Origin of the sequence: Kribbella sp. NPDC051770 (assembly GCF_040681455.1) — a bacterium.
Lineage (GTDB): Bacteria > Actinomycetota > Actinomycetes > Propionibacteriales > Kribbellaceae > Kribbella.
On sequence record NZ_JBFAYT010000009.1, the window covers coordinates 2281 to 57457 of the forward strand.

Sequence of the window (55177 nt, forward strand, 5' to 3'; positions counted from 1 at the left end):
GTACGCCGACCTGCCCGTACGCCGACCTGCCCGTACGCCGACCTGCCCGTACGCCGACCTGCCCGTACGCCGACCTGCCCGTACGCCGACCTGCCTCGAGGAGGACGGATGGCTGCACCAACTGGTCGCTGGCGAATCATGGCGATGACGAGTCGACCGTCCGCGCAACCCATTGGCCGGGCCCTGCGGACTGACGGACGCCCACCACTCACCAACCCGACCCATTCGCGGACGCCCCGCCGACGATCGGCGCCCGGAGCGGACTTGGTGAGTGGTGCAGATCCGCCCTTGCCGCAACTGTGACTCACCATCACAGCCCGTGTTCCTCATCACCCAGGCCCCCGCCCGGAACCGATTTTTCTTCCAGGCCCTCCATCCGCTAAGCTTTCCGAGTCGCAAGAACGCGGGGCTTTGGCGCAGTTGGTAGCGCGCTTCCATGGCATGGAAGAGGTCAGGGGTTCGAATCCCCTAAGCTCCACCGCAGGTCAGAGGCCCTTTCCCGGTTGGGAAAGGGCCTCTGATTTTTGACCCGGGAGGCTAATCGGGAGGCTACGGCTCCTCGCTGGCCTCGCCGCGGCTCTGCCCCGGGAAGATCTCATCCATCTTCGTAGCCCCTTCGGTGAGCACTGGTCGGAGTTCGTGCCGGTAGACCTTCTCTGTCACCGTCGTGCTGGCGTGCCCGACCAACCGCGAGATGTCTTCGATCCGGACGCCGTTGCTCGACAGAAGCGAGACGAAGCTGTGCCGCAGTTCGCGCGGCGTCCACATTGCTGGATCGAGGCCGGCGGCCTTCACTACCTTCCGGAAGGCCCGACGTACGTTCGCGGCATCGAGCTGGGTGCCGAGTTCCGAGGTGAACACCAGGTCGAGGTTCTGCCAGCGGTCTCCTGCCGCCCGACGCCTGACCTCTTGGCGCTCTCCGTGCTCCTCCAGCACTCTCACGCACCGCACGGCTAGTTCCAGTGTTCGCCGGGACTTGCGTGTCTTCGTGTCGCCATGGGATCGAACTGAGCGCCAGACCTGGATCGATGGTGGTACCGGAGGGTCTGCGTTCGGCTTGCCAACCAGATCGAGGTTCGGCCAGGTCAAAGCCCGCATTTCTTCGGTTCTGGCGCCTGTCAGCAGTGACACGACGATGTAGGCGTGCAGCGGCGAGGATTCGGCGGCCTTCAAGATCGCATCGGCCTGCTGCACCGAGAGCGATTTCGACGGGCGCCCGCCGGTGCCGGTCGGGATCTCGCACAGCATCACCACATTGCGGTGTACCTTCTCCCGCGCCTGCGCTCGGACGATCGACCGACGCAGGATCGAGTGGAGCCGACGGAGGGTGTCTGTGCTGAGGTGCTTGGCCTTGACGGCGAGCCATTCGTCTACCTCGTCGGCACTCAGGGCCTGAAGCTTCTGAGCACCGAGAGCGGGAATGACGTGAGTGTTCGCCAGGCTGCGCAGGTTCTTGACGGTGGTTGCTTCCCGCTTGTGAAGGCCGAAATCGAACCACTCGTTTACGGCCTGCTCGACCGTGTAGTCCTTGGCAGCCAACGCGGCGCGATCCTGCGCCAGCTTGAGTTTCTGCTTGAGCTTGTTCTTGGCTTCGGTCTTGGTCTTGGCGCTGGCCGTGATCCGGGGACGTCTTGCTTTCCCCGCCGGAGCGGGTCCGAGGTACACAGCCGCGATGTAACGCTGCTTGCTGGCATCCCAGTGGATGCCGCCGTCGCCCTGGCTACGCCGCTGCGGCACCGGCAGCCTCCTTTGCTTCCAGCTTCAGCATGTTGACGTAGTCAGTGATGGCTTCGGCCGGAACCCGACGGCTCCGGCCCTCTGAGACGGTCTGGAGGCGGCCCAGACGGATCAGCTCGTAGACCTGACTGCGGCTGTAGTTCAGCAGGACGACAGCTTCGGCGATGGTGTAGAGCGCGCGGTTCGGCAGCAACGGCAACACGTTGGAGTCGGTCATTGCGAGGAAGGCTCCTTCGAGGTAACGAGATGGCCTGACAGAACTGACGAAACTGACAAAACCGATGCCTGTTCAGTGGGCGGTATGGGTGGCGGGGTGGACTTCGTACGTGGTGCTGGGGCGGCCTCCTTTGCTGGTGATCTGGGTGAGGCGGGGGCGGATGTGGCCGTGTTCGGTGAGCAGGGTGAGTGCGGGGTCGAGGTCTTTGGCGGTGGCGAATCGGTTGCCTTGGAGGCCGCGTAGTGCGTCGCGGCGGGTGAAGGTGTCGAAGCCGCGTTTGCGGATCCAGTCCAGGACGGTGCGGGCGTCGTCAAGGTCGGGGTCGGAGCGGCCCATGAGGTCGTAGACGGCCAGGGCGTGGTCGAGGTAGTAGCGGCCGACGGCTTCGGCGGCGCGCATGGTGTCGTCGGTGATGGGCTGGGCGTAGCCGTGGTGGAAGGTATGCGCGACGTGCAGGAGCGCGGCGAGGCGGACGGTCGCGCCGGCGAGCTTGGATGCCCAGTCGGTGATAGGCGCGAGCTGCCCGGTGCGCGGGTCGAGCCGGGGTTCGAGCCAGTCCTGGAACTCGAGCAGGACCTGTCGGGCATCGGCGGTCAGCTCTAGCTGGCGCTGGCCGTCGTCGGGGTTGCTGTACTGGTCGCCCGCGAGCACCAGGACCAACGTCCGGAGGGCATCGGCGTAGGTGGTCTCCACGGCTTCGGACACCGGTTCGGCCTGATTGTTGCGCGAGCCGACGGTGTTGGCCGGGAGGCTGTACAGGATGCGTGCGATGACGCCCCGGTCGCGGAATCCGGGCATCGCGGCGAGACCGGCCAGGGTGCCGGGCTGAGTGGTCACTCCGAGGGTTAGCGCGGGTCGCTCGATCGTCTCGGCCGGGCGGCCTTTGCGGTCCACCTGGAGCTTGTCGCCGGCGTGGCCCTTGAGGAACACCCCGAGGTTGGGCGCTGCGGAGTAGCGGGTGCCGGTGAGGGTGGCGAACACGTCGCCCTCGGCCGACAGGACCGCCATCCGTCCGCCGTGCGCGGCGAGCAGGGAGATGCACGACTCCGGCGTCACGTCGTCGGTCATCAGCCGGGGCAGCTCCGGTACGACGATCGCCGTTGCTTCCTTGGCCGCGCTGGTGGCATCGGCCAGTGCCTCGGTCGGGTTGGCCTGTGCGGTCTCGGCCTTCTTGGCGAGCTGTTCGGCCTTGGCCCACGCGACCCGCGACGCCAGCTCGGCCTCGACGCGCTGCTCTGCGACCAGCTCGCGCAGGGCGTCTTCGGCGGCCGACAGCGGAGAGGTCATCGCCCGGAACACCGGCGACTTGCGCGAGCCGGGCGGCAGCGCGGTCACCGTGTACAGGTTCACCTGCTCGGTCCACGACCGGTCGACCTTGACCAGGACCCGGCCGCCGGCGGCGGTGGACAGGCACGCCAGCGCCACCGACGCGGCCAGATCCAGCGGTGTCTGGGTCGCCTCGGCCACCGCGGTCACCTGGTCGGCCAGCCAGCTCGGGAACACCTCGACCGGGAACGGACGCAGCAACCGGTCGGTGCGCAGCGGCACCGGAGCACCGTCCCAGACCGGCCCGCCGGCCTCGACCGGAGACGCCGTCTGATCGTGATGCATGGGTGTGTGCTGAGTCTTTCCCTGTCGGTGGAGCTGTACCGGGGCGGCCAGTTCGGTGGTCCACGGGTCGTCTTCGGGCGGCTCGGTGATCGGTGGGAGCCAGTCGGGGAGTTCAGCGGCGCTCATGCTGCTTGGTCCTCCTGTGTGGCGTTCTGAGGGCCGTTGGCGGTCGGGCGGGGTTGGTAGTCGCCGGGCCGTGGCCTGCGGGCTTCTGCGACCCGTTGCGCCTCGGTCATCGACAGCCGTCGCCCGAGCTCGCGCATCGACGGGTCGAGCAGGCTGCGGACCATCCGCTTCGCCATCGCGGCGTGCTCGCCTGCGTGGTCGCCTCGCCACTGCTCCCACGCGGTCTGCTCGGCCGCGCGGTGGGCATCCAGCTCGGCCGCCAGCCGGGTCGGCAGGTCGTCGCGGGTGGTGGCCCAGCACTCGGCCGCGACGATCGCGGCGGCGAGCTTGCGAGGGTCGGTGTCGGCCAGCCGCGCCCACTCGGGAGAGCCGTAGCGGGGCCGGTCGGTGATGTGGGCAACCATCGTCTTCGCCCATGACGTGCGCTCGTGGGTGAGGGCCGGTTCGGTGGGGGTGAAGCGTGGGGGCAACATCGGTCGGACTCCTTCGCTCGCGTCGCGTGCTGGCTGGTCGATCAGGGTGGTGCTGGGCGCCGGGAGGGCCTGACACAACTGACAGAACTGCCACAACTGGGGGTTTTGTCGGTTTTGTCGGTTCTGTCAGGGGATGCGCGGCCCTCCCGGCCGGGGTTGTGTCAGTTCTGTCAGTTGTGTCAGGAGGTCGCCGTGCTAGGCGGCCTGGTCGCCGAACAGGTCGAGCTGGTCGGGGTCGGTGGTGGTCTGGGTGTTGATCGCGGCCCGGCGGGTGGCGGTCTCGCAGCCCGCGCACAGCGCCACCAGGGCGGCGGTCGTGACGGCGGCGGTCAGGGTGACCGTGGGGTCGGCGGGGACGGCGGCGAGCCGGTGAGCGGCGCTGTGGACGATCCCGCAGCGGCGCTGGGTCTTGGTGTGTGGCTTGCCGCACTGACCGGTGCACTCGCAGCGCCAGCCCGCGCCGGACAGCACGTTCTGCCACGTCTGCGCGCCGATCATCGGCGGCCGGAACGGGTCGAACGTCGTTGCCTCGACGGCGGTCATGCGGCGGCCTCGTGCAGGTAGTGGACGGGCTTGCCGGTGTGGTGGGCGTGGTCGATCTCGCGGCGGGTGGATTCGCCGATGTAGCCGCCGGGGTTGACGATCAGGACCCAGCAGGCCAGGTCGATCTTGGTCAGGTGCAGCGCGTCGAGGCGCTGCTTGTCGGCCTCGGTCATCGCGTCGCCGGCGTGGGCGAACACGCCGGGCGCAAGCACGATGTTCCCGGCCAACGTCAATTCACAGTTCGCGGCGGCGATCTGGTCGCGGAAGCGGGTGGACCCGCAGATGGTCACCACGTGCGGGGTCTGCTCAGCGGTGGGGATGGTCATGGGTGCGTTGGCTCCTTGGTGGTCGGTGGCGCGGTGGCGGGGGTGGTTGGTCAGCGCTTCCACCACGGGACCTTCTTCTGCAGTTCGGCGGCGCGCTTGTTGTGCTTGTGCCAGGTCGCGGACGGCTTGGCGTCGCCGCGCTTCTCCTGGCGAGCCTGTTCGGCGTGCAGTGCCTTCATGGTCTGGCGGTAGGCGGCGTAGTCCTTCTTGGCCTGGTTCTTGTCCTGCGGGTCGTGCTTGGCCATTGCGGAGGGTCCTGTTCTGCGAGAGGGGTTTCAGCGGTTGGTGCGGTGGTCGAGGAGGTGGCGGCCGAGGCGCTTGCGGCGTCCGGTGCCTTTGCAGCGGGGACAGTTGCGGAACTTCTTGCCCGACGGGGAGCGGGACTTGCCCGCGCCGTTGCAGCGTCCGCAGTTGGCGTAGGGCCAGACCGAGCACGCGGCCAGGTAGAGGCCGGTGAGGATCAGCGCGGCGACGACCAAGACGGCGACCTGTTCGGGTCGGCTCAGCGCCTGCGCGGCGTCGGCGGCGGTGGCTCCGGCGAGGATCAGCCCGGTGCCGGCGAGCATCAGGGTGTGAATGGGGTCAGTCATTTTCGTCACTCTCTGTGTCGGTGGTTGGGCGTGGGTGGTGGAGGCGAGCACCTAGCGGTGGTCGCCGGATCGGCTGGTCGGGGGCCGGTTAGCTGGTGGTGATCGGGTTAGGTCTCTAACCCGGGCCGGTTTCGGGGGCTAATCCGGCTCTGACCTGCGGTTAGTTAGCGAGTGAGGTGGGTTAACCGGGGGGCCGGAGACCGCTGGTCGGAGCCGGTTCGGAGCGGTTCGCGGCCCCCCGGTGGCCGGGCTAACTGGCGATCGGGTCGGCGTCGTCGCCCGCGTCGTCGGCCGGGCCGGCGTCGCGCTCCCGGAGCACGATCGCGTCACGGACGGTGACGGGGTTGAGGGGGAACTTGTTGCCGGTCGAGGGGACCTTGATCCCGTGCTCGGCCGCGAGGATCTCCCGCAGCGCCTTGCCAGTGAGGCTCTGGTACGGCGTCCAGGTCGGCGCGAGCCGCTTGAGCAGCGCGGGCACGTCGGCGATCGCGACCGGGTCGGTGTGCAGGACCTCGTCCAGGTCGGCGAGCAGGTCGCGGGTCTCGATCTCGGGGCGCCGGGCCTCGGTCGGGGCGGGCAGGTTCCGCTTGGCGATCGCGGCGAGAGCGCGGTCGATGATCGGCGTGATCTGGTCGTTGCCCTCGGCACCGTCGAGGAAGAACCATTGCAACGTCTCGTACTTCGCGGCGGAGAAGCCCTTCACGATCGCCGTACCGCGGTTCTCGCCGGGGATCAGGTCGGTGGCCCGAACACCCTGCTTGAACGCGCCCTGCCCCAGCAGGCCGTCGTTGGCGACGTAGTCCTGCACGTAGAACGCGACGTTGTTGGTGACGTTGCGGGTCACGTCCTTGGGCAGTGACGTGGCGGTCGGGGCCTGGGTCGAGACCCGGAAGTGCATGCCGCGCTTGCGGCCGAGCTTCACCAGGCCGATGGCGTACTTGGCGATGTCGGCGCCGTACTCCTCGTGCTGGAAGGCCACGTGCGCCTCTTCGAGCAGCCCGACCAGCGGGTGCAGGCCGACGTTGCGGTCCGCCAGCTCGCGGGTGACCTGCTCGACCTGGTAGGTCTTGAGCAGCTCACCGCGCCGCTCCATCTCCTCGAACATCTCCTTGAGGTCGTCGCGGATCTGGCGGATCGACTCGTCGTCGGCGCCCATGACGTAGCGCGAGCAGCGGCGCTTGAACCGCTCGAAGTCGAAGTTCTGGTCCGGCACCCAGATCCGCATCTCCACGGTCGGGTCGAGCGCGCAGCCGGCCATGAAGATCTTCGACGCCGACGACTTGCCCTGTCCCGGCGCGCCGCCCACGATCGAGTTGCGGCCCATCACCGGCTCGCGCAGCGCGTCACCGCGCAGCGTCTTGCCCGCCGGGACGCCCTTGAACACGTCCACCAGGCCCTCGCTCAGCAGCGGGTACGGCCCCGGGCCGCCCGTGAGCGCGCCCTTGTCGGCAACCCACAGTTCCAAGATCCCGGCCTCGTCACCGGTGGTCGGCCACACCTCGGACCCGGCGCGGTGCAGGCTGGTCGCCAGCGCGACGCGGCGCTTGGAGATCTCCTCGGCGGGGACGCCGCCAGGCAGCCGGATCAGCGCGTGCGTGCCACGGCCCTGCTGGCGAGCAGGGGTGATGAACTGGAGCTTGTAGCCCTGCTTCAGGTAGCGGGTGATGTTCGGGATGCGCAGCGAGTCCAGCGCCTGCGCGATGGTGGATTCATCGATCGCCATGTCCAGCTCGGTGTCGGCCGTGGTGACCATCCACGCGGGCGGTTCCGCGATGCGCTTGCCCTCGCGGAACAGGGCGATCACGACCAGCACGGGCAGCGCGAACGTGAGCACCGTCCACGCCACCCCACCGACCGCGATCACGAGACCGATGAGCGCGAAGAATCCGGCCCACACGCCGCTGAACGATCCCGACCCGGTGAGCTTGGCGAACACCGCGATCACGAACACGATCACCGGCGTCGCGAGCGTCGCACCGACCGCGACTTTCAGCACGCCCCAAGCGAGCTTGGGAGCGTCCATCAGCCGGTTGTGGCGGCGCTCGGTGGCCAGCTCCTTGGCGGCGGTCCACTCCTTCAGCGCCTCGCGGTCACCGGCGGCCTCAGCGGCCTTGATCTGACGCCGGTAGACGCCCATCGTCCCGGCGTCCCATGCTCGCTTGGCGTAGGACTCACCACCCTTGACCACCGTGTACGCGGCCCGCGCGGTGACCTTGCCGGTCGTCTTGGTGCGGTCGTGGGTCGCGACCCGCTTGGCGACCTGCCCGGTGCTCACCGCTCGCCGGACCAGCGCCCCGCGGTTGGCCAGCCGCTGGTCGAGCGCGGCCGACTCCTCCTCGCTCAGCACCTCGCCCTCGATGACCTCCGCGTCCACGACGTCGTGAACGTCGGTCGTGTCGATGCGCTCGGAGGTCTCGTGAACGATGCCGTGGTCGGTGTCGTGAACGTCTCCGTGAACGGCCTCGTGAACGTCGGCGTGAAGCCGGTGCACGTTGTCATGGCCGGTGTCGTCGGGCCCGTCATGATCGCGGTCGTGGTGGCTGTTCATGCGTTCCTCCGGTCGGTGTCCGGGGTGGTCTCTGGGGTGGCCGGTCGGGCGATCAGATAGACCCGGATCGCCGTCGTACGGCGGTTGCGGAAGGGACGTGACGGCATCGAAACGATCTCGACTCCCGACGCGGTCAGGTCGGCCAGGACGGCGGCCACGTCGGTGGCCTGCCCGATCAGCCGGACCCCAACCGTGCCGCTGGCCGGCGCGCCGTTGACGGTGCGGTGGCTGGTCATGCCGCGCTCCGCTCGGTCAACTCAGCGCCGTTCCAGCCACCGAGGTCGTGGCCAACACAGACGGCGGTGGATGCCACCAGGTCGCGGGCGTTCGGCGGGCACACGGCGTTGCCGATCATGCGGGCTTGCTCGCGTTTGGTGCCGAGCACGACGTAGCCGGGCGTGAACGCCATCCCGGCGGCCTGCTCGCGGGGCTCCAGCATCCGCAGTTCGCAGTCCTCGACGTTCGGCGTGCCGTACTCGAGAACCGACTGGTGCCCGGCGGTGGTCAGCGTGCGCAGCGGCTCGTTCACCGGCGTGCTCATCTCCGATCCGTCGCCCCTGCTGGAGTTGTTCCGCATGACCAGGGCGTAGCGGTCGCGGGTGGTGAAGGTGCCGTGCGGTTCGTCGGTGGTCCGGGCGATGGCGTTTCCGTAGTAGGGCACCAGCAGCGCGTGGTGGTTGCCTGAGGCAGCGAACGTGTCGAAGACCTGCCCGGTGGTCTTGGCGGTGTTGTTGGCGCGCAGCGGCACCACCAGCGCCTCGGACTCGGTGGTGGTGCGGGTCCGCATCACGTCCAGGACCGAGCTGGCGTCGTTGTTCCAGGTGCCGCCGGCCGGGACCAGCAACGCGTTCTCGTTGCGGGTCGTCTGGGTCCGCAGCACGGCCGTGACCGGGAACGGGCGCTTGCCGTCGCGGCCCTCCATCGGGACCACCATCGGCACGCCGCCGCGCGCCTGCTTCTCCAGCGCGGCCACGATGCGCTGCATCGTCTTCGCGGCCAGCGGACGTGTCCGGTCCCCGATCCGGGTACCGCGCAGCGACCAGTCGATCGCCGACCCCGCAGGCAGCCAACCCGGCTCCACGACCGCGTTGCGGCAGCTCACGCGAGGGCAGCGCCACACGTACTGAGCGCGGTAGCGGCCCCACGCCTTCGCGGGGTTCTTCCACGCCTGCATGGCCCGCACGACCTCGTCACAGCCGGGGCAGTAGGCCAGCGGGCGGGTCCACCGATCCAAGTCCGGGTGCGGGGTGCCGCGCTGGTGGCACACGACGTACACGCGGTCCCTGGACTGCGGGGCAGGCAGTCCGCCGGCCTGGGCGTGCATCGAGTTCTGGTAGACGACGTGCAGGCAGTAGTCGATGGCCTCCATCGAGTTGCGCCACGTGCCCCACAGCACCCACTTGGCCACGTCCACGACGTTCTCGACGATGACGACCGGGTAGCGGTGGAATTCGGCGAACCGGACCACGTCCCACATCGTCGCCCGCGACCGCTCGGCGGCCTCGTCCGGCAGCACTTCGCCGAACAGATCCGGGGTCCGGTCGATGTTGCGCTTGCGGGCCTTGGCGATCGAGTGGTTCGTGCACTCCGGGGAGAACCACGCCGCCATCGTGCGGGGGTAGCGGCGCGGATCGACCTGCGACAGGTCGGCGCAGTCGTGGTCGGTGGTCGGGTGGTTGGTGTTGTGGGTCTCGACCGCGAGCCGCCAGTGGTTCGCGGCCATCACGATCTCGACGCCGGGCACCTTCTTGGCACCCGAGCTGGTGCCGCCGGAGCCACAGAAGAAGTCAGTCCAGTCGTACATGGGATCAGGCCTCCAGAGCGCGCAGGTCGAGGTCGTTGAGCAGGTCGAACAACTGGTCCGGGCTGACGGCGATCCACCCGCAGTAGGTGCCGTCCTCGGTGTCGAACGTCGGTCGCGCGGTGATGCCGAAGTCGGCGAGCTTGCGGCAGGCCCGCAGCGCGTAGTCGCGGGTCGCCTGGTCGTCGGCGTCTTCGCCGGCGGGCCACGCGGTCAGGTCGTCTGGGTTGGGGTACGGGGTCGGCATCACGCGGCCTTCCTCTCGATCGACTCCACGGCGTCGGCCTCGCCCGCGACGGCGGGCTGGTTGAGGTCGTGTTCCAGCAGGGCACGAGTGGCCTTCGCGACCTTGGGCGACAGCCCGGCCGAACAGCCGGTGGTCTTGCGTGCCCACGCCGGGGTGATGAGGCTCGGGTCGGTGTGGTGGTCGATCGCGGCGAACGCCTCGTTCACGTAGTCGGCCAGCAGCTTCCGGCCGGGCTTGGCCGTCGCCTTCTTGCGCGGCTTGACCGACGCCTTCCGCGCAGCCGGGCTGGGGTTGGTCGCTGTTGCCGTACCGGACGGCTGTGCGGCGATCTGAGCGGATGGTTCCGGTGCCGGTGTCGTCAGTGCCTGCTCTACGGTGACGATCGGCTCAGCGGCCTCCCGCGGGTCAGCCAGAGCCGCCGCCTGCTCGGCTCGCAACACCGCTTCAGTGAGCCGGTCGCGCAGCACCGGTGCGGTCTCGGCCGCGCAGAACACCAGCAGCGGAGGAACCGAGTGCAGCACGATCCCGGCCACGTCGAAGTGCGCCCACGAGTGCCAGGTGTTCATCGCGAAGGTCGCGGCGAACGCGAACCGTTTCGTGCGACCGATCCACTTGCCCGTGTCGCTGACCTGGTACCGGGCGGTGATCTGCTCAGCCCGAAGGACAGCGATCAGGACCAGGGACACCATCGGGTCGAGCAGCCAGGCCGCGAACCACGGCAGCGACCACAACGCCGCGCTCTGAGCGGCGAACGCCTGGACGTTGACCATCGTGAACGCCAGACCGAGCACGATCCCGACCCACATCAGCACGTCCACCTGCGTACGGATCGACTCGACCCGCAGCGCCACCACATCGGGGTGAGTGGACAGCGCCCGAACCTGCGACGCCTCGGACGCAGCCGTGCGCAGCCGCGCAACGCTCGACTTCTGCTCAGCCTGGTCGACCGCGGCCGGCGCGGTCACAGCAACAGCGGTGCTCATCGGTTGACCTCCTGCGTCATCGCCGTACGGGCGTCGGCCAGGAATCCGGCCAGCACCCACAGATCGCCGTGCGCGGTCGCGGCCTCGGCCGACACCGCACCGGCCTTGCCCATGCGGGGAATCCCGCCGGACAGGACGAACTGCGTCAGGTGCTCGAACCGAGCGGCCAGCTCCTGGGCCACGTCGTCGGTGGCGTCGATCCCCAGCCGCTCAGCCCACACCTCCGGCAGACTCACGGTGCGGCGGCTCATCGCTTGCCCGCCTTGCTGGCGTTGGTGTTGGAGCGGTTGGTGTGCAGGTGCGGGCAGCACACCGGCGACCCGCAGAACCGGTAGTGCTTCGGGCTGCACCACGCGGCGCAACCACTGGTCCGCACGCTGCCGTTGCTGCGCGGTTTGCTCGACTTCCTCATCACGCCGCACCGTCCTTGGCCTGGTCGGCGGTCAGCTCGCGGCGGGCGGCCAGGGCGCGACGCTCGGCGCGGCGTACCCGCCGGCGGTCCAGCGCCGACGCGGCCGGACCGGCGGTGATCAGCGCAATCTCGGCGTCCAGTACGTCCAGCTCAGCCGCGATAACCGGCCATTCGGCGTCGATCGCCGCCAGCTCAGCCGCGCTCGGCTCTTCGTTCGCGACGGCCTGAAGGTGGATGATGTTCACGGGTTGTGCTCCTGTCTCAAGCAGATGTGTGCGACCCAGACGCCTCGGCGGTAGCCGCCGCCGAGGCGTCATAAGAACTCAGTTGCGAAACTGTGTTGCGCAACAAACTAGCGGATAGATTCAGGGTTGCGCAAGTGGGGCGCGGTACTCTTGCTGCGTGGCTGATCTACGAGATGACCTGTCGGCGGCTACACGCCGCTATCGCGAGACCGAGGCTGCGCACGAGGAGGCCCGGCAGGAGGTACTGGCCGCGGTTCTGGCCTCTCTACGAGCTGGCGTGACGCCGACTGAGGTCGAGCGACTGTCGCCCTTCACGGCGGCCTACATCCGGAAGGTCGCTCGAGCCGAGGGGGTTCCGCCGGCGCCGCCTGGTCCGAAGCGGGTTGTGGCGGGGGAGTCGGGGCGTTCATGACCTCAGCGTCGGCCCGATTCTGGGGAGCGGAGCGCACTCGCCAGGCTGCGTACTTTTGTGCGCAATGGCCTGGCCTTCAGGGGGTTCACTAGAGGGACCACGCGAGCTGAGGGGAAGTGCAGATGCACGTAGGAGAGCGGATCGGGGCCTACCGCAAGCGACGCGGCATGTCTCAGGAAGCCTTGGCCGGCCTCATCGGAATGTCTCGCTCCTGGCTGTCGCAGGTCGAGCGCGGCATCCGGGGCGTCGACCGGTTGTCCACCCTGAACGACCTAGCCACCGTCCTGCGCATCGACGTCACCGACCTCATCGGCCGTGACTGGGTCCTCGCTCCCGATGCCTCGGAGCAGGTGAGCGCCGTTGACGCCGTCCGCAGCCAACTGGCGGGCTATCACCACCTGCTGGGGGAGCGGGTGATTCCCTGGCCGCTTCCCCAGCTGCGCAACGGCGCAGTGCAGGTGCATCAGGCCTACCAGGCTGCGAAGTACCAGTCCGCGACGGCGATGCTCCCCGACCTGATCCAAGCCGCAGACGCGTACGACGGCTACCAAGGCCGAGATGGCCGCGAGACCCACCTAGCGCGCTGCTCCGTCTACTCCGCAGCGGCAAAGCTTCTGACCAAGGTGGGGGAGCACCAGCTCGGCTGGCTCGCCGCCGATCGAGCAACTCACGCAGCCATGGCGGCCGAGTCCAAGACCGCCCAAGGGATGGCGGCCTACCAGGTCGTCTGCGCCCTCCTGCGCAGCCAGCGAACCGACGACGCGGAACGAATTGCAGTCCGCTCAGCCGAGGGGCTTATGGCGTCAACCGGCTCCGACGCGCCCGACGCGGTCTCGCTCGCCGGGTCGCTGTGGTTGATCTCCTCAGTCATCGCCGCGCGCCGCTCGGATCGAGCGACCTCAACCGAACGCCTGGCGACAGCCGACCAGCTCGCCGGCCTACTCGCTCAAGACGGAAACCACTGGTGGACCGCCTTCGGCCCGACCAATGTCATGATCCATCGAGCGTCGGTCGCCTCCGAGTTCGGTGATCCGTCCGGTGTGCTGCGCGTCGCAGCTGAGATCGACACCGACTCACTCCCGGAAGGTCTGCAAGGCCGCCGATCGCGCCTCCACATCGACCTCGCGTGGGCGCAAGCCCAGGCCAAGAACGACATGGAAGCGATCCTGCACCTCAAGCAAGCCGAACGCGTTGCTCCCGAATCAATCCGCTACCACACGATCGCCCGCGAGTTGGTCCGCGAACTTCTCAAGCGCTCCCGCAAGCCCACCCCAGCCCTAACCGCCATCGCAACCCGCGCAGGAGTCCTCGCGTGACCGACCGAGTTCTCTACCTCGTCGTCTGCGGAGCACCTCTCGCCAAACGTGTCGGCGACGGAGTGCGGGCAGCTCGCGAATCCGGATGGAGTCCGTATCTCATTCCGACGGACGCAGCCCTCCCGTGGTTAGAAACCCAGGACCTGGAGGGCGCTCCAGTCCTCACAGCGAACCGCAAGCCGGGCGCTCCGAAGCGTGCACCGGTGGCTGACGCTGTCGCCGTCGTCCCGACCACCTTCAACACGCTAAATGCCTGGGCCAATGGCAACGCCGGAACGTATCCGCTCACGACGCTGTGCGCAGCGCTTGGCGCTCGTACGCCGACCGTTGCCGTTCCCTTCGCCAAGCACGATCTCGCCGGCCACCCGGCCTGGCTCGCATCGCTTGCCGTGTTGCGGTACGCCGGTGTCCGCGTCGTCAATCCCCACGACGGGTCGAGTACGGCCCTGGCTCCAGTCGCATCCGGCACTGGCGAGGAGGTAGCCAAGCGATTCCAGTGGAGTTGGGTACTCAACCAGCTTCAGGAGGCAGGTGCGTAGGCCGGTGTGTGGTCCGTAGGGCTGTGGGAGCGGTCGATCTTTCGCTGGTCTCTGGACGGAGCGGGCAGCGGGCTAGAGGGCTCTGCGGTGCCCGTGTTGAGTCGGAGTTCCGGACGCGCCCGACGGAATTGCGGTAGATTGCCGCCTGACATTTCGCCTATTTGATCCTGGTGGGGCGCTCGTGGCACAGATCGCGGATGAATCATTTAAGCGTGCGATACTGAACGTCGCCGGGTGGGGGGATACAGACGTCTTCCCCTTTCCCATTGAGAATCACATATTCTACGACTTGCCGGACGATGTGCTTGGAGCTCTGCGGGCCCTTGCCGCCTCCCTCTCTGCAAAAAATACTCTGCCGTCTGAGCCATTCTCGATGTACTCGTGCCTCGCCCCAGTCGGGTACCACGGATTTCGTTGGGCGACTCAGATCGAACCAATATGGAACGCCTATCTCCTTGGTGCGGTGCTTCAGATAGCGCCTCAAATCGAGGCAAGTCGTCTAAGTGAGAGCGATGGTCGAGTCTACTCGTATCGGTTCCGCTCGGCACCGCATGATGGGTTGTTTGCATCGGATGGGTGGCGCGATTTTCAGTCGCGTTGCCGGGCGCTCGCGGAGGAGCACGCATATGTGGTGGCGGTTGATATCGCCGATTTCTATGCTCGGGTCTACCACCATCCGATGGAAAATGCGATCCAAGCTGTCGATGATTCTGGCAATCTTCATAGTACGATAACGCAGGTCCTTGCGCGCCTATCCGGGGGCACTTCGTATGGCCTGCCGGTAGGGGGACCTGCCGCGCGAATGCTAGCGGAACTGTTACTAGATACAGTCGACCGTCTGCTACTGATTGAGGCTAGCACGAAGAATTTCGTTCGGTATGCTGACGACTACCGCTTCTTTGTAAATACGCTCCCGGATGCGTATAGAGCCATTGGTTACCTGTCTGAGAAACTCCAGAGGAACCAGGGGTTGTCGCTCCAGAAATCAAAGACGCGCATCATGAAATCAGCCGAGTACATTTCTATTCTCGATCCCGTCGAACTCCCGGCCGGAAGTGCCGCCAAGTTCCTGAGCCTGCATATCCATTTCGACCCCTATTCGGCAACGCCAGTCGAGGACTATGAACGGCTGAATGCGAAGATTCAAGAATTTGACATCCTTGGGATGCTGCGCCATGAGTTGACGAAAGGTCGTGTGAATGCCGCACTCACCCGAAGACTCGTGGGTGCGCTGAAGTTCATGGATGGGGAGACGCGATGGCAAGCGCTGCTATCCCTTCTGGAGAATGTTGACACGCTCGCGCCGGTGTGGCCCCAGGTCATGTTGGCGTTCCGTGACTGCTTGAAGGACCTCAGTGACGAGCGGATAGAACAGGCTCACGAGGAGATCAGAAGACTAATCAACGAGAATCACCATGTTGCTCAGATCGACCTCAATCTCTCATATATGGTTCGCGTTCTTGGGCAGAAGCATTCCAGTCAGAATGCGGAATTGTTGATGCGAATCTACGGCGGGCCACACGGATTCGGGAGCGGTCCAGCTCCCAATCTGCAACGAGACATCATGCTTACGCTAGCCAAGTGGAACGTGCGCTTCTGGTTATCGGACCAGAAGAGCTACGTTGAGAGCATGCACCCATGGGTAAAGCGCGCATTTATAATTGCAAGCTCTCAGATGGGTGACGAGGGCCGATTCTGGCGAACCTCTGCACGTCGGGGCTACACGCCGTTTGAAGAGGTAATCAAGAAGTGGGTTGGGGATAAGATGAATAACAATTCCTGGGAGATCCCGATATGATCAGCGTCGCGCATTTCTGTCGCCAAACATCAATTTGGCGAGATGTTGCACCGATGCTTGAACTAGTGGTTCGTTGGCTCAACACCCAGGTTGTGAATGTCGGCTTCCCAGTCGCTGAGATCTCGCGCCCATCTCGACGGGCATTGATCTCCGAAACGGCATTTCTCCTTGCCGCAAATGGTTATGAAAGTATCCCGACTGCTCTCGCCGAGGAATTCGAGCGCGATGCGCGACGATTCTTGTCACAACTCCCTCGTGGCGATGCCTCCGCTCAAAGACTTGAATCGGTTGAGTGGCGAGAAGTCGCGGGACTGCTGGCGAATATCGATCGCTGGACCGCTCAACTTAGCTCGCCGCAGTTTCAGCCTGAGATACCTGGCTGCGGGGTCGTCGATGCCGCGGTCGCCGACATCAGGACTTTGACCACGCTGATTGAGGTGAAGGCAGTAAATAGGCAGTTTCGCGCCATGGACATGCGGCAGGTCCTTACGTACTGCGCGCTACTGCATGCCTCTGAGCGTGCGCCGTCACATGTGAGTCTTCTGAATCCGAGGTTAGGGCGGGTCGTCACGGTCGAACTCGCAGTGGTGGCAGCCGGCGCATCCGGCCTTGGTGCGATTGAGCTTCTAGAAGATCTCGTGCAGCGGATGACTGGTCTTCAAGTTTCGGCGTAGACGGTGCAGTGCGGCGTGCAGTCCAACGAGAATGTGTCACCTGATGACTGCGACGGGGCCGCTGCGCAGTCTGGGATGATGCCCTAGATTCAGTTGATGATCTCCTTAAGCGAATCGGACCCCGCCGGCTGGCTTGAGGCCATCGCGACTGCGATCGTCGCCCCAGGGACCTTGCTGATCATCTTTCTCCAAGTGGTGGACCGGATGAGGCAAGGCGACGATCGACGGCGGGCTCAGGCAGCGAAGGTCCGCGTCAGTCAACCGTCTGCAGGCGGAGAGTGGACGCATGGCAACACGTGGGAGAAGCCGGTGAAGTTCACCGTGGTCAACGCCAGCGACGACGTGGTCTCGAAGCTGCAGATCACCGTTGTCCACCAGGTGCAGTTGCCGGGTGGGGTGGTGAGGACCTACAAACCTCACGTGTGGGAGCGAAGCCGACTCGATCCCGGGACGGACTGGCCGGTCGAACTGAATCTGACCGAGGAGAGAGGATCTAGGTGGCGAGGCAGTACGGCATCACTCCTGTTCACCGACGCGGCAGGCAACAGGTGGCGTCGAGATGCCGGCCACAACCTGTCGTCTCGCGGTCGCGACGACCGGAGCCAACCTGGGTTGGTGGAAACTCTTGCTCAAGCACTGCGCGAGTATCGCGAAGCGCGACGAGCCGGGTGAGCCGGATGTAGCGAGCTTATGAGCCGCCTGGCTGTTCCCGACGGCCTCCCAGAACACCGGGGTTCGATCGTGTTTCCGCAGGTCAGGGGCGGGTGCGCATCTCGACTGTAAATCTGTCGGCGGCCGATCGGCCGTGCTGCCCCGACAGCGTCGTCGATAGAGGGGGCGCGGCGAACGGTAGCCATGTGGTGCGCCTCCCAGAACCGCGGTTGTCGAGCCATCATGATGAGCCCGTGGAAGATGAAGCGGATTCAGGATCGCCTGAAAGTGAGCTTGAGCTGGCCGGCGCATCGCTGGGTGCAGCGCAACTCCAGCCGTGGCAGCGCGGGGTGGTCGGAGGCGTTGGTGTTGTGATGCTGTTGGGAGCGATCCTAGGCACCCTACTGGGTGTGGACGGCCTCGGCGAAGGGGTCCTTCTTGGCGTCCTGCTCGCCGTTGGTGTGGGGCTCGGCTACACGGGTCTCACGGGGCAGCAGATCACGAAGGTGGACCTGGCGGGAAACCGGATTTCGTGGAGCACACTTACCAGGCTGGCCGCTAGCCCCACCGTAGCGCGACCGGTCCGAGAGAAGGCACTGGAGCAACTGTTGGAGGCGGTCCCCCAACTACCGTCGGCGCAGCAAGACGTTGCCAAGATGGCTATTGGGGCACTGCATGGCGGCATCCAGTATGAGGCGGACGTGATCGCCGCGCTCGAGCGGATCCAGCCACGGGCCTATGTTGGCTCGACGGCGCCCGGTGCGGCGACCGCCGCACCTTTCGATGCGCTGTTGCGTGGGCCGAATGGGCGCGCGGTGCTGGTTGAAGCGAAGTACAACTCACGCAACGGCATGGAGGCTGGCGACCTGCGGAGGGTTGCCGAGCTGCAACGACGGCTGACCGAGACTGACCCCGCATACCGAGATGCCATTAGCGTCCTTGTAGTGAACAAGCTGACCCAGAAGGCATCGGAAGCTGCGGTGACGCTGGAGGAGGAATCCGGCGGACGACTCTGGGTTGTCGAGTGGGCAGGGCCCGCAGACGACCAGATGCTGCGGACCGTCCTGTCGGCAGCGTTGAACCAAACGTGAGCGAGGGGGGCACAGTCGTCACGGCGTGGCAAGGGCGTCACGAGCCGCTGGAATTTACCTCGGACCGGGCAGCTCCCAGTGGGTTTGCGGGAGGCTAATCGGGAGGCTACGACCCTGCACTGACCTGGATCGCACCGGACGTCGGTGGACTCAGGAACATCTGGAGGAAAGCGCACCCGGCACACGAGAAATCCATGGCATGGAAGAGGTCAGGGGTTCGAATCCCCTAAGCTCCACCGCACATCCAGAGGCTCTTTCCCAGTTGGGGAAAGGGCCTCTGTTTCGTTGGGCTGATCCCGGTGGCTTCTAGGCTCCGGGGATGAGACGACTTGCTTCTGTTGCTGTTGGGGTGGCGGCTGGGCTGGTGCTGGCTGTGGTTCCGGGGGCGGGTGGTGCCACCGCGGTCACGCCGTACGACGGGCGCTTGGTGGCGGTTGTGGATCAGGACACGAGTGACTTCTCGGCGGCGCGGGTTCGGGTGATGGATCCGGCGGTGAAGGACTGGAGCCGGGCCGAGGCGCAGAAGTGGGAGTGGCATCCGACTGGGGAGAACGGGTTTGGGGAGCTGGCTGCCGGGTGGGGTGCGCCTTCGGATGTGAAGTTGCGGCGGGAGCGGGGTGGGCGGGCGGTTGTGTTGGTGACTGACTCGCTGGGGCTGGCTGGGGTGATGAGTTATCCGGGTGGGCGGCGGATCTGGGGGGTGAATCTGTCGAGCCAGCCGAATCTGCACAGTGCGGAGTTGTTGCCGGATGGGAACGTCGCGCTTGCGGCGACTCGGGGTGGGTTTGTGCGGGTGTACTCGGCGTCGCAAGGGTCTTCGTCGGTGAGCTACGCCGAGTTCGCGCTGCCTCGGGCGCACGGTGTGCAGTGGGATCCGGTGCGGAAGTTGCTCTGGGCGCTTGGCGACACGACGGTCGTGGCGTTGAAGGTGGGCGGTACGGCCGCCGCGCCGACCTTGGCGCCGGAGCGGACGGTCGCGTTGCCGTCGCCGGGTGGGCATGACCTCACGCCGGTGCTGGGTGATCCGGATCGGCTGTGGATCAGTACGACGAGCTTCGTGTACCAGTTCAGCAAGTCGACGGGGAAGTTCATGAGCACGCACGACTGGCCCGACGTACGGAGTGTTGGGAGTACGCCGCGTGGGCAGGTGGTGCGGACCTCGCCGGCGCCGGACTGTGCGACCAGTTGGTGCACGGACACGGTGACGTTCAGCGGGCCGGATTTCACCCGCACGTTGCCCGGTGCCGAGATCTACAAGGCTCGGGTCTGGAGTTATCGGTACCTGTGAAGTGAGGCGTCCGCGCATGCCGTGATGAAGGTGAGCGTGATTGGTTCGCCGGCGTCTTCCACGAAGGCGAGGGCTGAGTGCGGGTAGGTGGCGGTTCGGGGCCTCGACGAGGGGGACGAGGCCCTCGCCGACGAACTCGTGGAGGCGGAGCAGGTGGCCGAAGACGATGGCCCGGCCCAAGAGGTGGGTTGTGCGGGTTTGGAGCAGGATGCGTCGGCCGTTGAGGTTGGGCCGGGATACTGGTGCGGTGAGCATCGACACCTCCGAGTGGGTCGCACTCAGCACTCGCTTCACCCCGGGCTGGCCGTGGCCCGAGGAGTCCTACGGGCTTGATCCGATGTTCGGCGCTGACGGCTGGTGTCGCGGGTGCGGCACGCCCAAGGGCCCGCAATCCGGAGCGTTGGTCATGCAGGGACGCAAGTTCCCTACAGCGGGCGTGTGGATGCCGAACTGGCTTTTTGATGTCGTGTGTCTGAGCGGCGAGGTCGCCGAGCAGGTTGCCGATCGGTTCGCCGTCGAGCTGAGAGAAGTCCGCAAACCGCTCGGACCGACCTCGGCACGGCAGCTCATCCCCACGGTGACTCGCCAGCCGTGGTACGACCCAGCCGGACTGAGTACGGCTGTGAAGGCACGTCACGCAAAGCACAATCCGAACGAGAGCGGCTCGCAGTGCTCGGAGTGCTCCACTTGGAAATGGCTCCCCATCGGCGAGGCAGAAGCCTCCGTGCAGCTCCGATCGATCACGTCCGCCACAGACGTGGTTGCGTCGCCAGAGGTTTTCGGCGACGGCTTAAAGGCGTTCAGGCATCTTCTGTTCAGGCGATCGCTCGGCGAGTTCCTCGCCGGCACACACCCCCGCGCTTGGCGCGTAGTAGAAGTTGCTCCCGCTGTCTGAAGCGGCCTGGCGCGGATCTCAGGTCTTCTCGTCGGTGGACAGCGAGGAGGCGTACGTCGTGATCAGGGTGAGGGTGATCAGTTCGCCGGCGTCCTCGATCAGGGGGAGGGTCGGGGCGGAGAAGGTGGCGGACAGTAGGTCGATGCCGATGGAGAAGAAGGCCCAGGTGAGTAGGAGGAGGGCGAGTCTTCGGTCGGTGCGGCGGGATGGTGGGGAGCCTCGGCGGTAGCTGGTGATGAGGAGGGCCAGGAGGGGGATGGCGGCGGCGAGGAGGATTGCTAGTTCGCCTAGGTCTTCGGTGCGGAGGCCTCGGAGGAGGTGGCGGTTGGGGTCGTCGATGAGGCGGACGAGGCCCTCGCCGAAGAACTCGTGGAGGCGGAGGACGTCGTCGAGGAGGAGGTAGGCGAAGATGACGGGCCAGGCGCGTACGCCGGCGCGGATCAACAAGAGGACCGTTGCGAGGAGTTTCAGGTACGTGACGAACTCGGGGACGGTGTAGTCGCGGGAGATGTCGAGGGCGGGGACGTCGGGCGCTGCGAGCAGGTGGAGGGCGATCAGGAGCGCGTCGGTGCTGAGCAGGAGGGCCAGCACCGGTCGTCGCTGCGGATCGGGGGTCATTCGAGCAGCATGCCTCGAAGAGAGCGCGAAAGGTGTCGATTCGCGGGGTGGTTGTTCGACCTTCTGGTGCGGGCGGTCAAGGGGGCCGTCGTACGGCGAAGGGATGAACGATGTCTACTGCAACGATCATGGACTCCAAGTTCACCGCGCTGGCGGTGAGTGGGCCGCTGTGGGGTGTTGTCGCGTTGGTTCAGGCGGCGACGCGGGAGGGGTTTGATCTGACGCGGCATCCGTTGAGCATGTTGTCGGCCGGGTCGCTCGGGTGGGTGCAGATCGCCAACTTCGTGGTCGCGGGGGTCTTGGCGATCGTCGGGGCGCGGGGGATCAAACAAGTGGTGGCGGGCAAGTGGGCGGCGCGGTGGGTGACGGTGTACGGCGTGGGCTACGTGCTCGCGGGGGTGTTCGTGCTCGATGCGGGGGACGGGTTTCCGGCGGGGACGCCGTTGGGGGCGCCGGCTTCGATCAGTTGGCACGCGATCGCGCATCTGCTGGCGGGGACGGTCGCGTTCGTGGCGTTGACGGCGGTGCTGATCGTGCTCGGGCGGTTCTTCGCGCGGCGAGGGGAGCGGGGATGGGCGTGGGCGGCGCGGGGTGGAGCGGCGGCGGTGGTTGTCGCCGATGTCGCGTCGATGGCTGGGGTGCCCGCGGCGTCTGCCGTGCTGGCGGCCGGGGTTGTCTCGGCGATGGTGATTCTGTCGCTGGTGGCGGTCAAGCTCGGCACTCCTGCGTGACAAGATCAGCGGGTGCAGATCGGGATGCTGGGGCCGTTCGAGGTGCGCGTCGGAGCTGAGCTGGTCGACGTGCCGGGGGCTCGGTTGCGGGGGGTGCTGATCGCGCTCGCGCTGCGGCCGGGGCAGGTGGTGCCGAAGGGCGTGCTGGTCGACTGGGTCTGGGGAGAGAATCCGCCGACTGAGGCGGGGAACGCGTTGCAGCGGTTGGTTTCGCGGTTGCGGAAGGTGTTGCCGGAGGGGGTTGTGGAGGGGCATCCGGAGGGGTATCGGCTGCGGGTCGCTCCGGAGGATGTGGATGCGGTTGCGTTCGAAGCCCTCGTTGCGAAGGCTCGGCAGGCCGGTGACCTCGGGGCGTTGCAGGAAGCGCTGGGGTTGTGGCGTGGGGCGGCGATGCAGGATGTGGGGTTGCAGGAGAGTTCGGCGTACGACGCGGCTGTTGTCAGGTTGGAAGGGCTTCGGCTGGGGGCTCTCGAGGACTGGTACGACGCTGAGGTTCGGCTCGGGCGGGGTGCGGGGCTGGTTACCGAGCTGAGTGATCTGGTGGCTGCGCATCCGGTGCGGGAGCGGTTCGTGGCGGCGTTGATGCGGGCGCTGGCGGCGGCTGGGCGGAACGCTGAGGCGCTGCAGGTGTTCGAGCGGACGCGGCAGGCGCTGGGCGACGAGCTTGGGGTGGATCCTTCGGCGGAGTTGTCGGCGGTGCATGTGGCGTTGCTGCGGGGCGAGGTCGGGCGGGCGCCGGAGGAGCGGAAGACGAACCTGCGGGCTGAGTTGAGCAGTTACGTCGGGAAGGAAGACGACGTTGCGAAGGTTCGGGAGCTGGTGGCGGCGAACCGCCTGACGACGCTGGTCGGGCCAGGTGGGGCGGGGAAGACGAGGCTCGCGACGGAGACTGCACGGACGCTGTTGAGCAACGCGTCGGCGCCGGGCCCGAGCGAAGGGGCGGCAAGCGGGAGCGGAGGGGCGAGCGGGGGCGGCGCACTCCCCGACGGCGTCTGGATGGTCGAGCTCGCGCCGGTCGGGATGGAGAACGACGTCGCGCAGGCGGTGCTGACGGCGTTGAAGTTGCGGGACGGGCTGCTTGGCGACGCGGCTGAGCTGGAGCCGACCGAGCGGTTCGTCAACGCCTTCCGCGATCGCGACGCGCTGCTGATCCTGGACAACTGCGAGCACGTGATCGAGTCCGCCGCCGCCTTCGCGCACCGGGTGCTCGGGGAGTGTCACCGGCTGCGGATCATCGCGACCAGCCGGGAGGCGCTCGGGATCACCGGGGAGGCGCTCTGGCGGGTGTTGCCGTTGACGCTGCCGGCCGCCGACGCGGATGCGGCAATGATCGAGGAGTCCGCGGCTGTGCAGTTGCTGCGGGACCGAGCAGGTGCCGTGGGCAAGGAATTGCGCGACGCGGAGACGATGGCGCGCGTCTGCCGTGCACTCGACGGGATGCCGCTCGCGATCGAGCTGGCGGCGGCGCGGTTGCGGACGATGACGCTCGACCAGCTTGCGGACCGGCTCGACGACATCTTCCGGTTGCTCACCGGCGGCAGTCGTACGGCGCTGCCGCGGCAGCGCACGCTGAGAGCGGTGATCGACTGGAGCTGGGAGCTGCTCAGCCAGGAGGAGCGGAAGGTTCTGCGTCGGCTCGCCGTGTTCGCCGGCGGCGCGACTCTGGAGGCCGCCGAGCGCGTGTGCGCCGACGACGCAATCGTCGAGGCGACCGACCGGAGAGACGCCGACGTCGAGGTGACCGAGCGAGCGAGCACCGTCGAGCCCTGGCAGGTCGAAGAGTTGCTCACGGCCCTCACCGAGAAGTCCCTCATCGTTGCCGACGGCGACAAGTACCGGTTGCTCGGGACAATCAAGGAGTACGGCGTACAGCGCCTCGCCGAAGCCGGCGAAGACACAGCAGCCCGGCACGCCCACCTCGCCTACTTCACCGACCTCGCCGAACAGGCCGCGCCGTACCTGCGTCGCAGAGAGCAGCTCGAGTGGCTCGCCACCCTCGCGGCCGATCACGACAACCTCAGCGCGGCGATGCGCGGGGCGATCGCGGCGCAAGAGGCACAGCAGGCGATGCGACTCGCCGCCGCGGCCGGTCTGTACTGGTGGCTCAGCGGCAACAAGGCCGAGGGCAACGAACTCGTGATGGCCGCGACCAGGACGCCCGGCGAGGTCGCCGACGAGACCCGCGCGATGGTCTACGTCCTGGTCGTCACGTTCCTCAACACCGGCCCCGGCGACGAGCACCACGCCGAGGAGTGGATCCACGACGCCTACGAGATCAGTCAGCGCACCGCGCTCGTCGACCCGGTGCTCGCGCTGATCGCGCCGCTCGAGCACATGCTCAGGGCGCCCGGCGACATCCTGTCCGCCTGGGAGCCGATGCTCGGCAGCGCCGACCCGTGGGTGCGCGCGATGGGCCGGCTGCAGCTCGGCAAGATGCGGATCGTGCTCGGCCAGGGCGGGTTCGAGGCCGATGCGCAGCTGGAGCTGGCGGTCACCGAGTTCCGCGCGATCGGCGAGCGGTTCGGGACGTCGTTCGCGATCACCGAGCTGGCCGAGCGGATCGCTGTCCGCGGCGAGTTCGCTCGGGCCTGCGAGTACTACGACGAGGCCGTTGCCGTCGTCACTGAGCTCGGGTCCGTCGACGACGCGATCCGGATGCGCTCGCGCCAGGCGCAGCTGTACTGGCTGCTCGGCCAGTCCGAGGCCGCCGAGACCGCGATGGCCGAGGCCCAGCGGTACGCCGACCGGGTGAACTGGCCCGGATCGCTGGCCATGCTCGCGCTCTCGAAGGCCGAGCTGGCGCGCTGGGCCGGCGACGCCGACGAGGCACACCGGCAGGTCCGGTACGTCGGCCAACTGCTCGGCGACGAAGCCGAGCAGCCCCACGTCAGCGCGACCACCGAGACCCTGCTCGGCTACCTCGCCGACGACCTCGGCGAGGCCCGACAACACTTCGCGAAGGCCTGCCAAGCGGCGACCACCTCCGGTCACGCCCCCGTGATCGCGACCGTCCTGGTCGGCCTGGCCGACCTCGCGCTGCGCCGCGACCAGCACGAGCTCGTCGTACGGTTGCTGGCGGCAAGTACCGCCGTACGCGGTCTGCCGGACCGGTCGTTGCCCGACGAGGCGCGGATCGAGCAGGCAGCGCGAAGCCGCCTCGGCGACGATCAGTACGCCGAGGCGGCTCAGGAGGGCCGGGAGACCAGCTGGGATCAGCTGGTCGCGGTCACGCTCGCTTCTTGAAGGTGGCCGAGGCCCACAGGTAGCCGACCAGCGCGATCCCGACGCACCAGGCGACGGCGGTCAGCGCGTCACCGGTCTGCGGGTTGCCGTTCAGCAGACCGCGCAGCGTCTCGATGATCGGCGTGAACGGCTGGTACTGCGCGAACTGCTTGATCCCCGGCCCCATCTTGTCGGCCGGCACGATCGCGCTGCTGAAGAACGGCAGCATGATCAGCGGTACGGCGGCGAACGCGGCGGTCTCCGGCGACTTCGACGCCAGGCCGAGCGCGACCGTCAGCCAGCCGGTCGCGAACCCGAGCAGCAGGATCAGGCCGATCACCCCGAGCCAGTCCACGAAGCTCGCGGACGGGCGGAACCCGAGCGCGAACGCGACGCCGACCAGCGCCACGATCGCGATCACGTTGGTCAGCACGCTGGCCACAACCTTGCCGGTCAGGACGGCGTCGCGCGGCACGTCCATCACCTTGAACCGGTTGATGATGCCCTTGGTCATGTCGGAGTTCACCGCGACCGCGGTGCCGCCGAGGCCGTAGCAGATCGCCAGCAGCATCATTCCCGGCGTCGCGTAGTCGATGTAGTCGACGCCGACGCTGAACGCGTCACCGAGCACGTAGACGAACATGAACAGCATCACGACCGGCATCAGTACGGCGTTGAAGACGGTGGTCGGGTTGCGGGCGATGTGCCGGAAGTCGCGGCGCAGCATCACCAGCGCGGGGGACTTGGTGCTCATGATGCGACTACCTCCGTGGTGTGGCCGGTCAGGGCGAGGAAAACGTCGTCGAGGTCGGGGGTGTGCACCGAGAACTCCTCGGCGCTGAGCGCGTACTCGTCGAGCCGGTCGAGTACGCCGCGCAGCGACTTGGTACCGCCGTCGCTGGGCACCCGCAGCGTGAGCGTCTCGTCGTCGCGGGTGGCGTCGGGGAAGAGGCCGGCGGCCGACTCGAGCTCGGCGACGGTGCCGAAGCGGAGCCGGACGTGCGTCCCGGGGAGCTGTCGTTTCAGCTCGTCAGGGGTGCCCTGGGCAACGATCCGGCCCTGGTCGAGGACCGCGATCCGGTCGGCCAGCTGGTCGGCCTCCTCCAGGTACTGCGTGGTCAGGAACACCGTGACGCCGTCGGCGACCAGCTCGCGGATGATCGTCCACATCGTCCGCCGCGACCGCGGGTCCAGCCCGGTGGTCGGCTCGTCGAGGAAGATGATCTGCGGGTTCCCGACCAGCGTCATCGCCAGGTCGAGCTTGCGCCGCATCCCACCCGAGTACGTCGACGCCGGCTTGCGCGCCGACTCGGTCAGCTCGAACCGCTCCAGCAGCGCCGCGACCATCGAGGCATCGGCCGAGCGGGTCAGGTCGACCATCAGCTGCAGGTTCTCCTCGCCGGTCAGCAGCTCGTCGACCGCGGCGAACTGCCCGGTGACGCCGATCGCGGCCCGGACCGCCCGGGCGTCGGCGGCGACGTCGTACCCGGCGACCGTCGCCGTCCCGCCGTCGGCCTGCATCAACGTCGTCAGCAGGTGCACCGTCGTCGTCTTGCCCGCGCCGTTCGGGCCGAGCAGGGAGAAGATCGTCCCGGCCGGCACCTCCAGGTCGATGCCGTCCAGCACGACCTTGTCCTTGAACGCCTTCCGCAACCCGGAAACCGCAATCGCTGTGCTTGTCATGCGAGAAGCTTCCGGCGGGCGCCGGACACCGCCCTGACACCGGACTGACACGGCTAGGGTGACTGCTGACATGCTGACCCTCGCGACACTCAACACCCGCGGTCTGCCGCTGCGCGGGACCAGGATCGAGGAGCGGTTCGCGGCGATCGCCGCCGAGTTCGACGCGGGCGACGCCGACGTGGTCTGCCTGCAGGAGGTCTACACCTACCGGCTCCTCAGACTGCTCCGGCGCGGCCTGCCGTCCTTCCCGTACGCCGCCTACCGCCGCTCGTTCTCCGGACCGGCCGGTGGGTTGGTGGTCTTCTCACGGCAGCCAGTGAGCGGTACGACGTACCGGCGGTTGCCGGGATGGTCGAGAGGAACGATTCCCCTGCGATCGCGGCTGAACGCGCTGCACTGCGGCGTGCTCGCCGTCCAGGTCGCCGGATGCCGGGTCCTCACTATCCACCCGGCCGCCAACATCGACGGCGACTGGTCGGAGCAGAACCGCTTCCGCCCGCTGCAGGCCGCTCAGTTCAACGCGCTCGCGGCGATCGTGGGTGGAGATCCGGCGATCGTCTGCGGGGACTTCAACCTCCCGGCGTCGAGCACGCTGCACGCCGAGCTGCTCCGGCGGACCGGGCTGCGCGACGCGTTCCAGGGTGACTGCCCGCCGACCTACCACGCCGAGTTCCTCCCCGCGGGCCGCCCGGCGCACTGCATCGACTTCGTGCTGGTCAGCCCGTCGATCAGCGTCCGGACCAGGAAGCTGATATTCGCGAGCGGTCCTCCGTACGTCTCGGACCATCTCGGCCTGCAGGTGACTACTGAGCTTCCTGCCGGCGGACCATCTCGTTGATCCAGGCCGGGGCGTACGGCGAGGTGCAGTTCGGGGGCGTCGGGTAGTCCTTCAGGACCTCCAGGGACTCGCCGATCGCCAGCGCGCGGGCTCGCAGGTCGGGGTGCGAGATCCCGATCTGGGCGAGGCAGTGGTTCATCGCCCACTGCAGCCGCTCGGGAGCGCCCTTCATGTCGGACTCGATGGTGTCCAGCAGCCCCGGCAGATCGAGACCCTCCGGCGACTTGGCGACCCGGTCCGTGGTGAGCGCCCACCCGGCGCTGGCGATTGCCGGGTCGGGGTCGGCGAACCACGCGACGCGTAGGGGTTCACAGTGCGGGCTCTTTTTGACCACGTAGCTCACCAGCCACTCGTGGGCCTTCGGGCTGATCGGTTCGCGGAGCATGCCATCGAGCTCGTCGCGGTCGAAGGCCTTCGGGCGGCAGACCAGCAGGGCGAGCAGGCGCGCGTTCGGATCGCCGGTGCGCCAGAGGTCGCGGGCCAGCTCCTGCTGGGTCTTGAGGCGCTTCGCGACCGCGCGGAGCTTGGTCAGGTTCACACCGTGGTCGTCGCCGTGCTTCTCGTTGACCGCGCGAATCTTCGGGTCCTCGAGCGCGGCCAGCTCGGTCAGCAGCGCGGTCACGGTTTCGTCAGGCACCTGCGGGCTCCTGTTCTGCGGCGAGTTGCTCCAGGGTGGCACGTTCCGCCTCGTTGGTGCAGAGCTCTGCGGCCTGCAGGTACGCGGTGCGGGCCTCCTCCGGGCGGTCGAGACGCGCCAGCAGACCTGCCCGTACGGCGTACAGGAGGTGCGACTTGCCCAGTACGCCGTCCGCGAGCTCGTCGACCAGAGCCAGCCCGGCGGCGGGGCCTGAGGACATGCCGACCGCGGCGGCGTGGTTGAGGTCGACGACCGGGGACGGCGCGAGCTGGCGCAGGCCCTCGTACAGGGCGACGATGCGTGGCCAGTTGGTCTCGTCGACGGAGACGGCGGTGGCGTGGCACTCGGCGATCGCGGCCTGGAGGCCGTAGTACCCGAGGCCGCGGCCGACGGCGACGGCCTTCGCCAGAGCAGCGCGGCCGCGGCGGATCGCGGACCGGTCCCAGAGGTGGCGGTCCTGGTCCTCGAGCAGGACCGGGCGGCCGTCGGCGTCCACGCGGGCCGGGAAGCGCGCGGCGGTCAGCTCCATCAGCGCGAGCAGGCTCTGCGCCTCGTGCTCGGGTGTCAGGCGGGCGATGCTGCGGGCGAGTCGTAGCGCCTCCTGCGCGAGGTCGGTGCGGATCAGGGAGTCGCCGTGCGAGGCCGACGAGCCTTCGGTGAAGATCAGGTAGACCACGTTCAGCACCGAGCTGAGCCGCGCCGGGCGCTCGGCCGGCTCCGGTACGGCGAACGGGATCTGCGCCGCGGCGATCGACTTCTTCGCGCGGGTGATCCGGGCCTGCACGGTCGGGACCGGGACGAGCAGCGACTTGGCGATCTCGTCGGTGGTCAGACCGCCGACGACGCGCAGCGTGAGCGCGACCCGGGACTCCTTGGCCAGGATCGGGTGGCAGGACGTGAAGATCAGCGCGAGCAGGTCGTCGTCGATCGCGTCCGGGTCGAACAGGACGTCGGCGCCCGGCGTCGTGTCGTCGAGGTCGCGGGCCAGTACGGCGTACCGCTCGTCGGCGCCCGCCCGCCGCCGGAACGCGTCGATCGCGCGCCGGCGGCCGACGGCGGTCAGCCAGTTCGCGGGCTTGTCCGGGACGCCGCTGGTCGACCAGCTGACCAGTGCCTCGGCGAGGGCCTCCTGGGCGACGTCCTCGGCGAGCGCGAAGTCGTGGGTGTAGCGGGCGAGCGCGCCGACGATGCGCGCGGACTCGCTCCGCCAGACCGCCTCGACGACGCGCCGAGCCTCACTCACGCCCGGCTCCGGTCGTACCGAGGCTCATGCCAGGCCCCGGTCCGGCCGAGCCGCAGGCCAGGCCCGCGGTGTGGGGGACAGGCTCACAGCTGCCCGGTGGACTCGCGCCACTTGCGCTCGTTCTGGATCCACGGGTTGTCCTGCGGCAGCTCGTCGATCCCGGTGACCCGGCGGATCTCGATCTTCGAGTGCTGGGTGTACGGCATCCGCCGGGCCCACTCGACCGCCTCCTGCCGCGAGGAGACCTCCAGGATGTAGTAGCCGGTGAACAGCTCCTTCGTCTCGCCGTACGGGCCGTCGGAGACCACCGGCGTCTCACCGGTGAAGTCGACGACCACGCTCTCCTCGGGGTCGAGGCCCTCGGCGGCCAGCAGCACGCCGGCCCGGATCAGCTCGTCGTTGTACTTCCCGATCGTCGAGACGATCTCGTTGAAGTCGAGATCGGCGAACAGCGCGTAGTTCTCGTCGGTCGGCCGCATGATCAGCATGTACTTGGTCATCGTCAGTCTTCCTCTCAGGTGGTGCGAGGGGGCCCTCGCCACCCACAGGTCGAACGGTGCACGCACCGATCGACAGCATGCCCGAGAAAAGTTTCACCCGGTCAGGACGACGAGCTGCTGCGTCGCCCGCGTCATCGCGACGTACCGGTCGACGGCACCCTCGACGCCGTCCCCGAACGCCTCCGGATTCACCAGGACGACGAGGTCGAACTCCAGGCCCTTGGCCAGCACCGGCGTCAGCGAGCGGGCGGTCCCCTCGTACGACGGGTCACCGATCACGCAGGCCGTGGAGTCGGGATGCTGCGCGGTCCACTCGGCGATCACCGTGTCCAGGGAGTCGATGCTCCCGTGCCCGACCGGCAGCCCGCTGTCGCGGATCGAGGTCGGCACGTTCGCGTCCGGCAGCACCGCGCGGATCACCGGCTCGGCCTCGGTCATGATCTCCGACGGCGTCCGGTAGTTCACCGTGAGCCCGGCCAGCTCGACCCGGTCGAGGCCGACGCGCCGCAGCCGCTCCTCCCACGACTCGGTGAACCCGTGCCGGGCCTGCGCCCGGTCGCCGACGATCGTGAAGCTGCGCGACGGGTTGCGCAGCAGCAGCATCTGCCACTCGGCGTCGGTCAGCTCCTGCGCCTCGTCCACGACGATGTGCGCGAACGGCCCGGCCAGCTCGTCGGGATCCGGCGTCGGCAGCGCGCCCTCGTCGATCAGCGCCTCCTGGAGATCGCCGTGGACCAGGCTCTGGACGAGCCCCTCGCCGTCGTCGGCCTGGCGGAGCCGGTCGATCACCTCGGACATCCGCTCGCGCTCCGCCGCGGCGACCGCACGCTGGCGGCGCTTCCGCCGCGACGACTCGGGGTCGCCGAGCCGCTGCCGGGCCGCGTCGAGCAGCGGCAGGTCGGCGACCGTCCACGCGTACGGGTCGTCGCGCTGCAGCAGCTTCACCTCGTCGGGCTCCAGCCAGGGCGCGCAGCGGCGCAGGTACGCCGGGACCGACCACAGGTCGGCGACCAGGTCGGTCGGCTCGATCAGCGGCCAGGCCCGGTCGAACGTGTCGCGCAGCGTCTCGTTGCGCTGCAGCGCCCGGCGTACCTGGTCGAGCGAGATCTCCTCGTCGTCCTCGTCGAGCTTGTCCAGCAGGATCGTCAGCAGCTCGTCCCAGGCCTGGTCGCGGCCCTCGTTGTGCGGCGTCCCGGCGTCGACCGAGCCGAACGCCTCGGCCCAGTCGGCGACGCTGAGGTAGAGGTCGGCCCACTCGGTCTCGACGACCAGCGGCTTGGTCGGCGGCTCCTCGTACAGCGCGGCGGCCGGCTCGATCGCGCCGACCATCTGCGCCGTCGACTTGAGGCGCAGGGCATCGGGATCGGTTTCCGGACCGGCGGTCGCGCCTTCGGGCAGCAAGTCCCGCAGCGTGCAGGTCTGGACGCCTTCCTCGCCGAGGCTCGGGAGCACGTCGGAGACGTAGGCCAGGTACGGCTGGTGCGGGCCGATGAACAGTACGCCGCCCCGCCGCTGCTCCAGCCGCGGATCGGAGTACAGCAGGTACGCCGACCGGTGCAGCGCCACGACGGTCTTGCCGGTGCCCGGCCCGCCGTCGACGACGAGCGCGCCGCGCGAGCTGGCCCGGATGATCGCGTCCTGGTCGGACTGGATGGTGCCGAGCACGTCGCGCATCCGGTCCGAGCGGTTGCTGCCCAGGCTGGCGATGAACGCCGACTGGTCGTCGAGCGCCGCCGCGTGCCCGGTGAAGGCGTCGGCGGTGAACACCTCGTCCCAGTAGTCGCTGATCCGGCCGCGGGTCCAGCGGTAGCGGCGGCGGAAGACCAGATCCATCGGCTGCGCGTGGGTCGCGCCGAAGAACGGCTCAGCCGCGGGGGAGCGCCAGTCGATCAGCAGGCGGCGGCCATCGGTGTCGGTGAGGCCCAGGCGGCCGACGTACACGGGTTCGCCGTCGGAGGCGACCATGTGGCCGAGGCAGAGATCGAGGCCGAAGCGGCGCAAGGTCCGCAACCGCGAGGTCAGCCGGTGGATCTCCAGATCGCGGTCCAGAGCTTCCTGGCCGGTGCCGCCGGGGGACTTGCGGATCTCCTCCAGCCGCTGGGTGAGGTCGGTGACGGATTTGTCGAGGCTCGCGGCGATCGCCGCGAAGTGCTGCTCGTCGCGCGCGATCAGCTCCGGGTCGTCCTTGGCGGGGTGGCCGGCGAGGTCGAAGGCGCTGGTCGTTCCCACAGACATGGGGCTCCGTTTCGTCCGAAAATGTGGTTCGGTCGACGATTGTGAGCCCTCCCCGGGGCCTTGCGGCAAGTCCCCCTGTGCGCTATAAGTTGGTTGTGGCAAGGAAAACGTTTCCTTGCCGCTTTTTTGTGCCCGGGGCGGGGATAGAGTCACCGGCATGGCGATCGACGTACGTGACGACCTGGCTCCCACCGGCGTGCTGCGCGCCTCGATCAACCTGGGCAACCCGGTGCTCGCGCAGGGCACGCCCGGGCAGCCGGGCGGGGTGACCGTCGACATCGCCCGCGAGCTCGCGCGCCGGCTGGAGGTCGCGGTCGAGTTCGTCTGCTTCACCGCGGCCAAGCAGTCCTTCGAGGCGCTCACCGACGGCCGCGCCGACCTCGGCTTCCTGGCGATCGAGCCCGCGCGCGCCGACCAGGTCGCGTTCACACCGCCGTACGTGATCATCGAGGGCGTGTACGCCGTGCCCGACGGCTCGCCGATCACCACCCCGGCCGAGGCCGACCGCGAGGGCGTCAGGATCGGGGTCAAGGAGGGCTCGGCGTACGACCTGTTCCTCACTCGGACCCTGCGGCACGCGACACTGATCCGCAGCGCCGAAGGCGTGGACGTCTTCCGCGACGAGCAGCTCGACGCCGGCGCCGGCATCCGCAAGCCGGTCGAGGAGTTCGTCGCCCGCACCCCCGGCACCCGCGTCGTCCCCGACCGCTTCATGGAGATCCGCCAGGCCGTCGCCACCCCCAAGCGCCACCCCGACACCACCATCTGGCTCTCCGAGCAGATCGAGAACCTCAAGGCAACAGGCTTCGTCGCCGCTGCGCTGAAGGCCTCCGGCCGCCTCGACGCGATGGTCGCGCCGCTCAGCGACTAGCTCAGTTCGCCGCGATCTCGAGCAGCGCCGTGTAGTCACCACGATCTGCCTGCCGAAGCGCGGCCAGGTACTGCCGGCGTGCCTCGGCGACCGGCAGTCCTCCTCGGGCACCCCACGACAGGTGGCCCGGGCCGAGGCCGAGGGTGTCTGCCAGCGCTCCGGCCGCCAGCCGCGCATGCCTTCCGTTGCCGTTCACGAACGGATGGATCGACACCAGCAGGTGGTGGAACCGGATACTGATCTCGGACTCGGAGTAGGTGCCGTGCTCCACCCAGTACGCCGTGTCGCCGAGCAGGATCTGCAGGCGTTCCGGGATCTGGGCCGGCGCGACACCGATCGTGGTCTCGCGCCGCCGCGTCTGTCCGGCCCAGCTCCAGACCTCGCCGAACATCCGCTGGTGGAGCTCACGCACGAACGACTGGCACAGCAGGTCGGCGGTGCTCAGCACCTGATCGCCGAGCCAGAGCAGCGCGTCGGTGATGTTGTCCGCCTCGGCGTCGTTCAGCTCCGCCCGGGTCGCGATCGACGCGTACGCCGGGTTCAGGTACTGCGCGTCGTCGGCGTCGACCGGCGTCTGACCGTCCTCGTCGCCACCCAGCCTGTCGGCGGTCACGCCGCCTGACTGCGGACGCGGTGGGCGACGACTTTCCGCAGGACCCGCTGGAAGCCCTCCTCGGTCACCGGCTGCGCCTCCAGCGACATCGTCCAGGCGATCTGCTGGGCTTTGGCGATGTCCTGCTGGGTCGGTTGCTCGTCGGGGGCGACCAGTGCGATGCCGACCTTCGACAGGACCTGGAGGAGCTTGTCGGCCTCGAGCCGCGGGGCGCCGTTCTCGAGCCGGCTCAGCCACTCCCGGGAGACGCCCGCCGCGCCGGCCAGTTCGGCCTGCGACAGGTGCCGGCGCTTGCGCTCGGCCCGGACCGCGGTCCCCAGCTCTCGCATTCCGCCGATCGTCATCGGTGCGCTCCTCTTCGGTGTGACAGTACTGTCACAGGGTAGCGGTGTGTCAGTACTGTCACAAGTCGTCCTGTGACCGAACAGGAGCCAAGGGTCCTTCCGAGGGCAGTTCGGAAGGACCCTTGGCGGTCGGGGGGATCAGCCCGGGAACTTCAGGCGGACGATGTGGTTGTCGATGGTGTTCGGGGATCCGCCGTTCATGTCGTTGTTGGTCGAGGTCAGCCACAGGGCGCCGTCGGGGGTCTTGGTGATGCTGCGCAGGCGGCCCCAGCGGCCGGAGAAGAGGGCTTGGGGGGTGCCGACGCCGTTGCCGGCGGCGTTGATCTGGGTGACCCAGAGCTGGCGGCCGGTGACGCCGGCGACGTAGATCCAGTCGTTGACGATCTCGACGCCGCTCGGGCCGGCCTGGGACGTCGACCAGGTGCGCTTCGGGGCGATGTAGCCGCCGCAGTCGCCGATCGTTCCCTCGCAGGCGGGCCAGCCGTAGTTGCCGCCCTTCTGGACGAGGTTCAGCTCGTCCTGGCTGTTCTCACCGAACTCGGCGGCCCAGAGCTGGCCGCGCGAGTCCCACGCGAGGCCCTGCGGGTTGCGGAAGCCGAGGCTCCACACGTAGCGCGCGTTGCCGCCGGTGCTGAAGAACGGGTTGTCGCTCGGCGCGGTGCCGTCGGGGTTGATGCGCAGGATCTTGCCGTTCAGCGAGCCGCGGTTCTGCGAGTTGCCGGAGTTCTTCGCGTCGCCGACGGCGGCGTACAACTTGCCGTCGGGACCGAAGCGGATCCGCCCGCCGTTGTGGTACCGGTTCTTGGCCAGTCCGGTGAGCACCGGCGAGGACGTCGTCGCGAGTACGCCGTTCTCGTACTTCATCCGCACGATCCGGTTGTCGTTCGCGGCCGTGTGGTAGAGGTACACCCAGTGGTCGGTGCTGAAGTTCGGCGACAGCGCGAGGCCGAGCAACCCGCCCTCACCGGTGGTCGTGACAGCGCCAGGAACCTTGCCCAGCACGGTTTTCTGCCCGGTCGACGAGACCAGCAGCAGCTCGAACCGGTCCCGCTCGGTGACCAGCGCCGAGCCCGACCCGTCCGGCAGGAACGCGACGCTCCAGCCGAGGTCTACGCGCGCGATGTCGCGCTCGTACTCCGGGATGCCGCCGGTCCCGCCACCGCTGGTCCGGACCGTCACCGCGTTGCTCGGCCCGGAGGCGTTCCCGTCGGGGTCGCGCGCCTTGACCGTGAACGTGTACTGCGTGTTGGCGGTCAGGTTGGTCGCCGTCGCGGTCAGCGAGCCGGTGCTCGAGACCAGCGTGCTGCCCTGGTACACGTCGTACCCGGCGACGCTGCCGCTGTTGTCGGTCGACGCGTTCCAGGCCAGCGAGACGCTGTTCGCGGTGGCGCCGGTCGAGCGCAGGTTGCCCGGCACGGTCGGCGGCTGCGTGTCACCGCTGACCGGCGTGGTGAACGTGACCACGTTGCTCTGCTGCGAAGCGTTGCCCGCGGCATCGAACGCCCCGACCGAGATGTCGTACGCCGTGTTGGAGGTGAGCGTGTCGACGGTCGCGGTCAGCGTGTTCGCGTCGACCACCTTGAGCACGTTGCCGCCACGGTTGATCTCGTACCGGACCACGCCGACGTTGTCGCTCGCCGCCGACCAGCTGAAGGTCGCCGCGTTCGACTTGATGTTGCTGACTCCCAAGTTGCTCGGGGCACCGGGTGGCTGGGTGTCGTCGCTGGTCGGGTTCACGGTCAGCTTGTCGGCGTTCGGGCCGCCGTCGGCGGTGGTCGCGCGGGCCCGGATCTTGTTGCTCCCGGCCACCAGTGACAGCCGGACCGTCTTGGTCTGCCAGGTGGTCCAGGCGCCGGTGCCGGGGAAGGTGATCCCGACCGCGCCGGCGACGCCGTTCACGGTGAAGTCGAGCGGCCGGGCGGCCGCCGTGCCGTTGGCGTAGCGCAGGGTGACGTCGGCCGGGCCCGCGACCGGGGACTGGATGGTCCACTCGACGTAGCTGCCGACCAGGTTGTCGAAGTTCACGAACCCCCGCCCGGTGAACCCGGCGTGGTTGGACTCGACCAGGCCTTGGGAGATCAGCGCGTCCTCGGCCTGGTAGTCGGTGGGCGCGGCAGCGGCGGGTGGGGTGGCGAGCGCGAGCGCGACGGCGAGCGCGGTCAGACCCGCGGTCGCCGTACGCCGGGCAGAGCGAAGTCTCATCGGGCGGTCTCCTGACTTCCTGGGGCGGGAGGAGCAGCAGGGGAGCCGAGCATTGATAGGCAGGAACGTTTCCTAACTATCAGCGCTGATCACACCACCGCCGGAGAACCGCTGTCAAGACATCGGGAATGCGCTTGCCTGGAATCAGTCCGAGCGGACCACCGCGCCGATCACGTCGTTGAACGCCTCGGTCGAGGACGGGTGGGTGAAGATCGAACGCTGCAGCGCGGTCGCCGTCATGCCCTGCCGCATCGCCAGCGCGACCACGTTCACCAGCTCCTGCGCGTCGACGCTGAGCAGCGCCGCACCGAGGATCTGGTCGGTCTCCAGGTCGATGACGAACTTCATCGCGCCGCGGGTCTCCTCGACGATGTAGGCCCGCGGCATCGCGACGATGTCGGCGACCGGCTGGAACCCGATCTTGATCCGGTACCCGGCCTCCCGGGCCGCCTTCTCGGTCAGCCCGACCGTCGCCAGCGGCGGCGACATGAACAGCGTCTGCGGTACGGCGACCCGGTCGGTGGTGGCGCGCTTGCCCTCGCCGATCAGCTGGTCCAGCACGATCCGGCTGTCGTCGAGGGAGATGTAGGTGAACTGCGGACCGCCGTTCACGTCACCGAGTGCGTAGATGTGCGGCTGGTTGGTCCGCAGGTGCTCGTCGACCTCGACCGCGCCGCCCGGAGTCGTCCGTACGCCGGCCTTGGCGAGGTCCAGCGCAGCCGTCGCCGGGCGGCGGCCGGTCGCGGACAGGATCGCGTCGGCGGTCAGCGTGTGCTCGCGCCCGTCCTTCTCGTACACGACGGTGTCGTCGCCACGGATCTCCCGCACGCGAGCGCCCGGGACGATCCGGATCCCTTCGCCGGTGAGGATCTGCTCGGCGACCGCCGCGATGTCGTCGTCCTCGCGGCCGAGGATCCGCGGCGACGCCTCGAGCACGGTCACCTGCGACCCGAACCGCCGGTAGATGGAGGCGAACTCGATGCCCAGGTAACCGCCGCCGATCACCACCAGCCGGTCGGGCAGATGGGTGGTGTGGATCAGGTCGACGTTCGTCATCGTCAGCGGGCTCTCCCGCAGGCCTGGGAGGTCCGGGATCACCGGCTCCGACCCGGTGTTGATCAGGATCGTCTCGCCGTACACCTCGATCCGGCCGGCGCCGGTCTCGACCGCGACGGTGTGCGGGTCGGTGAACGACGCCTCGCCGGTGATCACGGTGATCGTCTCGGCGCCGTCCAGGGCCTCGAAGTTGCCGGCCCGGAACGCCGACGTGATGGCCTGCACCTCACCGACCGAGCGCTCGAACCACTCCTGCGGCTGGTCGCCGGGGCGGCGCTTGCCGGAGCGGTGCACCAGTGCTTTGGTCGGGACGCAGCCGACGTTCGGGCAGGTGCCGCCGTACATCTGGTCGGAGCGCTCGATCAGGACGACGCGGCGCCCGAGGCGGCCCAGGGTGCCGGCGGCGATCTTGCCGCCCTTGCCGAAGCCGATCACGACGACGTCGGCGCGGAGCAGGTTCGTGGAGGTCATGATCGCTAGTGTCGGTCGGTACGATTGAGCCGTACCAGTCGATTCCTGCTCAGATTCCGGTCGTATCGTCTCATGGACTCCATCACGCACCTGATTGCGCTGGCCAAGCCGACGGCCGTCCTCGACAAGCGCTGCCTGCTCGCGGGCGCCACCGAGATGACGGTCCCGGCGTACGGCGAGCACGACGCCACCTTCCACCTGCTGCTCGACGGCGAGTGCACACTCCAGCTGGCCGACGGGTCGTACCCGCTGCGCGCCGGGGACGCGGTGATCCTGCCGGGCAGCCCGTCGCACATCGTCCGCACCCCGCGCCTCGCCCCGCGAGAGCCGGCGGCGCCCGGCGGGAGCGCCTCGTGGCAGGGCGTCGCCGACACCCCAGGACCTGCCTTCGGCACGCTCCGCAGCGACCTCGGCGGCGACCCGGTGATCGACCTCTTCTGTGGCTACTACTCACCGGGCTCCTGGGCCGGCGCGATGCTCTTCGGCAGCCTGCCCGACCCCCTGATCGTCTCCGTCGCCCCCGACGACGACGCCGTCCGCGCACTCGCCACGATGATGCGCACCGAAGCCGGCGCGGCCAACCCCGGTGCGGGCGCGATCCTGACCAGCCTCTGCGGCGCCCTGCTCGCGATGATCCTCCGCCGCGCGGGTCTCACCGGTGCCCCGCTCTGGACCGCCGCCGGCGATCCGCGGATCGCGGCCGCGATCGACGCCGTACTGCAGGATCCCGGCGCGGACTGGTCGGTCGAGCGGCTCGCCCGGCTGGCCTCGATGTCACGGGCCACCTTCGTCCGGCACTTCGGCCGGCACACCGGTACGACGGTGAACGCGTTCGTCACCCGGATCCGGATGATGGTCGCCGCCGATCTGCTCACCCGCGAGGACCTGACCGTCGCCACCGTCGCGGCCAGGGTCGGCTACCAGTCGGAGTCGGCGTTCGCCCGCGCGTTCCACCAGGCCACCGGCCGGACCCCGGGCCGTTTCCGGCGCTCCGGCGCGACCCCGTAACATCTCCCGGGGTAGCCGAGCGGTTGTATCCGGTATACCATCGGTGCCCAATAGAATAGTTTCAGGAGGGGAGTATTCCCCCCGAGTCCGGCGGACGTCGTACCGGACTCGCAACGGCAGTGTCGTCATCACGGAAGGCCTGGGCGGCCGACCCGGTGCTGCCGGTCCGGGCACGTGCGTGCCCGGGCGGAAGAGACCTCCGGACCACCAGGTGCTGTCTGTCGTCGTCCGGAGGAACCGTCATGGTCTCTGTCATGTCCCCTGCCGTCTGGGTGCTCACGATCGTCGGGTTGCTGGCGATCGTCGCCTTCGACCTGATCGTGATCGCGCGCCGCAAACACACCGTCACGATCAAGGACGCCACCCGGTGGGTGCTGTTCTACATCGGTCTGGCGGCGCTGTTCGCGGTCGGCCTGTTCGTCCTCAGCCCGGGCGCCAGCGGTGGCGAGTTCGTCGCCGGCTACATCACCGAGTACAGCCTGAGCGTCGACAACCTGTTCGTCTTCGTGATCATCATGGCCCGGTTCGCGGTCCCGTCGCTGGCCCAGGACAAGGTGCTCTACATCGGCATCGTGGTCTCGATGCTGCTCCGCGCGGTCTTCATCCTGGCCGGTGCCGCCGCGATCTCCGCGGCCAGCTGGGTGTTCTACATCTTCGGCGCGTTCCTGGTCTACACCGCGGTGAAGCTGGCGCTCGAGGGCGAGAACGACGAGGACGACTTCCAGGAGAACGCCGTCATCCGCGGGATGCGCAAGGTCCTCCCGCTGACCCACGACTACGACGGCAGCAAGCTGGTCACCCGGGTCGACGGCAAGCGGATGCTGACCCCGCTGGTGATCGTCATCTCGGCGATCGGGATGGCCAACGTGATCTTCGCGCTGGACTCGATCCCGGCCATCTTCGGGCTCACCCAGGACGCCTACATCGTGCTCACCGCGAACGCGTTCGCGCTGATGGGCCTGCGCCAGCTGTACTTCCTGATCGGCGGCCTGCTGGAGCGCGTCATCTACCTGAACGTCGGCCTGTCGGTGATCCTGGCCTTCATCGGCGTCAAGCTGATCATCGAGGCGCTGCACGGCTCGCACATCGACGACATCGGCGCCATCCACCTGCCGCACATCGGGATCGCCACCTCGCTCGGCTTCATCGCCGGCACCCTGTTCATCACCACCGTGGCCAGCCTGATCAAGTCCGGCTACGACCGGCGCCGGGTGGAGGCCGAGGCCGACTGACCGCTGCCGGGGGAAGGCGCGTTTTCCCCCGTGATTCGCCCGGTTGATCCCCGTCTCCAGGGGTACCATCGAAGTGCCTGGCCCGGCCGTTCCCCCGTGATGGTCGGGTCAGGTCTTTGTCCGGACGAAGACCTGTCGCCGCGAGGCCCGAAGGACAGATGAACACGACCGAGTCCGCCGCCGGGTGGTCGCGCTTTCTCGCCGAGTGGGGAGTGGATTCGGCGCTCGCGCACCGGGAGCTGCTGACCGGCGGCCTGATCAACGAGAACTCGCTGCTGACCGAGGGCGACCGCCGGTTCGTCGTCCGGCGCTACCAGCGGACCAGGGAACCGGACGACATCGCGTACGAGCTGCTCGCGGTCGAGTTCCTGCGCGCCGCGGGCTTCCCGACCGCCGGCCCGGCGCGGTCGCGCGCATGCACCGCCTGACCTGGGAGCTGCGGCTGCCGGTACGACGTACTGAACGGGCCGACCCGCTGCGCAGAGTCGAGGAGTTCCTGGAGACCGTCCAGGGCTGGCACCGCCGGGAACTCGTTCCTGGGCTGGAAGAGCTCGTCACCGGACTGGCCGAGGTGGCCCCGCGGCTGCGGTCGATCCTGAACCGGGAGAAGGAGCTTCCGTCCGGGCCGAGCGGGAGGTGCTGCCGGGGTTGCTGCTGGTCTACGTCGCTGCCGGAGGTTGTGAGTTCCTCACCGGGGTCTGGGACCGCAAGGCCTTCGTCGACGGAGTGAGCGACAGCTACGCGGCGACGACCTTCCTGTCGATGCTCGGGGACGTGGCGTGGCAGCAGACGTTGCAGGACGCGTGCGTCGTCGCCGACGAGCGGTGACTGTCAGGTGACCGGCTGGATCGGCTTGCGGTAGCGCGGTTGCCGGACGTCTTCGCGGTAGCCGAGGGACTCGTACAACGCGACGCTGCCGCTCGGGTTCTCGGCCAGGGTCCAGATGCCGCTGGTGTGGATGCCGCGGTCGAGCAGTTGCGCGTGGTTGGTGCGCAGCAGCGCCGAGGCCAGGCCCTGCCGCCGGTACGCCGGACGCACGCCGACCCAGGGCGTGTCGGCGACACCTTCCTCGTCCTCGGCGCTGATCACCCAGCCGGCGAGCCGGTCGCTGTCGTACGCGAGGGTCCACAGCTCGTGATCGCCGAAGTCGTCCGCGGCCTCGCGCTCGAACTCCTCGAAGCTGTCCTGCACGTAGCCGAGGTCGCGGTCGGCGAACACCTCCGCGTTGGCCTCGAAGACCGCGCGGTGGTGATCGGGGGAGGCCGCTCTGAGTTCCAACCCACTCGGCAGGTCGACGAGCGGTGCGCCGTCGAGCTCCAGCGTGAGATGGACCCGGGTGAACGCGACCTGGTAGCCCGCCGCACGCAGCAGCGCCTCGACCGACGGGTCGTGCTCGCGGGTGTTGCCGCCGTACGAGGCCTGGCCGTCGGTGGGGTTGGCGGCGAGGTGGGCGCGGGCCTGCTCCTCCTGCCAGGCGAGGATCCGGCGGCCGTAGCCGCGGTCGCGGAAGACGGGCTCGACCCAGCCGAGCAGCAGGTACAGCCGGGTGCCGTCGGCCTCGTCCCACCAGCGCAGCGCCGTGCAGCCGACCAGGGTGTCGTTGTCGAGGGCAACGAATTCGGGGGTGAAGCCGGCCCGGACGGCGTCCACGCCGTCGGTCACCGCGAGCGGGCGCAGGTCCATGGGCGCCGATTATCCCGGTGCGGTGAGCGGTCTGCACCTGGATAATGAGGCGGTGTCTCCCGCTCAGCGCACCGCGCCGTACGACGTCGCCGCCCAGCTCGGTCTCACCGTCGCGAAGCTGGAGGGGATCCAGGGCACCGATCCGGGGGACGCGTTCAACGGCGTCTGGATCGTGTGGACGTCCGACGGCGACCGGGTGGTGCTGCGGCGGTACCACGTGCTGCGGACCCGGCAGGATCTGCTGTTCGAGGCGAAAGTCGTCGCGCGGCTCGCCGCGCGTGGCTGGTCGGTGCCGACCACGGTCGCCGGGCCGATCGAGTACGGCGAGCGGCTGTGGGCCGCGACGCGGTTCGTCGAGGGGACGGCGCGACACGAGGAAACGCCGGAGCAGCGCGCGGAGCGTGGCGCCGTGCTCGCGCAGCTGCACGCAGATCTCCAAGGTGTGGAGGATCCGCAGCGGGAGGGCTTCTTCCAGGGCTGCGACCTGGTGGCGATGGGCAACTTCCAGGGCTGGGACCTGGGCGTGACTGCTCTCCGCGAGATCCGGCCCGACCTCGCGGACCGGGCCGACCGCGCGATGGCCGGCGGCCAACAGCTCGTTGCCGAGCGCAACCTGCTCGGCCTGCCGCAGACCGTCGTGCACGGTGACTTCGCCGAGTGGAACGTGCACTTCGATCCGCTCGGCGTGATCGACTTCGACCTGGCCCACCAGGACAGCCGGAGCTGGGAGTTCGTGGTCGCGCGGGTGCACCGATCACCCGAACTGCTGACCAGTTACCAGCAGAAGGCGACCGAGCTCGGCATCCCGTTGTCGGAGCAGGAGATCGCGGCGATCGAGCCGCTGGAGCGGATCTTCCGGATCAACATGGTGATGGCCGAGCTCTGGAACGGCCGGCACAACGGTCAGTTCAACCTGCAGGAGATCGAGCACCAGCTGACGCGGACGGGGTGGTGAGATGCCGAGACTGAGTGAGCCCGCGCTGGCGCACGGCGTACTGGGGGAGCAGCCGGTGCTGAAGGGGCTGCGTCCCTGGCAGGTGGGAGACGCCCACGCGGTGCGGGAGGCGTTCGCCGACCCGGGTGTGCAGCAGTGGCACGTGCTGCGGATCGACGACGACGCCGAGGCGGTGGCGTGGATCGAGCAGTGGGCGGGCAGATGGGCCGCGGAGAAGGCGGCGAGCTGGGCCGTCGTGGGAGACGACGGCGAGGTCCTGGGGCAGATCGGCCTGCGACGCATCGAGCTGGACGAGGCGAAGGCGGACCTCTCGTACTGGATGTTGCCGGCGGCCCGTGGCCGAGGGGTCGCCGGGGGCGCCGTACGGACGCTGACGGACTGGTGCTTCGGGACGCTCGGGCTGCACCGGCTGGTGATCGCGCACTCGGTGCGCAACGAGCAGTCCTGCCGGGTCGCGACCAAAGCCGGGTTCGCGCTCGAGGGGACGCACCGAGACTCGATGCTGCACGCGGACGGGTGGCACGACGCGCACACCCATGCCCGGCTCAGCGGTGACTGACAAGTCCTGACATACTCGCCTCGTTTTGGCCGTTCACGAGTACGCCGGGAGAGTCATGCTGCGGATCATTCAGGTCGGGGCGGGGTCGATGGGCCGGACCTGGCTGCACACGCTCGCGAGCTCCGCCGACGTGGAGCTGGTCGGCCTGGTGGATCTCGATCTCGACCTGGCGCAGCGGGTCAGCGAGGACGAGCTGGCTGCGCTGGTCCCGGTGGCGCGCACGCTGACCGAGCTGAAGGACCTGACCGGCGCGGACGCCGTGGTCAACGTGACCGTGCCCGGCGCGCACAACGCGGTCAACGAGGAGGCGCTGCGGGCCGGCCTGCCGGTGCTCTGCGAGAAGCCGATCGCGCCGAGCGTCGCCGACGCGCAGTACATCGCGGGCGTCGCCGAGGAGACCGGGCAGCTGCTGATGATCAGCCAGTCCCGCCGGTACCTCAACCAGTTCACCGCGCTGCGGAAGGCGACCGCCGGGCTCGGCCGGATCGCCGGCGTTTCCTGCGAGTTCGCGAAGGCGCCGCACTTCGGCGGGTTCCGCGAGGAGATGCCGCATCCGCTGCTCGTGGACATGGCGATCCACCAGTTCGACTCGGCCCGGGCACTGCTCGGCGCCGATCCGGTCAGCGTGTACTGCGAGTCGTACAACCCGGGCTGGAGCTGGTTCGCCGGGGACGCCGCGGCGACCGCGATCTTCGAGTTCCCCGGCGGCGCGCGGTTCGTCTTCCACGGCAGCTGGGTGGCTCCGGGCCAGGAGACCTCCTGGAACAGCCGCTGGCGCGTGAGTGGCGAGCGCGGTACGGCGGTGTGGGACGGCGACGAGGCTCCGACGACCGGTGACCCGCTGCGTTCGGTGGAGGTCGGCGACGCCCCCGAGCAGACCGCCGGATCGCTGGCCGAGTTCGTGAACTGCGTGCGCACAGGTGCTTCTTCGCAAGCCGATGCGCGCAGCAACGTTCTTTCCTTGGCCATGGTGGAGGCCGCGGTCCGGTCGGCCGCCGAACGCCGCCGGGTCGAGTTCAGCGAGGTGCTGACCGGTTGATCGGCAAAGTCTTGACATAGTCGGGGAAAACCAGTTGACTGCGACATAGTTAACACCAGAAACAAACTGGTACGGACCGGAGGCCGCCGCTCGGCAGCCTCTGCGGCGTGCTGCCCGCACGACCCGGGATCCCGCGGTGCCACCGCCGGATCCCTTCGGCGTTCCCGGCCTCTCAGTTGCCGTCGGCAACTACTGGATCGCTGACAAAGCAGGGCTTTGCGAGCCCTTGGTCAACATCGGATATCGACCCGCGTGATGGCTCTTCCACAATGCCGGGTTCTGTGTCATTCTCCCGGAGAAGAGTTCCGAGATCCTATCGGATATCGGTTCCGCTGCAAACGGTGTGCAGGTCGTCACTGCCCGTGCAGGACCCGGCGATGCATGACCAGGAAGGGATTTCGCGAGTGAGTGGAACGATCGAGGTGAACCCCTCACCACCGGCGCCGGTGGTGAAACAGGCGGTGAGCGCCGCCGTCCGGCGGCCGACCCGGCGGGCCGCCGCGAGCCGGAGCTTCCGCCGGCACTGGCAGCTCTACCTGCTGATGGTGCTCCCGATCGCGTACTTCGTGATCTTCAAGTACGTCCCGATCTCGAACGCGGTGATCGCGTTCAAGGACTACAGCCCGATCAAGGGGCCGTGGGGCAGCGAGTGGGTCGGCTTCAAGAACTTCGAACTGTTCTTCCAGAACCCGGTGTTCTGGACCCTGGTGAAGAACACGTTCTACCTGGCCGCCTACACCGTGCTGGCCAGCTTCCCGATCCCGATCATCCTGGCCGTGGCGCTGAACGAGATCCGGGTCGGCGTCTTCAAGAAGACCGTGCAGCTGGTCACCTACGCGCCGTACTTCATCTCCACCGTGGTCGTGGTGTCGATGACGATCCTGGTGCTGTCACCGCAGCTGGGCTTCGTCAACGACGCGATCGGGCTGTTCGGCATCCCGAAGATCGACTTCCTCGGCAGCCCGGACTACTTCCGGCACATCTACGTCTGGTCCGACGTCTGGCAGACCACCGGGTACTCCGCGGTGATCTACCTGGCCGCGCTGGCCGGCATCGACCCGGCACTGCACGAGTCGGCCCGGATCGACGGCGCCACCCGGCTGCAGCGGATCTGGAACGTCGACCTGCCCGGCATCATGCCGACCGCGGTGATCATCCTGATCCTCGGCGTCGGCAACATCATGTCGATCGGCTTCGAGAAGGCCTACCTGCTGCAGAACCCGCTGAACCAGTCGACCGCCGAGATCATCGCGACCTACGTCTACAAGACCGGTCTGCTGAACGCCGACTTCTCGATGGCGACCGCGATCGGGCTGTTCAACTCCGTCGTCAACCTCATCCTGCTGGTGATCGTGAACTTCGTCGCCAAGCGGATCACCGGGAACGGACTGTGGTCATGAGCGTGACTCTGCAAGGTGCCGGCCGGGCCGCACGCAGCCCGCAGGGGTCGCGGCGGACCGCGATCGAGGAGACCCGGACCGACAAGATCTTCCTGCTCGGCGTCAAGATCATGCTCTGGATCGCGCTGATCGCGGTCGCGGTACCGCTGATCTACATCGTCGCCAACTCGTTCAGCAGCGCGTCGGCGGTGAGCGCCGGGCGGGTGCTGCTGTGGCCGATCGAGCCCAGCATCAAGGCCTACCAGGAGGCCTTCAGCGATCCGCTGATCATGAAGGGCTACCTGAACTCGTTCATCTACGCGATCGGCGGCACGCTGATCAGCGTCTCGCTGACGATCGCGATCGCCTACCCGCTGTCGCGCAAGTCGCTGTTCGGCCGCAACGTGATCATGAGCGCGCTGATCTTCACGATGCTGTTCTCCGGCGGCCTGATCCCGACGTACCTGGTGGTCCAGGACCTCGGGATGCTGAACACCCGGTGGGCGATGGTGATCCCGAGCGCGATCGGGGTCTGGCAGGTGATCATCGCGCGCACCTTCTTCCGCTCGACCATCCCCGACGAGCTGTACGAGGCGGCCACCCTGGACGGCGCGAGCGACCTGCGCTTCCTGTGGTCGGTGGTGCTGCCGCTGTCCAAGCCCGTGATCGCCGTGATCGCGCTGATGTACGCGATCTTCCAGTGGAACAGCTACTTCGACGCCCTGATCTACCTGAAGGACCCAGGTCTCTACCCGTTGCAGATCGTCCTGCGCAACGTGCTGATCCTGAACACGCTCTCCGGGTCGACCACCACCACGAACCTGGCCCAGCAGCTCGAACAGCAACAGCTGGCCAACGTCTTGAAGTACGCGCTCATCGTCATCTCGAGCCTGCCCGTACTGGTCATCTACCCCTTCGTCGCCCGCCACTTCACCAAGGGCGTGATGGTCGGCGCAGTCAAGGGCTGAAAAGCCCATCCAGAAAGGAAACACCGCAATGCGCTCATCAGTGCGCACGGTCACCGCACTCGTCGCGGCCGGCCTGCTCGCCACCCTGGCTGCGTGCAGCTCCGACAAGTCCGACGGAGCAGCCAACGAGACCACGGCCGACGGCAAGACGGTGATCGACGTCTTCACCCCGGCCGACCAGACCATGAACCTGGACACCAACGCGGTGACCAAGATCATGAGCGACAAGTTCAAGCTCCAGTTCCGCTGGCAGACCTCGACCTTCGACGCCGGGCCGGCCAAGGAGAAGCGGCAGATCTCGCTGGCCAGCGGCGACTACCCGGACCTGTTCTTCCTGATCCCGTGGGTCGACGGCTTCAGCAAGGCCGAGGTGCTCAAGCTCGGTCAGCAGGGCGTCGCGGTCCCGCTCGAGGACCTGATCAAGGAGAACGCGCCGAACATCCAGAAGTTCCTGGACGAGAACAAGGCGTACAAGGAGGAGTCGACGACTCCGGACGGGCACATCTACGCGCTGCCGCAGTGGGCCGAGTGCTACCACTGCAGCTTCCCGAACAAGCTCTGGATGAACTCGGCCTGGCTGAAGAAGCTGAACCTGCAGCAGCCGAAGACCCCCGAGGAGCTGCGCACGGTCCTCAAGGCGTTCAAGACCCAGGACCCGAACGGCAACGGCAAGGCCGACGAGATCCCGCTCACCGCGGACTCCCAGGACGGCACCCTGATCTCGTACCTGATGGGCGCCTACGCCTACCCGCCGGTCGGCGCGAACAACGGCGTCCAGGGCCTGATCACGCTGAACGGCGACAAGGTGGTCACGCCGCTGACCGACGCGAAGTGGCGCGAGGGCCTGAAGTACATCGCCTCGCTCTACAAGGAAGGCCTGATCGAGCAGGGCGCGTTCACCCAGAACGCGGCCGCGCTGCAGGCCCAGGGCAACGACCCGAAGGCGGTCCGGATCGGCTCCGCGTCGATGCTGCACCCGTACATCTTCGTCCAGTCCGACTCCAAGGACGGCCGGGACAAGCAGTACGACGCCGTCCCGCCGCTGACCGGCCCCGACGGGACCAGCTTCTCCGGCGAGCAGTACCTGCCGACGCTGAACTACACCTTCCTGCTGACCAACAAGGCCAGCAAGGAGGCCCAGGTCGCGGCGATCAAGATGCTCGACTACATCTTCACCGACGAGGGTCAGATCATCACCAACCTCGGCCCCGAGGGGGTCGGCTGGAAGAAGCCCGCCGCTGGTGACGTCGGGCTCGACAAGGACACCAAGCCGCTCTACAACCCGGTCCAGAACGCGCCGAAGAACCTGAGCTGGGGCGCGCTCGCGCAGTACCACAACGTGCTCGCCTTCCGGAACGCCCAGGTCACGCCGACCGACATGTACACCGGTGCCGGCTACGAGCGGCGGCTGTTCCAGGCCACCAAGCAGTACGACGGCCACGGCGACCGCGCGCAGGTCTACCCGCAGGCCGTGGTCTGGCCGGACCCGAGCCTGAGCGGTGAGCTGGCCACGCTGCAGACGAACCTGAACAACTACGTCACCCAGAACCAGCTGGCCTTCATCACCGGGTCGAAGAACATCGATACCGACTGGGACGCCTACGTCAAGGGACTGGACAGCACCGGGATGCCGCGCTTCCTGGAGATCAACCAGCAGGCCTACGACAAGTACAAGTCCGGCTCCAAGTAGTCGTTTCTGAAGCCCCCACCCGGCCGTGCCCGGGGAGCCACCGTTCTGGCTCCCCGGGTGCGGCCACCCCTCTGTTCGGCCCCGAAAGGATCTCCCGCATGTCGCACGAGCTGTGGTTCCGTACCCCCGCACCGGACTGGTTCGAGGCGTTGCCGATCGGCAACGGGCACCTCGGCGGGATGGTCTTCGGCCGTGTCGCCGACGAGCGGATCGCGCTGAACCTGGACGACGTGTGGTCCGGCGACGGACCGCGCACGCTGGACGTGCCGGACGGGCCCGCTGTGCTGGCCGACGTACGCCGGTTGCTGCTCGACGAGGGGGACCGGCTCGCCGCCACCGAGCGGACGCGAGCCTTGCAGGGGCCGCTGGTCGAGTCGTACCAGCCGCTGGGGGATCTGCTGATCACCGCTTCCGGGGCTGAGGTCGAGGACTATCGGCGCAGCCTGGATCTTCGGACCGGCATCGCCGCGATCGAGTACACCCAGGCCGGCGTACGGTTCCGGCGGGCGGCGTACGTGTCGGCGCCGGACCAGGTGCTGGTCTGGACGATCACCGCCGACGCGCCGGGCGCGGTCAGCCTGACCGCCGCGCTGACCAGCGCGCACCCGGTCGAGTCGTCCGTGGTCGACACCCGGACAGTCGGGATCACGGGCCGGGCGCCGTCCGACCTGACGATCGAGTACCGCGAGAGCCCGGACCCGATCCGGTACGAGGACGGCCGGGGGATCGGCTTCGGCGTCGTCCTGCGCGCGTACGCCGAGGGCGGCACGCTGAGCACCGGCGCTGAGGGGATCACCGTCGAACGTGCTGACTCGGTGACGCTCGTGCTGGCCGCTGCGAGCAGCTTCCAGGGCTGGTCGGTCGCGCCGGGACGCGAGCTGCCGCTGCCGGACGCCGTACGGCTGGTGGATGCCGTTGCCCCCGACAAGCTTCTGCAGCGGCACCTGGACGACCACACCGCGCTGTACGACCGCGCCGGGCTCACCCTCGGGACGCCGGTCGACCTGCCCACCGACGAACGGGTTCGCGCGGTCGGTGCCGGTGGCAACGACCCGGACCTGGCCGGGCTGGTCTTCGCGTTCGGCCGGTACTTGCTGATGGCATCGTCACGGCCCGGCACCCAGGCGGCCAACCTGCAGGGGATCTGGAACGCTGAGCGCCGCCCGATGTGGGCCAGCGACTGGACCAACAACATCAACACTCAGATGAACTACTGGCTCGCCGACGTCACCGGGCTGCGCGAGTGCTTCGACCCGCTGACCGACCTGCTCGAGGGTCTGGCCGCCTCGGGGCACGAGACCGCGCGAATCCTGTACGACGCCCCCGGCTGGGTCTCCCACCACAACGCCGACCTGTGGCGAGCCACCTGGCCGGTCGGTGCCGGCGGCGACGATCCGGTGTGGGCGATGGCCGCGACCTGCGGCGTCTGGCTGTCGGCGCATCTGATGGAGCACCACCGCTTCCACCCGGACGAAACGTGGCTGCGCGAGCGCGCGTACCCGATCCTGTCGGGTGCCGCCGAGTTCGTGCTGGCGATGCTGGTCGAGGACGGCGACGGGCGGCTGCAGTTCGTCCCGTCGACGGCGCCGGAGCACCACTTCCTGCTGCCGTCGGGGGAGAAGGCGTCGGTCGACCTGACCTCGACGTACGACCTGTGGCTGATCCGCGAGCTGTCCGCGAACCTGACCGAGGCGGAGACGGTGCTCGGGCTGTCGTCGGAGCTGGCTGCGGACTTCGCGAAGGCGGTCGAGCGGCTGCCCGGGATCGGGCTCACCGACGACGGCCGGCTGCTGGAGTGGCCGACCGACTGGCCGCCCTCGGAGTTCGACCACCGGCACCAGTCGCACCTGTACGGGCTGTACCCGGGCAACCAGATCGACCCGGCGCGGACGCCGGAGTGGGCGGACGGCGCACGAAAGTCGCTCGCGCTGCGGACCTCCGGGCGTCCGGCCGGTGGGTGGACGAGCGCGTGGTTGATCGCGCTGTACGCGCGGTTGTCGGAGCCGCAGAAGGCGGCTGACGTCGTGCGCGACTACACGTCGCGCCTGGTCGCCGGGAACCTGCTGCACCGCGACGGCGACATCTTCCAGATCGACGCGAACTTCGGGCTGACCGGCGCGATCGCCGAGCTGCTGATCCAGAGCCACACGGACGTCGTACGGGTGCTTCCGGCGCTGCCGGCGGAGTGGCCGGACGGCTCGTACCGCGGGCTGCGCGCGCGGGGTGGGCTGTCGTTCGACGTCACGTGGAGAAATGGCGAGATCACCGAGGCGAACGTCCAGGCGGACCGGTCCGGCACGTTCCGGATCGCCTTGGGAGCAACGGCGGAAGCGGCTGAGATCGAGCTGGCCGCGGGTGACCGGCGGCGTTTGGTGTGATGCACAACCAGATGAGGGTTGCCTAACCAAACTCGTGTAATGTCCGCTACGGATCAACCGCCTGAGAAGAGGACATGACATGAGGAGCCGATGGACCGCGGCCGTCGCGGGACTGGCCGTGCTCGGCCTGGCACTGGCCGGCTGCGGCAGCGACGACAAGTCGGCCGACACCGGCGTCGGTGACACCGAGGTGGCGACCGGCGGACGGCTGTTCTCCACCGCCGACGCCGAGACCGCGAAGCTCGGCTCGGACGCCGCCGACGGCGTCTTCCCGCGGACGGTCAAGCACGCGCTCGGCGAGACCAAGCTGGACAAGAAGCCCGAGCGGGTCGTCGTGCTGGACAGTGGCGAGCTGGACGGCGTACTGGCGCTCGGCATCACGCCGGTCGGCATGGCGACGACCGCCGGCCAGAACGGCGTACCGAGCTACCTGGCCGACAAGGCGCAGGGTATTCCGACCGTCGGCGGAGTCAGCGAGCTCAACCTCGAAGCGATCGCGGCGCTGAAGCCGGACCTGATCCTCGGCAGCAAGCTGCGCGCCAACGACCTGTACGCCAAGCTGTCGGCGATCGCGCCGACCGTGATGAGCATCCGCCCCGGCTTCCCCTGGAAGGAGGACTTCCTGCTCGTCGCCGACGCGCTCGGTGAGGAGGCCAAGGCGACCGGGCTGCTGAACGACTACCAGAAGCGCGCCACCGAGGTGAAGGGCAAGGTCCAGGGCTCGCCGACGATCTCGCTGGTCCGCTTCCGCCCGGCCGAGATCCGGCTCTACGGCAACCTGTCGTTCATCGGCGTGATCCTGAAGGACATCGGCCTGCCGCGGCCGAAGGTGCAGGACATCCAGGAGCTCGCGCTGGAGGTCTCCCAGGAGAACATCGGCCAGGCCGACGGCGACTGGATCTTCTACTCCAGCTACGGCAAGCCGGAGACCACCGCGGAGAACACGGTCGTCAACGGGACGCTGTGGAAGTCGCTCGGCGGCGTGAAGTCCGGGCACGTGCAGCGGGTCAACGACGAGGTCTGGTTCCTCGGCCTCGGGCCGATCGGTGCGCAGGCGACGCTCGACGACCTCGAGAAGTACCTGTCCGCCAAGAGCTGATCCGTCAGTCCGGTACGCGTCCGCGGTCGTTCACCGCGACGTGCGGCGCGTACCGGCGTACGGCGTTCTCCAGCTCCTCGAAGGACAGCGTCCTGGTCAGCAGGCTGCTACCGGGCCAGTCGCAGGACGGGCCCCAGTTCTTCGACAGTCGCGGCAGCTCGGCGTCCGGGACCTTCTGCACGATCAGGTACGACGACCAGGTCTCGTCGTCCTCGCCGTGCACCTCCCGGCGCTCGACCCGGCAGATGCCGTGCACCTGGTCCCAGGGCAGCTTCTGCGGCTGGTCGCCGCCGAGGTAGACGCCCTCGCTGTCGATCGCGAGCAGGATCTCGGTGCTGTCGGCCTCGTGCCGGGACTCCGCGGTGGTGACCCAGCCGACGCCGAGCAGCACCGGCAGGCCGACCGCGAAGATCAGCGGCATCCCGCCCAGCGACAGCCAGACGGTCTCGAGCGGTTCACGGATCGGCTCATTCCGCGCGAGCGCGACGACGACGCAGCCGAGCGTGAGGGCGATCATCAGCGCGAAGACCACCAGGCCGACGTACAGGAGTCCGGCAGTGCTCTCCCAGCGGCTCTTGCGCACCACGAAGGACGGTGGCGGCTCGGTCTTCGTCATAACCGCATTGTGTGCGTTGCCGGGGTCGCGCACCAGCCCCCAGGCGCGTCGCCCGAGCGGCCGGTACGCCGCCGCTCAGGACTTGCCGGGGCGGGCGCGGACCAGCAGCGTGCTGGTGGCGGTCGCGACCAGGTCGCCGGCCGCGGTCTTGACGTTGCCTTCGGCAAAGATCACCGAGCGGCCGGGTTTCACCACCCAGCCGGTACCGATCAGCTCACCGGTGTCGGCGAGCACCGGGCGCAGGTAGTTCACCTTGATCTCGACCGAGGTGTAGCCGACGCCGGCCGGCAGCGTGGTGTGCGCCGCGCAGCCGGTCACCGTGTCCAGCAACGTGCAGACCAGACCACCGTGCACCATGCCGATCGGGTTGTAGACCGCGTGCGACGGCGTACAGCTGAAGGCGACCTTGCCGAGCTCGGCGCTGACCGGGCCGAACTGCATCAGCACCGCGATCGGCGGCGGCGGAATCGTGCCGTCGGTCAGTCCTTGCATGAACTCGAGACCGCTGAGGCCGGCGTGGTCGGCCAGCACCTGCTCGGGATCGGTCCACTGGAACGTCTGCTCACCCATGGTCTGAATAGTAGACTCAGCCCGGTCCTTTCGGTCGGGCGGTCCTCCGATCGGCGGCTCGCGGCGCCGGGTGCGGGCGGGCTGCGTCCTTCCAACGGATGAATTACCCGCGCCTTACGTGTCACGGACTTTGGTCCTGACCCGGTCTCCGTAAGAATCGACGCCATGTCCGACCGCCAGACAGCTCTCGCCAGCCGCCCGCCGCGCAGTGGTGCCCGCAAGCGGCCGCCCTCGCGGTCGCAGCGACGCTCCGGTGGGAAGTGGCGGCGCGGCAAGGTGATCGCCGTTCTCGCGATCCTGTCGGCGGTGCCGCTGGTCTTCCACCGCTACGTGCCGAACTCGATCGGTAACCTGGGCAGCCTTCTCGACACCTTCCTGCCCTGGGTGGGCCTCGCGGTGCCGGTGCTCGCGGTCGCCGCGCTCGTACGGCGGTCGGCCACGGCTGGTGTCGCGCTGCTGGTGCCGGCGGTCGTCTGGGGGTTGATGTTCGGGCACCTGCTGATCCCGAACGGGTCGAGCGGCGGGCCGCACGACCTGCGGGTGCTGTCGCACAACGTCGACGCGGCGAACCCGGACCCGGAGAAGACCGCCGCGGACCTGCTCGCCGCGGACGCGGACGTGATCGCGCTGGAGGAGATCACGTCGGCGGACCTGAAGATCTACAAGCGCGAGTTCGCGAAGCAGTACCCGCACGTGGTGTCGCGGGGGACGGTCGCGCTGTGGTCGAAGTACCCGGTGGAGGAGGGGAAGGCCGTCGACGTCGGCTTCTCCTGGACGCGTGCCCTGCGGGCCGAGGTCAGTACGCCGGAGGGGAAGGTCGCGTTCTACGTGGCGCACCTGGCGTCGGTGCGGGTGGGGACGAGCGGGTTCACGTCCAACCAGCGCAACGAGACGATCAAGCAGCTCGCGCAGCAGATCGCTGCCGAGAAGCGGGCCGGGGTTGTGGTGATGGGTGACTTCAACGGTACGGCGAACGACCGGAGCCTGGCGCCGATCACCGCTGGTCTGCGGTCGGCGCAGGGCGCGGCGGGGCAGGGCTTCGGGTTCACGTGGCCGGCGAAGTTCCCGATGGCGCGGATCGACCACATCATGGTGCGCGGGGTGACGCCGACGAAGGCGTGGGTGATGGAGCCGACGGGGAGCGATCACCGGCCTGTTGTTGCCGAACTGACGATCTAAGCCTCAGCGATCCCGTGCCGGTACGCGTAGCGGACCGCCTCCGCCCGGTGCCGGGCCCCGATCTTCGCGAACGTGTTGTTGATGTGCGTCTTCACCGTCGCCTCCCCGATGAACAGCAACGCCGCGATCTCCGGATTGCTCAACCCCTGCGCGATCAACCGCAGCACCTCGGTCTCCCGCGCCGTCAGCCCGTCCTTCGCCTCGGTACTCGGCTGTAGCCCCGCCACCAGCCGCCGCGAAACCTCCGCATCGAACGTCGCCTGACCGGCAGCCGTCGCCCGCAACGCCGCCCCGATCTCCACCCGCCCCGCGTCCTTCGTCAGATACCCCCGCGCCCCCGCCTTCAACGCCCGAGCGATCGACGCGTCATCGGCGTACGTGGTCAGCACCAGCACCGCCACCTCCGGATGCTCAGCAGATATCCGCGCGGTCGCCACCACCCCGTCGATGACCGGCATCTTCAAATCCATCAACACAACATCCACACCCCCACCCCTCACCAGCTCAACCGCCTCACCCCCATGAGCAGCCGCCCCCACAACCTCCACCCCGTCCAGCAGCCCAAGCAAAGCCACCAACCCCTCCCGAACCACCTGCTGATCATCAGCCACCACCACCCGCACCACCTCACTCATCCGCAACCTCCGCCACCACAACCCACTCCCCATCCACGATTCCCGCACTGAGAGTCCCACCCACCAACGCCACCCGCTCCCGCATCCCCGCCAGCCCGTAGCCGACAGCGGCGGAGTGCACGCTGCCTCCACCAGCTCCGTCCCCGTCCGGCCCAGATGCGGCTTCGCCACCCTCGGGCCCACTCCGCCTTCCTTCCGGCCGGAGCGGTCTCAGCCCGTGCGGTCTGTCCGGCCGCATGCCAGCCGAGCTCAGCCGGGGTTGGGTGAGTGGGTTGCGGATCTCCAAGCGGACTCCGGTGGGGTGATAGGTGAGGTGCGCCTCGACTGGTTGGCCGGGGGCGTGGCGGGCTGCGTTGGTGAGGGACTCGCGGGCTGCGCCGAGGAGGGCTACTACTACGCC

At 68.4% G+C, this 55177-nt stretch carries 57 protein-coding genes and 1 tRNA gene (1 of these 58 cut by a window edge); 26 read left to right on the forward strand and 32 right to left on the reverse strand.

The features are described 5' to 3' along the window. Positions 1-405: 405 nt before the first annotated feature. Positions 406-478 (forward strand) — tRNA-Ala (locus AB0M01_RS27250). A gap of 71 nt (positions 479-549) precedes the next feature. On the opposite strand, the gene AB0M01_RS27255 is transcribed toward AB0M01_RS27250, so the two are convergent. From AB0M01_RS27255 to AB0M01_RS27330, 16 genes are all read right to left on the reverse strand, one after another. Continuing rightward, positions 550-1737, reverse strand: a complete 1188-nt coding sequence (locus AB0M01_RS27255) for a site-specific integrase (protein ID WP_363674328.1) — start codon at positions 1735-1737, stop codon at positions 550-552. After that, positions 1721-1954, reverse strand: coding sequence for a helix-turn-helix domain-containing protein (locus AB0M01_RS27260; RefSeq protein ID WP_363674330.1), 234 nt, complete (start codon positions 1952-1954; stop codon positions 1721-1723). The genes AB0M01_RS27255 and AB0M01_RS27260 overlap by 17 nt, the downstream gene beginning before the upstream one ends. Positions 1955-2026: 72 nt before the next feature. After that, on the reverse strand, positions 2027-3565 hold the full coding sequence (locus AB0M01_RS27265) for a YfjI family protein (RefSeq protein WP_363674332.1): 1539 nt from the start codon (positions 3563-3565) through the stop codon (positions 2027-2029). Positions 3566-3687: 122 nt separating this feature from the next. Next, positions 3688-4164, reverse strand: coding sequence for a DUF2742 domain-containing protein (locus tag AB0M01_RS27270; RefSeq protein WP_363674334.1), 477 nt, complete (start codon positions 4162-4164; stop codon positions 3688-3690). A gap of 195 nt (positions 4165-4359) precedes the next feature. Next, complete coding sequence (locus tag AB0M01_RS27275; RefSeq protein ID WP_363674336.1) at positions 4360-4707, reverse strand: hypothetical protein; 348 nt, start codon at positions 4705-4707, stop codon at positions 4360-4362. Next, positions 4704-5033, reverse strand: coding sequence for a hypothetical protein (locus AB0M01_RS27280; RefSeq protein ID WP_363674338.1), 330 nt, complete (start codon positions 5031-5033; stop codon positions 4704-4706). The genes AB0M01_RS27275 and AB0M01_RS27280 overlap by 4 nt, the downstream gene beginning before the upstream one ends. 50 nt (positions 5034-5083) lie before the next feature. Next, positions 5084-5278, reverse strand: coding sequence for a hypothetical protein (locus AB0M01_RS27285; RefSeq protein WP_363674340.1), 195 nt, complete (start codon positions 5276-5278; stop codon positions 5084-5086). 30 nt (positions 5279-5308) lie between these two features. After that, positions 5309-5623 (reverse strand): hypothetical protein, encoded by a 315-nt coding sequence (locus AB0M01_RS27290; protein ID WP_363674342.1) that lies wholly within the window; start codon positions 5621-5623, stop codon positions 5309-5311. A gap of 250 nt (positions 5624-5873) precedes the next feature. Then, the gene (locus tag AB0M01_RS27295) at positions 5874-8171 is read right to left on the reverse strand and encodes a cell division protein FtsK (RefSeq protein WP_363674344.1); all 2298 of its coding nucleotides are present in this window, start codon (positions 8169-8171) and stop codon (positions 5874-5876) included. After that, positions 8168-8407 carry a hypothetical protein gene (locus AB0M01_RS27300; protein WP_363674346.1) on the reverse strand — a complete coding sequence of 80 codons (240 nt, stop codon included), beginning with the start codon at positions 8405-8407 and terminating at the stop codon, positions 8168-8170. The genes AB0M01_RS27295 and AB0M01_RS27300 overlap by 4 nt, the downstream gene beginning before the upstream one ends. After that, positions 8404-9975 (reverse strand): DNA cytosine methyltransferase, encoded by a 1572-nt coding sequence (locus tag AB0M01_RS27305; protein ID WP_363674348.1) that lies wholly within the window; start codon positions 9973-9975, stop codon positions 8404-8406. Before AB0M01_RS27305 ends, AB0M01_RS27300 begins: the two co-directional genes overlap by 4 nt. 4 nt (positions 9976-9979) lie before the next feature. Next, complete coding sequence (locus AB0M01_RS27310; protein ID WP_363674350.1) at positions 9980-10219, reverse strand: hypothetical protein; 240 nt, start codon at positions 10217-10219, stop codon at positions 9980-9982. After that, the gene (locus AB0M01_RS27315) at positions 10219-11202 is read right to left on the reverse strand and encodes a hypothetical protein (protein ID WP_363674352.1); all 984 of its coding nucleotides are present in this window, start codon (positions 11200-11202) and stop codon (positions 10219-10221) included. The genes AB0M01_RS27310 and AB0M01_RS27315 overlap by 1 nt, the downstream gene beginning before the upstream one ends. Continuing rightward, positions 11199-11453: a hypothetical protein gene (locus AB0M01_RS27320; RefSeq protein WP_363674354.1), complete on the reverse strand. Its 255-nt coding sequence runs from the start codon at positions 11451-11453 to the stop codon at positions 11199-11201. Before AB0M01_RS27320 ends, AB0M01_RS27315 begins: the two co-directional genes overlap by 4 nt. After that, complete coding sequence (locus AB0M01_RS27325) at positions 11450-11614, reverse strand: hypothetical protein (protein ID WP_363674356.1); 165 nt, start codon at positions 11612-11614, stop codon at positions 11450-11452. Before AB0M01_RS27325 ends, AB0M01_RS27320 begins: the two co-directional genes overlap by 4 nt. Beyond that, positions 11614-11859 (reverse strand): DUF6284 family protein, encoded by a 246-nt coding sequence (locus tag AB0M01_RS27330; RefSeq protein ID WP_363674358.1) that lies wholly within the window; start codon positions 11857-11859, stop codon positions 11614-11616. The genes AB0M01_RS27325 and AB0M01_RS27330 overlap by 1 nt, the downstream gene beginning before the upstream one ends. Positions 11860-12393: 534 nt before the next feature. Between AB0M01_RS27330 and AB0M01_RS27335 the strand changes: the two genes are divergently transcribed. The 8 genes from AB0M01_RS27335 (at position 12394) to AB0M01_RS27370 (ending at position 20523) form a co-directional block, all read left to right on the forward strand. Further along, positions 12394-13587, forward strand: coding sequence for a helix-turn-helix transcriptional regulator (locus AB0M01_RS27335; protein ID WP_363674360.1), 1194 nt, complete (start codon positions 12394-12396; stop codon positions 13585-13587). After that, the gene (locus AB0M01_RS27340; RefSeq protein WP_363674362.1) at positions 13584-14126 is read left to right on the forward strand and encodes a flavoprotein; all 543 of its coding nucleotides are present in this window, start codon (positions 13584-13586) and stop codon (positions 14124-14126) included. The genes AB0M01_RS27335 and AB0M01_RS27340 overlap by 4 nt, the downstream gene beginning before the upstream one ends. Positions 14127-14307: 181 nt before the next feature. After that, positions 14308-15924, forward strand: a complete 1617-nt coding sequence (locus AB0M01_RS27345) for an RNA-directed DNA polymerase (protein WP_363674364.1) — start codon at positions 14308-14310, stop codon at positions 15922-15924. Beyond that, positions 15921-16598, forward strand: a complete 678-nt coding sequence (locus tag AB0M01_RS27350; protein WP_363674366.1) for a hypothetical protein — start codon at positions 15921-15923, stop codon at positions 16596-16598. Before AB0M01_RS27345 ends, AB0M01_RS27350 begins: the two co-directional genes overlap by 4 nt. 96 nt (positions 16599-16694) lie before the next feature. Beyond that, the gene (locus AB0M01_RS27355) at positions 16695-17270 is read left to right on the forward strand and encodes a hypothetical protein (RefSeq protein ID WP_363674368.1); all 576 of its coding nucleotides are present in this window, start codon (positions 16695-16697) and stop codon (positions 17268-17270) included. A gap of 233 nt (positions 17271-17503) precedes the next feature. Next, positions 17504-18340, forward strand: a complete 837-nt coding sequence (locus AB0M01_RS27360; RefSeq protein WP_363674370.1) for a hypothetical protein — start codon at positions 17504-17506, stop codon at positions 18338-18340. Positions 18341-18659: 319 nt separating this feature from the next. Beyond that, a complete protein-coding gene (locus tag AB0M01_RS27365) occupies positions 18660-19628 on the forward strand; it encodes a DUF6528 family protein (RefSeq protein ID WP_363674372.1) in 969 nt (322 codons plus the stop codon). A 247-nt stretch (positions 19629-19875) separates the two neighbouring features. Continuing rightward, positions 19876-20523, forward strand: coding sequence for a hypothetical protein (locus AB0M01_RS27370; protein WP_363674373.1), 648 nt, complete (start codon positions 19876-19878; stop codon positions 20521-20523). 18 nt (positions 20524-20541) lie between these two features. Here the strand turns inward: AB0M01_RS27370 and AB0M01_RS27375 are convergent, their stop codons facing one another. After that, complete coding sequence (locus AB0M01_RS27375; RefSeq protein ID WP_363674375.1) at positions 20542-21141, reverse strand: hypothetical protein; 600 nt, start codon at positions 21139-21141, stop codon at positions 20542-20544. A 110-nt stretch (positions 21142-21251) separates the two neighbouring features. Between AB0M01_RS27375 and AB0M01_RS27380 the strand changes: the two genes are divergently transcribed. Next, entirely contained in the window at positions 21252-21872 is a 621-nt protein-coding gene (locus tag AB0M01_RS27380) for a DUF998 domain-containing protein (RefSeq protein ID WP_363674377.1), read from the forward strand. A gap of 12 nt (positions 21873-21884) precedes the next feature. Next, a complete protein-coding gene (locus AB0M01_RS27385) occupies positions 21885-25115 on the forward strand; it encodes a BTAD domain-containing putative transcriptional regulator (RefSeq protein WP_363674379.1) in 3231 nt (1076 codons plus the stop codon). Here AB0M01_RS27385 and AB0M01_RS27390 read toward each other — a convergent pair. Both AB0M01_RS27390 and AB0M01_RS27395 read right to left on the reverse strand, forming a co-directional pair. Then, on the reverse strand, positions 25099-25848 hold the full coding sequence (locus AB0M01_RS27390) for an ABC transporter permease (RefSeq protein WP_363674381.1): 750 nt from the start codon (positions 25846-25848) through the stop codon (positions 25099-25101). The two genes, AB0M01_RS27385 and AB0M01_RS27390, sit on opposite strands and share 17 nt — an antisense overlap. After that, positions 25845-26777, reverse strand: a complete 933-nt coding sequence (locus tag AB0M01_RS27395; protein ID WP_363674383.1) for an ATP-binding cassette domain-containing protein — start codon at positions 26775-26777, stop codon at positions 25845-25847. The genes AB0M01_RS27390 and AB0M01_RS27395 overlap by 4 nt, the downstream gene beginning before the upstream one ends. A gap of 58 nt (positions 26778-26835) precedes the next feature. Here AB0M01_RS27395 and AB0M01_RS27400 point away from each other — a divergent pair, with 58 nt between their 5' ends. Further along, a complete protein-coding gene (locus AB0M01_RS27400; protein WP_363674385.1) occupies positions 26836-27615 on the forward strand; it encodes an endonuclease/exonuclease/phosphatase family protein in 780 nt (259 codons plus the stop codon). On the opposite strand, the gene AB0M01_RS27405 is transcribed toward AB0M01_RS27400, so the two are convergent. The 4 genes from AB0M01_RS27405 to helR form a co-directional block, all read right to left on the reverse strand. Further along, positions 27581-28252, reverse strand: a complete 672-nt coding sequence (locus AB0M01_RS27405; RefSeq protein ID WP_363674387.1) for a DNA alkylation repair protein — start codon at positions 28250-28252, stop codon at positions 27581-27583. The genes AB0M01_RS27400 and AB0M01_RS27405 overlap by 35 nt on opposite strands. Continuing rightward, positions 28245-29495: a sigma-70 family RNA polymerase sigma factor gene (locus AB0M01_RS27410; protein WP_363674389.1), complete on the reverse strand. Its 1251-nt coding sequence runs from the start codon at positions 29493-29495 to the stop codon at positions 28245-28247. Before AB0M01_RS27410 ends, AB0M01_RS27405 begins: the two co-directional genes overlap by 8 nt. Positions 29496-29578: 83 nt before the next feature. Next, a complete protein-coding gene (locus tag AB0M01_RS27415; RefSeq protein ID WP_363674391.1) occupies positions 29579-29995 on the reverse strand; it encodes a YciI family protein in 417 nt (138 codons plus the stop codon). A 93-nt stretch (positions 29996-30088) separates the two neighbouring features. Further along, positions 30089-32230 carry an RNA polymerase recycling motor ATPase HelR gene (gene helR, locus AB0M01_RS27420; protein ID WP_363674393.1) on the reverse strand — a complete coding sequence of 714 codons (2142 nt, stop codon included), beginning with the start codon at positions 32228-32230 and terminating at the stop codon, positions 30089-30091. A 157-nt stretch (positions 32231-32387) separates the two neighbouring features. Here helR and AB0M01_RS27425 point away from each other — a divergent pair, with 157 nt between their 5' ends. Further along, positions 32388-33101: a transporter substrate-binding domain-containing protein gene (locus AB0M01_RS27425; protein WP_363674395.1), complete on the forward strand. Its 714-nt coding sequence runs from the start codon at positions 32388-32390 to the stop codon at positions 33099-33101. A gap of 1 nt (position 33102) precedes the next feature. Here AB0M01_RS27425 and AB0M01_RS27430 read toward each other — a convergent pair whose 3' ends face one another. From AB0M01_RS27430 to AB0M01_RS27445, 4 genes are all read right to left on the reverse strand, one after another. Next, on the reverse strand, positions 33103-33714 hold the full coding sequence (locus tag AB0M01_RS27430) for a mobile mystery protein B (RefSeq protein ID WP_363674397.1): 612 nt from the start codon (positions 33712-33714) through the stop codon (positions 33103-33105). Further along, positions 33711-34058, reverse strand: coding sequence for a helix-turn-helix domain-containing protein (locus AB0M01_RS27435; protein WP_363674398.1), 348 nt, complete (start codon positions 34056-34058; stop codon positions 33711-33713). Before AB0M01_RS27435 ends, AB0M01_RS27430 begins: the two co-directional genes overlap by 4 nt. Before the next feature lie 138 nt (positions 34059-34196). After that, positions 34197-36260 (reverse strand): PQQ-dependent sugar dehydrogenase, encoded by a 2064-nt coding sequence (locus tag AB0M01_RS27440; protein WP_363674400.1) that lies wholly within the window; start codon positions 36258-36260, stop codon positions 34197-34199. 144 nt (positions 36261-36404) lie between these two features. Further along, on the reverse strand, positions 36405-37787 hold the full coding sequence (locus tag AB0M01_RS27445) for an FAD-dependent oxidoreductase (protein ID WP_363674402.1): 1383 nt from the start codon (positions 37785-37787) through the stop codon (positions 36405-36407). 72 nt (positions 37788-37859) lie between these two features. Here AB0M01_RS27445 and AB0M01_RS27450 point away from each other — a divergent pair, with 72 nt between their 5' ends. The 4 genes from AB0M01_RS27450 to AB0M01_RS27465 all read left to right on the forward strand — a co-directional run bounded on the left by AB0M01_RS27450 (position 37860) and on the right by AB0M01_RS27465 (position 40855). Further along, positions 37860-38795 (forward strand): AraC family transcriptional regulator, encoded by a 936-nt coding sequence (locus tag AB0M01_RS27450; protein ID WP_363674404.1) that lies wholly within the window; start codon positions 37860-37862, stop codon positions 38793-38795. Positions 38796-39049: 254 nt separating this feature from the next. Continuing rightward, the gene (locus tag AB0M01_RS27455) at positions 39050-40027 is read left to right on the forward strand and encodes a TerC/Alx family metal homeostasis membrane protein (protein ID WP_363674406.1); all 978 of its coding nucleotides are present in this window, start codon (positions 39050-39052) and stop codon (positions 40025-40027) included. A 158-nt stretch (positions 40028-40185) separates the two neighbouring features. Further along, positions 40186-40455: a phosphotransferase gene (locus AB0M01_RS27460; RefSeq protein ID WP_363674408.1), complete on the forward strand. Its 270-nt coding sequence runs from the start codon at positions 40186-40188 to the stop codon at positions 40453-40455. Between the two features lie 208 nt (positions 40456-40663). Further along, positions 40664-40855 (forward strand): hypothetical protein, encoded by a 192-nt coding sequence (locus AB0M01_RS27465; protein WP_363674410.1) that lies wholly within the window; start codon positions 40664-40666, stop codon positions 40853-40855. Positions 40856-40858: 3 nt separating this feature from the next. On the opposite strand, the gene AB0M01_RS27470 is transcribed toward AB0M01_RS27465, so the two are convergent. After that, positions 40859-41710 carry a GNAT family N-acetyltransferase gene (locus tag AB0M01_RS27470; RefSeq protein ID WP_363674412.1) on the reverse strand — a complete coding sequence of 284 codons (852 nt, stop codon included), beginning with the start codon at positions 41708-41710 and terminating at the stop codon, positions 40859-40861. A gap of 52 nt (positions 41711-41762) precedes the next feature. Between AB0M01_RS27470 and AB0M01_RS27475 the strand changes: the two genes are divergently transcribed. The 8 genes from AB0M01_RS27475 to AB0M01_RS27510 all read left to right on the forward strand — a co-directional run bounded on the left by AB0M01_RS27475 (position 41763) and on the right by AB0M01_RS27510 (position 51777). Beyond that, entirely contained in the window at positions 41763-42665 is a 903-nt protein-coding gene (locus AB0M01_RS27475; protein ID WP_363674414.1) for a phosphotransferase, read from the forward strand. Position 42666: 1 nt separating this feature from the next. After that, positions 42667-43224 carry a GNAT family N-acetyltransferase gene (locus AB0M01_RS27480; protein WP_363674416.1) on the forward strand — a complete coding sequence of 186 codons (558 nt, stop codon included), beginning with the start codon at positions 42667-42669 and terminating at the stop codon, positions 43222-43224. Between the two features lie 55 nt (positions 43225-43279). Then, on the forward strand, positions 43280-44263 hold the full coding sequence (locus AB0M01_RS27485) for a Gfo/Idh/MocA family oxidoreductase (protein ID WP_363674418.1): 984 nt from the start codon (positions 43280-43282) through the stop codon (positions 44261-44263). Between the two features lie 404 nt (positions 44264-44667). Then, complete coding sequence (locus AB0M01_RS27490) at positions 44668-45663, forward strand: ABC transporter permease subunit (protein ID WP_363674420.1); 996 nt, start codon at positions 44668-44670, stop codon at positions 45661-45663. Then, the gene (locus tag AB0M01_RS27495; protein WP_363674422.1) at positions 45660-46610 is read left to right on the forward strand and encodes a carbohydrate ABC transporter permease; all 951 of its coding nucleotides are present in this window, start codon (positions 45660-45662) and stop codon (positions 46608-46610) included. Before AB0M01_RS27490 ends, AB0M01_RS27495 begins: the two co-directional genes overlap by 4 nt. A 28-nt stretch (positions 46611-46638) precedes the next feature. Continuing rightward, a complete protein-coding gene (locus AB0M01_RS27500) occupies positions 46639-48300 on the forward strand; it encodes an ABC transporter substrate-binding protein (RefSeq protein WP_363674424.1) in 1662 nt (553 codons plus the stop codon). Positions 48301-48398: 98 nt separating this feature from the next. After that, positions 48399-50678, forward strand: coding sequence for a glycoside hydrolase family 95 protein (locus AB0M01_RS27505; protein ID WP_363674426.1), 2280 nt, complete (start codon positions 48399-48401; stop codon positions 50676-50678). Between the two features lie 79 nt (positions 50679-50757). Continuing rightward, positions 50758-51777, forward strand: coding sequence for an iron-siderophore ABC transporter substrate-binding protein (locus AB0M01_RS27510; RefSeq protein WP_363674427.1), 1020 nt, complete (start codon positions 50758-50760; stop codon positions 51775-51777). 4 nt (positions 51778-51781) lie between these two features. Here the strand turns inward: AB0M01_RS27510 and AB0M01_RS27515 are convergent, their stop codons facing one another. After that, entirely contained in the window at positions 51782-52393 is a 612-nt protein-coding gene (locus tag AB0M01_RS27515; RefSeq protein ID WP_363674429.1) for a hypothetical protein, read from the reverse strand. A gap of 75 nt (positions 52394-52468) precedes the next feature. Further along, entirely contained in the window at positions 52469-52963 is a 495-nt protein-coding gene (locus AB0M01_RS27520; RefSeq protein ID WP_363674431.1) for a PaaI family thioesterase, read from the reverse strand. Positions 52964-53128: 165 nt separating this feature from the next. Here AB0M01_RS27520 and AB0M01_RS27525 point away from each other — a divergent pair, with 165 nt between their 5' ends. Further along, positions 53129-54142 carry an endonuclease/exonuclease/phosphatase family protein gene (locus AB0M01_RS27525; RefSeq protein WP_363674433.1) on the forward strand — a complete coding sequence of 338 codons (1014 nt, stop codon included), beginning with the start codon at positions 53129-53131 and terminating at the stop codon, positions 54140-54142. Here AB0M01_RS27525 and AB0M01_RS27530 read toward each other — a convergent pair. After that, the gene (locus tag AB0M01_RS27530; RefSeq protein WP_363674434.1) at positions 54139-54810 is read right to left on the reverse strand and encodes a response regulator transcription factor; all 672 of its coding nucleotides are present in this window, start codon (positions 54808-54810) and stop codon (positions 54139-54141) included. The two genes, AB0M01_RS27525 and AB0M01_RS27530, sit on opposite strands and share 4 nt — an antisense overlap. Further along, on the reverse strand, positions 54770-55177 hold the 3' portion of the coding sequence (locus AB0M01_RS27535; protein WP_363674436.1) for a histidine kinase. 870 nt of this gene lie beyond the right edge of the window; the window shows 408 of its 1278 coding nt (coding positions 871-1278); the start codon falls outside the window, past its right edge; its stop codon occupies positions 54770-54772. The genes AB0M01_RS27530 and AB0M01_RS27535 overlap by 41 nt, the downstream gene beginning before the upstream one ends.

Coding starts and splice junctions, on each gene's coding strand:
- AB0M01_RS27260 (WP_363674330.1), bottom strand. CDS start 1,954: ATGACCGACTCCAACGTGTTGCCGTTGCTGCCGAACCGCGCGCTCTAC.
- AB0M01_RS27265 (WP_363674332.1), bottom strand. CDS start 3,565: ATGCATCACGATCAGACGGCGTCTCCGGTCGAGGCCGGCGGGCCGGTC.
- AB0M01_RS27270 (WP_363674334.1), bottom strand. CDS start 4,164: ATGTTGCCCCCACGCTTCACCCCCACCGAACCGGCCCTCACCCACGAG.
- AB0M01_RS27275 (WP_363674336.1), bottom strand. CDS start 4,707: ATGACCGCCGTCGAGGCAACGACGTTCGACCCGTTCCGGCCGCCGATG.
- AB0M01_RS27280 (WP_363674338.1), bottom strand. CDS start 5,033: ATGACCATCCCCACCGCTGAGCAGACCCCGCACGTGGTGACCATCTGC.
- AB0M01_RS27285 (WP_363674340.1), bottom strand. CDS start 5,278: ATGGCCAAGCACGACCCGCAGGACAAGAACCAGGCCAAGAAGGACTAC.
- AB0M01_RS27290 (WP_363674342.1), bottom strand. CDS start 5,623: ATGACTGACCCCATTCACACCCTGATGCTCGCCGGCACCGGGCTGATC.
- AB0M01_RS27295 (WP_363674344.1), bottom strand. CDS start 8,171: ATGAACAGCCACCACGACCGCGATCATGACGGGCCCGACGACACCGGC.
- AB0M01_RS27300 (WP_363674346.1), bottom strand. CDS start 8,407: ATGACCAGCCACCGCACCGTCAACGGCGCGCCGGCCAGCGGCACGGTT.
- AB0M01_RS27305 (WP_363674348.1), bottom strand. CDS start 9,975: ATGTACGACTGGACTGACTTCTTCTGTGGCTCCGGCGGCACCAGCTCG.
- AB0M01_RS27310 (WP_363674350.1), bottom strand. CDS start 10,219: ATGCCGACCCCGTACCCCAACCCAGACGACCTGACCGCGTGGCCCGCC.
- AB0M01_RS27315 (WP_363674352.1), bottom strand. CDS start 11,202: ATGAGCACCGCTGTTGCTGTGACCGCGCCGGCCGCGGTCGACCAGGCT.
- AB0M01_RS27320 (WP_363674354.1), bottom strand. CDS start 11,453: ATGAGCCGCCGCACCGTGAGTCTGCCGGAGGTGTGGGCTGAGCGGCTG.
- AB0M01_RS27325 (WP_363674356.1), bottom strand. CDS start 11,614: ATGAGGAAGTCGAGCAAACCGCGCAGCAACGGCAGCGTGCGGACCAGT.
- AB0M01_RS27335 (WP_363674360.1), top strand. CDS start 12,394: ATGCACGTAGGAGAGCGGATCGGGGCCTACCGCAAGCGACGCGGCATG.
- AB0M01_RS27350 (WP_363674366.1), top strand. CDS start 15,921: ATGATCAGCGTCGCGCATTTCTGTCGCCAAACATCAATTTGGCGAGAT.
- AB0M01_RS27355 (WP_363674368.1), top strand. CDS start 16,695: ATGATCTCCTTAAGCGAATCGGACCCCGCCGGCTGGCTTGAGGCCATC.
- AB0M01_RS27365 (WP_363674372.1), top strand. CDS start 18,660: ATGAGACGACTTGCTTCTGTTGCTGTTGGGGTGGCGGCTGGGCTGGTG.
- AB0M01_RS27375 (WP_363674375.1), bottom strand. CDS start 21,141: ATGACCCCCGATCCGCAGCGACGACCGGTGCTGGCCCTCCTGCTCAGC.
- AB0M01_RS27380 (WP_363674377.1), top strand. CDS start 21,252: ATGTCTACTGCAACGATCATGGACTCCAAGTTCACCGCGCTGGCGGTG.
- AB0M01_RS27390 (WP_363674381.1), bottom strand. CDS start 25,848: ATGAGCACCAAGTCCCCCGCGCTGGTGATGCTGCGCCGCGACTTCCGG.
- AB0M01_RS27395 (WP_363674383.1), bottom strand. CDS start 26,777: ATGACAAGCACAGCGATTGCGGTTTCCGGGTTGCGGAAGGCGTTCAAG.
- AB0M01_RS27415 (WP_363674391.1), bottom strand. CDS start 29,995: ATGACCAAGTACATGCTGATCATGCGGCCGACCGACGAGAACTACGCG.
- helR (WP_363674393.1), bottom strand. CDS start 32,230: ATGTCTGTGGGAACGACCAGCGCCTTCGACCTCGCCGGCCACCCCGCC.
- AB0M01_RS27425 (WP_363674395.1), top strand. CDS start 32,388: ATGGCGATCGACGTACGTGACGACCTGGCTCCCACCGGCGTGCTGCGC.
- AB0M01_RS27435 (WP_363674398.1), bottom strand. CDS start 34,058: ATGACGATCGGCGGAATGCGAGAGCTGGGGACCGCGGTCCGGGCCGAG.
- AB0M01_RS27440 (WP_363674400.1), bottom strand. CDS start 36,260: ATGAGACTTCGCTCTGCCCGGCGTACGGCGACCGCGGGTCTGACCGCG.
- AB0M01_RS27445 (WP_363674402.1), bottom strand. CDS start 37,787: ATGACCTCCACGAACCTGCTCCGCGCCGACGTCGTCGTGATCGGCTTC.
- AB0M01_RS27450 (WP_363674404.1), top strand. CDS start 37,860: ATGGACTCCATCACGCACCTGATTGCGCTGGCCAAGCCGACGGCCGTC.
- AB0M01_RS27455 (WP_363674406.1), top strand. CDS start 39,050: ATGTCCCCTGCCGTCTGGGTGCTCACGATCGTCGGGTTGCTGGCGATC.
- AB0M01_RS27460 (WP_363674408.1), top strand. CDS start 40,186: ATGAACACGACCGAGTCCGCCGCCGGGTGGTCGCGCTTTCTCGCCGAG.
- AB0M01_RS27470 (WP_363674412.1), bottom strand. CDS start 41,710: ATGGACCTGCGCCCGCTCGCGGTGACCGACGGCGTGGACGCCGTCCGG.
- AB0M01_RS27480 (WP_363674416.1), top strand. CDS start 42,667: ATGCCGAGACTGAGTGAGCCCGCGCTGGCGCACGGCGTACTGGGGGAG.
- AB0M01_RS27485 (WP_363674418.1), top strand. CDS start 43,280: ATGCTGCGGATCATTCAGGTCGGGGCGGGGTCGATGGGCCGGACCTGG.
- AB0M01_RS27495 (WP_363674422.1), top strand. CDS start 45,660: ATGAGCGTGACTCTGCAAGGTGCCGGCCGGGCCGCACGCAGCCCGCAG.
- AB0M01_RS27500 (WP_363674424.1), top strand. CDS start 46,639: ATGCGCTCATCAGTGCGCACGGTCACCGCACTCGTCGCGGCCGGCCTG.
- AB0M01_RS27505 (WP_363674426.1), top strand. CDS start 48,399: ATGTCGCACGAGCTGTGGTTCCGTACCCCCGCACCGGACTGGTTCGAG.
- AB0M01_RS27510 (WP_363674427.1), top strand. CDS start 50,758: ATGAGGAGCCGATGGACCGCGGCCGTCGCGGGACTGGCCGTGCTCGGC.
- AB0M01_RS27515 (WP_363674429.1), bottom strand. CDS start 52,393: ATGACGAAGACCGAGCCGCCACCGTCCTTCGTGGTGCGCAAGAGCCGC.
- AB0M01_RS27520 (WP_363674431.1), bottom strand. CDS start 52,963: ATGGGTGAGCAGACGTTCCAGTGGACCGATCCCGAGCAGGTGCTGGCC.
- AB0M01_RS27525 (WP_363674433.1), top strand. CDS start 53,129: ATGTCCGACCGCCAGACAGCTCTCGCCAGCCGCCCGCCGCGCAGTGGT.
- AB0M01_RS27530 (WP_363674434.1), bottom strand. CDS start 54,810: ATGGGGAGTGGGTTGTGGTGGCGGAGGTTGCGGATGAGTGAGGTGGTG.